A 57,671-nucleotide genomic window follows, 5' to 3' on the forward strand; every position below is an offset into this window, starting at 1 on the left:
GAGCCCCAGCGAATCGATGTCGCCCTTGTACTCTGGAGTGCAAAGAAGACACGATAAGCGCCAGCGAATCGATGCCGCCCTTGTGCTCTGGAGTAAAAGCAAAGCATTTTGGCGTAGCGGCTTGTCTCAGACTCTTTATCAGCGGCGTTAACGTTCAAGAAACGGTTCCATTTCTTCATTATCCATTTCGTCAGGAGTAATTCCTCTTGCCTTACAATATTCATACAGAGCGCGGACCTTCGCTTTTGGCTCTTCTGCAGCACGCGGGACAGCGAAAACGCCGTCTGAAAAGCTGAGCAACTTTCCATATCACCCTGCTAGTTTACGATGCAGGCGGTAAAATGCGGAAAACGATAAGAAAGCAACGAGAGATCCGGTAAACAGCGGGATGATGAGAGGGAAAACATAGAGGCTGATATACAAGATTACCCCGCAGCTAAGCGCAACCGCAAGAAAGACCAGTGGACTGCCTATGGTAATCAAAAAAGCGTGTTTGAGCCCCCCAAAAAACGTCATCTCATAATGAACAGCAACCGAGAAATAGTTCACTGTCCATACAAATAAGAGAATCCCCATAATCATAAATAGGTACATCAATGCTTCATTATGGCTGGAAAAATAATAGATATCTGCAATTAACACTCCCCATATTATTACAAACACTATACCGCCGATGAAACTCGTTTTGTAGTTTTCCTTATAATAGCCGACATACGACCGGGAACAGCCGCCTGTGTATTCTTCTTCTCTCACCCATTCGCGGGCTTGGGCAAACAAGGCTGTCGTGGCGGGGAAAAACAATACCGGCACGAGCAACACCAAAGGCGCCGTTAAATATAACGCAGAACCGGCACTCTCTTCTATATATAATAAACTGAGAAGAAGGAGGCCAATCGGAACATTGAACAGAACCCAATACAGATTAGCCACGGAAAAACGCATGATCCATTCGCTAATAGCGTAAAAACCCCCCATAAAACCTGTACCATTATTCACGATTGACCCTCCCCTTTCACGAGTAACTATTAAGCCCACCACATATCAGCAGGTGCTTCTTCTATATTGACAGCTTTCAAGTTTTTCACCGCCTGGCCGAATCCTTCATCGATAGACATAATAGGATCTTCGTGCTCGATGCTGATAACATGGTCGTAACCGTACGTTCGCAGCGCACTCACCATATTAGACCACTCCTGACTCCCATGTCCGTATCCAACCGTTCGGAATGTCCAGGCTCTCGTTTTCACGTCGGAATACGGCTGCATATCGGTTAAACCGTACATGTTCACATTTTCCTGGTCAATGTACGTGTCTTTCGCATGAAAATGATGAATCGCGTCGGCATTTCCTAATATTTTAATAGCAGCCACTGGATCGATACCCTGCCACCACAAATGACTTGGGTCAAGATTCGCCCCAATCGCCTCACTGGTTGCTTCGCGCAATTTTAACATCGTATGAGGCGTATGTACGAGAAATCCAGCGTGCAGTTCCAGACCGATTCGCACTCCATGTTCCTCGGCAAATGCCCCTTGTTCTTTCCAGTAAGGAATCAATTTCTCCTTCCACTGCCATTCCAGCACATCGGAATACTCCGCAGGCCACGGGGTGACCGGCCAATTGGGTGACGTATCGGTCTCAGAACCCCCCGGCGTTCCGGAAAAAGTGTTAACAACCGGTACACCTAGGAGAGATGCTAATTTCACCGTCTTCACGAACGCATCATGGGACTCGGCCGCAAACGTTTTATCTGGCGAAATAGGGTTGCCGTGACAGCTGAAGGCACTTATCGTCAATCCACGGTCCTTTATTTTTTCCATAAATGCCGTCCGTTTCTCTTCGCTTTCAAGCAATTCCTCCACATTACAATGGGCAGCGCCGGGATACCCGCCCGTACCGATTTCAACGGCTTTCAGACCGGCATCTCTCACGTGATCAAGCATATCTTCCAGTGATTTATCACCAAAAAGTACTGTGAAAACACCTAGTTTCATCGTTAATCCTCCACTCCAACGGATGCTAATTGTATACTCGAACCCGTTTCACTGCTTTGATAAATGGCTTCCATAAGCTGCGATACGTTTAACGCCTGTTCTGCTGTAACAACAGGTTCTGCTTTCCCTAAGCAGCAGTCCACGAAATTTTTTGCCTGGGCCAGCTCCGGACTAAGCTCTTCTTCAGGCAGACGGACTTTTGTATCCTGCAACGTTCCGTATTTTGCCTGATACAGTTCAAGCGGATACACATCCATTCCGCCGTCTACACCGGAGATGCTTAACGTCGTATGATCTTCTTTGATATTTGCCGCCCAGGAACATTCGAATTGCATCGACAAGCCATTTTCAAACGTAATGTAGCTGGTGACGTGATCATCCACATTAAACGTTTCCGGGTCAATCGAACCCCAATCATTCACTAGTCCCGGCGTTTTGCTCAAGCGGTTATAGGTTTTCCCGATAACTTCGACTGGTTTTGGGTCATCCAGCAGCCACAACGCAAGATCAAGCAGGTGACAGCCGAAATCTATCAGACTGCCGCCGCCTTGCAAGTCTTTATTGGTAAATACGCCCCATCCCGGCACTTTGCGGCGCCGCATCGCTTGCACCCGCGTGACGAACGGAGCCCCGATTTCACCATTCTCCATCAACTCCTTCGCCACTTTCGCTTCCGGGGTATATCGATAATGATAACCGATGGATAAGTGCCGGTTATTGCGGTCCGCTGCTTCTATCATCGCCTCACATTCTGCAGTGGACATAGCCATCGGCTTTTCACACAGAACATGAACGCCTGCGTCCAGCGCGGCTGCTGCTATTTCAGAATGAAACTTATTTGGTGTAGAAATGGTAACTGCGTCCACCATCGTAAATAGTTCCGTGTACTCTTTGACAACGTGCGGGATCTCAAAGTCTGACGCCACCTTGTACGCACGCTCCTCATTTACATCCTGGACAGCCGTCAGTTCCACTCCCTCTGTATGAGAAAAAGAAGGAATATGGCGGTCCCGGGCAATAGCTCCAACACCGATAAATCCTATTTTTAATTGGCTCACCGTTATTCTCCTTCCCTTACTCCGGAACGTTGGACGCTTCTTCTGATTCTAATGCAGCTAAAATGACTTCAAGAGAACGCTTGCCTTCATAACCATCGATCAACGGCTGCTTGTTGTTCACAACCGAGTCAACAAAGTGATCAATGACATACGTATTCGTCTGCCCGCCTGCATCATTTGACTGAATTTGTCCAAGTTCGTATTTCACGACGTCCCCGTTTGCATACTGCACGACGAGAGAGTGCACCGGATCTTCTTCCAAACGCAATGTTGCTTTTTGGGCATATATAATCGTAGAATTGTCTTCTTGTGGAACATACGCCCAGCTTGCTGCCATCGTGCCGATAATCCCTGATTCCGTGCGTAAAATGCAGACCGCATTATCATCAACAGTTATTCCTGTTTTCGCGTTATTTTCTATAAACCCGGCGACATTTACAAATTCTTCGCCCAGCAAATAACGAAGCAAATCGGCTTTATGTACACCGAGGTCTCCCATGGCGCCAATAAAGGCTTTCTCTTTTTCAAAAAACCAGCTGTTCTTCCCATCAGCACTCCAACCTTCCGGACCTCCGTGACCAAACGTCGTACGGAAGCTGTATATCCTGCCGACTTCTCCTGATTGAATCAAATGATAAGCTCTTTCATGGGACGAAACGAACCGCTGATTGTGCCCGATCATTAATTTCCTGTCACCTCGTTCGGCTGCGTTGATCATGGCCTGCGCTTCCTCGCTGGACGTTGCCATCGGCTTTTCGCATAATACATGAGCTCCAGCTTCCAAGGCCGCAATCGAGACCGGTGCATGCAGAGCATTCGGCAGACAAACACTCACAATGTCTATCTCTTCTTTTTCCAAAAGCTCTTTGTAATCTGTATATGCAGCAGCGCCGTACATGTCTGCTGTCTCTTGAGCGCGGGTTTGAACGATGTCGCAAACCGCTGTGATGCTCACTTGTTCATTTGCGTCATATTCCAGCAGATGACGATTTTTTGCTATACTCCCGCACCCAATGACTGCCGCTTTTAATAGTGTCATTTTATACTCCTCCTATTTTTCAGAAATATTCTCTATCGGCTGGGCATTACCGTATACGTGTGTTGGCGTTCCTTCATTCTGCGCCCATTTCACACCATTTTGAATGACCTGCTGCACCTCTTTATTGTAATAGGTCGGATACGTCTCATGACCTGGACGGAAATAGAATATCTTCCCGCGTCCACGTTTAAACGTCGCCCCGCTCCGGAACACTTCCCCACCTTCAAACCAGCTGATGAATAGAAGTTCCTCCGGGGTTGGGATGTCAAAATGTTCGCCGTACATTTCTTCTTTCTCGATCTCAAGATACTGGCCCAGTCCTTCTGTAATCGGATGTGCGGGGTCCACCACCCACATCCGTTCCCGGTCGTCGGCTTCGCGCCATTTCAAATCACAACTCGTGCCCATCAGTTTCCGGAAAATCTTCGAAAAGTGGGCGGAATGCAGGACAACCAGCCCCATTCCTTCCAGAACACGCTGTTTCACTGCTTCTGCAACATCTTCTTCCACTTCATCGTGAGCTTTATGCCCCCACCAGACGAGCACATCCGTATTGGCAAGCACTTCCTCAGTCAAACCATGATGTTCTTCATCCAGGGTAGCCGTTTTCACGTTGTGACCATCTTCTTTTAAAATTCCGGCAATCACTGTGTGAATGCCGTCCGGGTAAATGTCCGTAACGACGGGGTTTTCTTTTTCATGACGGTATTCGTTCCATACGGTAATATTCATAACTCTCTCCTTTTTTTATGATATTAGCTGATTTTTATTTAACGGCTCCTTCTGAAACACCCTTAATAATTTGTCTCTGTGCAAAGAAATAGCCGATAATGACAGGAATGATCGCTATCGTTAATCCGGCGAGCGCTAAATGCCATTGCTTCGTATATTGACCGAAGAAATAAAACATTTTCAAGGGAATCGTTGCATTGGACTCACTTAACACAAGGGATGGCAGCAAATAGTCATTCCAAATCCAAATCACATTCAAGATTCCCACCGTGACACTGATCGGCTTAAGCAGCGGGAAAATAATGTACCAGAATAACTGCAGACGGTTCGCTCCATCAATAATAGCCGCTTCATCCAATGTCCTGCTCACTCCAGTCATTGCTCCGTGGTACAAAAAGATGGATAAGCTGCAGCCAAAGCCAAGATACATAAATATCAAGCCGCCGGCGTTTAACATATCCACCATTCCAAACAAGGAAACGAGCGGAATCATCACAGATTGAAACGGAATTAACATCGCGGCAACGAAAATGAAGAAGATGACACTGCTAAGCTTACTTTTGTTACGGGCAAGCGCGTATCCTGCCATTGAAGAAAACATAATGATAAAAAGAATACTAAAACCAGTGATTAACACAGAGTTAAACAACGATTTCAGAAACTCTAAATCGATAAACGCCTGCACGAAATTTTCGAATTGAAATGTTTCTGGAATCCCTAATACCCCTTCAAAAATAGCACGTTTCGATTTAAACGCGTTAACGATCATCAGATAAAACGGAGAGATCCAAAGCAACCCAAGTACAATACCTAGAACTTCTATAGATATAAGATTTCGTTTTTCTTTATCCTTTTTCATTACATTTCCACCTCCCGCTTCTTGTTGTAGTACACCTGTGTCAATGCGATGACGGCAACGATAAAGAAGAAGATGACTGCTTTAGACTGAGCATACGCCATTTGATTATCAGAAAAGGCCGTTCGTACGATTTCCATCGCAACCATCTGCGTTGAATTAAAAGGACCACCGTTAGTCAGCGACAGGTTCTGGTCGTAAATTTTGAACGCCATGGACAAAGTTAAAAACATACTAACCGTAAAAGCAGGAGCTACAAGGGGGAATGTAACATTTTTGAAACGCTGAATCCCATTTGCTCCGTCTATTTTTGCTGCTTCAATTAAGTCTTTTGGAATGTTCTCCAAATACGCGATATAAATAATCATGATATAACCAGCCATCTGCCAGGCTGTTAAAATGACAAGTCCCCAGAACCCGGTACTCGTCGTGGAGAGCCAGCCCTGCATACCCTCAATGCCAAACATGCTCCCTATATCCCCAAATACACTGACGAAAATAAACTGCCAGATGAAACCTAAAATCAACCCGCCAATTAGGTTAGGCATGAAAAATACCGTTCTCAACAAGTTATTGGTTTTTATGTTTCGAGTAACGATTAAGGCAAGTCCGAGACCAAATATATTCAGCAGAATAACTGTGACCACAGCGAATTGAATCGTAAACACGATCGAATTCATAAATTCATCTTCTTGAAAGAGATTAATGTAATTTTGGAATCCTAAAAACTCTGTAGCAACAAGCCCGTTCCAATTCGTAAACGAGAAAACAAAGCCGTAAACAAACGGAATAACAACAACGATACCAAGTCCTAAAATGACAGGAGTCAAAAACACCCAAAACCAGAAGCTGCGATTCTGCATATGCATTTCCTCCAATGCTGTGTATTGCATGTGGGTTCAAATCAATGGAGCCGAGCAAGAGCTGCGGTCAGCTCTTGTCAGCCACTGTTCTTACTTATTGACGAGCTTCTTCCCAGGCAGAGGTTGCTTGCTGTTCTACCTCTTCCCATGTAATGTCACCAGCGATATATTCCTGCATTGCGACGCCTAAAGCATCTTCAGTCCAAGCGGTTGGCGCTCCAAGAAATACCCAGCCTTGTGTATTGCCTTCGCTTGCATAGTTATAAATTTCCTGAGAGATAGGATCTGCAATTTCCAAGTCCTCATAACCTTCATAAGCTGGGACAAACTTGAATTCCTCTGTTACAAACTGCTTCCCCGCCTCTGATGTGTACATCCAGTCCAAAAAGTCTTTACTGGCTTGGACGACTTCCTCTTCCATTTGTTTATTAACGACCCAGTAGTTTGGTACACCGACAGGAATCGTTCTCTCGTATCCTTCTACCGGAATAGGAAGTAAGCCCACATTCTCTTCGGCAAACTCAGGATCCATCGACTCAATCGTGTTATACACCCAGTTTCCCTGTTGAATCATTGCGACATTTCCAAGAGAAAAATGCTCTTCTACCTGCTGAGAATAATCGAGGCTCAGGGTAGGTTGAATAGAATATTCATTTTGCAGATCAAGGAATCGCTTCATTTGATCACCCATCTCAAAATCAACTGTTTCCGCCTTATAAGCTTCCATTACATCATGATTGAATTCATCTGCTAAAAATGTGTTGGCAAGATGATTCCCCATCACCCATTGTTCTTTCGCGGGAAAAGCAAATGGAGCTTCAATTCCTAGCTCACCTTTCTTACTTTCCAATGTTTTTACTGCTTCTTCCAAATCTTCGTATGTCTGAATTTCATCCGCGTTGATACCTGCTTCCTCAAACACGTTTTTATTGTAAAGAAGTCCATATCCTTCTTGGTTAAATGGAAGACCTAATATTTTATCATTTCGTTTTACACTCGTTAGCGTTCCATCCAAAGCCGCTTCTGCCGCTTTCGTATCAGATACATCCGCCAAGTATTCTTCGTACTCTTCAACATCTGTCGGTCCGCCAACGTTGAATATATCCGGCTCTTCGCCTGACGACATGGATGATTTTAGTGATGCACCATAATCATTACCGCCACCTACGGTTTTTACGTTAATTTCAACATCGGGATTTTCTTCTTCATACATTGCTACTAATTCTTCAAATTGCTCTTTAAACTCTACTTTAAATTGAAAAACATCAACCGTTACCTGATCTCCACTTCCCGAGGATGATCCATTATCTGCACTGTTTGATGAGTCATCATTACCGGAGGAAAAGGAACATCCCCCCAACATGATCGTTGATGCCAGCAATGCTGTTCCAACACTAGAATAAAACGTTTTCCCCTTCATATAACCCTCTCCTCTAATGTGTTTTATTTAACAATTATGAATGCGCTTCCAAATCAATCAAAAACTATATAAGCTTCCCATACTACCACAGCTTGAGGAACCTCGATAATTGATACGTACTAAACACTGATACGATTTTGTAATCGATTACTCAATAAGATAAATAAAATAACTATCTCTTTATTCTTCAACCTCATATAATACAACCTCCTTCCCTTTTTTAAAACAGTACATGCAAAACATGATTAACAACATTTAAATTTTATAAGTAAACGATTACAACTACAATTAAAATCTTATAGGTGAACACTATCATTGTCAATCCTTTTTTCTGAATATTTTACCTCCATTTTATACTTCTTGCGCTGCTCTCTTCCCCTTAGTTAAAACCGTTTAATTGACAAAACAAAATAAATAAAATAAGATAAAAACAAACATGTAGTAATCGTTTACATTTAAAGAAATGCGGGGATTGTGTCTTATGCCAACAATCAAAGATGTGGCGAAACAAGCGAATGTCTCGGTAGCAACTGTTTCGAGGGTTTTGAGTAAAGCTGATACCGTTTCAGAAAAAAACACACAGAATGTGTTAGACGCTATAGAGAAACTTAACTATAAACCCAATGCACTTGGACGATATTTAAGGACAGCTCATACAAAGACTATTTTAGTCGTTGTTCCGGATATCACGAATCCTTTTTTTTCCAATGTAATGAAAGGAATTCAAAGCTTGGCCAATCAAAAGGAATACGATGTACTGGTTATGGACGCAGAGCACGCACACTTTGATAGTATGAAATGCTTTGATATGTTAGAACAGAAACAAGTGGATGGTCTCATCATGCTCACTTCAAGGGTTGATCAGAATAGTCTTTTAGAACTTAGCAAAGAACACTCCATCGTTCTCGCCTGTGAGTATTTGGAAGGCACTACGATTCCGACGGTTTCTATTGATAATGTGAGCGCTGCCCGTAAGATGACGGAATACCTGATTGACCTATCCTACACCAACATCGCTCATATTACCGGTCCGATGGAAGCAGTTTTAGGAATTGACAGACTGAGGGGATACAAGCAGGCATTGCAGACAAAAGATATACCTGTCAAAACATCGTATATCCAGGAAGGGGACTTCAGCATCGATTCCGGCTACAACGTGATGTTGAAACTGTTATCGATGGAAGATCGGCCCGAGGCTGTTTTTGCTGCGAATGATGAAATGGCGATGGGCGCTGTCAACGCTGCAAAGGCTTTCGATTTAAGAGTTCCGGAAGATATCGCCGTTGTCGGTTTTGATGATATTAGAATGGCTTCCATGTTCACCCCTCAGTTAACGACAATTTCACAGCCAACCTTTGAAATCGGACAAAAATCAATGAGTCTTTTATTGGATTTATTGAATAAAGAACCTTTGACACAATCCCAGTTTGTCTTGGACGACACATTGATGGTCCGCGATTCGTGCGGTCATTCCTTAACATCAAATATGGATGAGGAAAGCCCCGTCCAGCAATCGAAGTAATGTCGTCACCCAAGCGTTGTGCTTATCATCGGCGCGGTGAGTGCTGGGAGCGCTCTTGTAGACACATTTGCCATACGGGCAGAAAGGTACCGTATACGAGCGAAAACACCTCGATTGCGGGCGGGAACCCCATACACCACATAGAAAAAAGCCGGAGAGCGCATCTCCGGCTTTTGTTGAACCGATTCACAACCCAGTTTCCCGGTTGTGTGAATTGGCCCGCAACGACGGCGGACAACGTGAATTGTCTTACCATTTCTTATTGTAACACCGGCTTTCACTACATATCAAACATCCACTTCATCCTTGATTTGATCCGCTCCAGGTCCTTTTCTCCGACTTCACCGAGGTGTCTGCCGAGCCGGTTTTTGCTGACCGTGCAGATGCTTTCGGCTTTGACGGCTGAGGTTTTATCAAGAAATGGATACTCGTTTTCGTGCAGCACGTAATGGGTGCGGATTTCCGGTGTCTGGACGGTGCGCCCGCGGCGGTTTGTTTTTGTCACGGTTTTCACCTGTCCGGTGAGCGGCAGTACCTGCACGGTTCCGCTCGTTGCGTTGATGCGGTTATTGGATATAATGAGCGCCGGACGTTCCTTGTTCAATTCGTTACCTATGTTTTCACCGAGATCGCAGACGTGAACAGCCCCCTGCACGAAACGGCGTTCCATCTGTTCGTGCAGGTTATCGATCCAGTGCAGGGCGAGTCGTTCTTTTTCCGGGTGCCATTCCCGGAGCCGGCGTAGTTTCTCGTCTTTATTTTCTGAAGCCATCGCATGTCCCACCAATTTCTTTTTCTATCCTCTGCTGTATTCCCATTTTCCGGCTTGTTGACACATGTTTCTTTCCTGCAGGAGGTATGATTGCCTCCAGGAAGGCACAGACTGGTTTCCAGACCTTGAAAACCGGGAATGACAGATATTGAAATGAGGGATTCATGATGATAACCAATCAGGCAAGATGTGTGTTGAAAAACGGGATTGTGCTGCTGCGCTGGATTGCCGTTGTCTCATCAAGTGTGGCAGCCATTATCTCCACGATGCTTCCGTTGTACGGAGAAATCCCCGGTGGATCGTGGGGAGGGTTATTTCTGCTGCTTCTTTGCAGCGCATTTTTGATCCACGGGGTGCTCACGCATCTGTTGAATGACTACACCGATCATCTGTCGGGGACGGATGCTCACAGCCCGGCCATTCTCTCCGGTGGAAGCCGTCTCATCCAGACCGGCGAGGTACCGGCAGAAACCATCGGCCGGATGGGAAAGGGGCTTGCCGCCGGGCTTGCTCTGCTTTCGGCGGCGCTTCTTGTAACAGGCTTTGTCCGCCTCGGCGTGCTGCTTGCCATTGGTGTGTGGGCGGCTGTCTCTTATTCGCTGCGGCCGTTGCGCACGAGTTATTACCCGGTGGCCGGCGAATGGATCAGTACGTTTCCATCCCTGTTTTTCCTCGGTCTCGCCGGTCCGTGGCTTGCGCTTGAAACGGTGCCGGAGTGGGCGCTTCAGAATGCGCTTGTGAATGCGCTTATCTGCATTGCCTGGGTGATGGTGCATCACATCCCCGATCTGAACGCAGATGCCCGCGCCGTCCCAAAGAAAGTGACGTCCGTTGTGTGGGCGTCTGAGACATTCGGCCTGCCTTTCGCCCGCCTGCCGGCTCTCCTCTATTACGGCTTGGCGGGTGCCTGCGTGTTCTGGCTGGGGCTCGAGCGCCTCCCCGCCGCGATCGGCCTCGCCGCTTCAGCCGCTGCCGCCATGTTTCTCATTATGAAAATGAACTTGGAGGACCCGGAAGAGGTATCCTCGGTGGAAAAATGGCTGCTTCTGCTTGCGATGAGCACCGCCGTCTGGCTCGGTATCTTCGTCTAGATACCGGCCGGGCGGTTTTTTCTGCCGATACGGACCGTTTCTGCATCGATTCCCGGAATTTCTGCATCGATTCTCTGTTTTCTGCATCGATTCCCGGGGCTTTTTGATATTTCCCTATCAATTCTCCGGTTTTTCCGATTGATTCTTCTGATTTCTGTCTCGATTCTGTTCCTCCATACGGAAGGCGGCAATGCTTTCCTGCATGGATTCAGCGACGTGGCTCAGGTTATCGGCGGAGGCGCTGATTTCTTCCATAGAGGCGTTCTGTTCTTCGATGCCGCTTGCCACCTGCTCCACATTTTCTGCGTTCTGGCGGCTGATCTCCTGCATGTCCCCAATCTGGCTGCTGGAGGCTTCCGTTTGTTCTTCAATTGCACCAAGCGCATGGTTAATCGCGTCGACGTCGGAGGCAATCGAGGTAACAGCTTCTTCAATCTCATCAAAAGTAGCGTCGGTCTGCTGGGCGCGTTCATTGCAGTTCGCCGCTTTGTCATGATTTTCGTTCATCGCCGCGGCGGAACGCTTCACCGTCTCCTGAATCTCCTGAATCAGCCGGTTGATATCCGACGCGGAGGCGCTGGAGCGCTCTGCCAGTTTCCGGACTTCTTCGGCGACGACGGCAAAACCTTTCCCGCTTTCCCCGGCCCGGGCTGCTTCAATGGCGGCATTCAGGGCGAGCAGGTTCGTCTGCTCCGAAATATCAGTAATGAGTGACACGATATCGGTGATCTGCCCCGATTTTTGTTCAAGTTCCTGAATCTCGCTGTTCGTGCGGGTCGTAAGCTGCTGGAGTTCTCCCACTTCTGTCGTAAGCGTAGAAATTTTCTCCTTCCCTGTTTCGGTTTTTCCCTTTGCAGTTGCAGTGGAGCTCTTCGCCTGATCGACCCGGCCGCGCATGTCCGACACGGTCGTATTAATTTCTTCCATCGCCTGATTGGATTCCTCTGCTGCGGCTGTCTGACGGTACGACTGATCGTTCACTTCCTGTACCGACTGCGACATCATTTCCGCCGCTTTTGCGTTTTCGTCTGTGGTGGCGTTCAATTCTTCCGACATCGCCGACACCTGCTGGGCCGAATCGTTAACCGATCCGATAATCGAACGAAGCGATGCTTTCATATGGTCGACCTGGGCGGCAAGCGATCCGATTTCGTCTTTTCTGTGGATAGACAGATCCCGGTCGCTTAAATCTCCGGAAGCCACCTTCTGCACCTCTTCATTGAGCTGTTCCACCGGCCGGGAAATCCGCCGTGCGAAGAAATAGACGATCACCGCTCCGATGACAAGCGCCCCGGCAAGGGTGAACAGCATGATACTGAGCACATTGGAAGCGCCCTCATTGTAATCCATCATATAGGAGCCTGCGGCAATCACCCAGTCCCATTCCTGGTCATATTCGGCGTAAATGATTTTTGGTTCACTGACATCTTCGTTGTTTGGAAGCGGCCATTCATAGTTGACAAAACCACCGCCATTTTGTGCTTTTTCTACCGTTTCCTGAATGAAATATGTACCATTATCAGACTGCGAATCCCAGATGTTGTCCCCCTCCTGGTTCGGGTGGGCAAGCAGCGTTCCTTCGCTGTCCATAATATAAAAATAGCCGTTCGGTCCCAGATCTATATCTCCGGTCACCGTCCGCTCTCCGTCTCCTTCAGACGGTCCGAGAAGGCTTTCTTTCACCTGTTCACGTGCCTGTTCTTCCGACATGGATCCATCAGCTGCTGCCTCCTGCATCCGGTCCGTCATTTCTGCCGCCATACCAACGTAGTTCTCCAGACTTACTTCGCTGGCAGCGTTCAACTCCGATTTTGCGGTATCGTAACTGATCCATCCCAGTACAGCAACAGGAATCACAAGCAGACTGAGGCAGTACACAAGCAATTTAGCCTTAAGACTCATATTGAGCCCTCCTTTTGTCGTGCAATCATTGATAAAACTAGTATAATTGATTTATAAGACGAACAAAACACCATCCGCCAATTTTTGATGAAAAATTTAGAAAATAACGAATTTGACATTCCTGATTATTCCGGCACATAGTAATGTAAAACATGAACCGGCCTTATGTTATGGCGCGGTTCATGTCTGGGAGTTTATGAGCTTTCTGCCGTTTCTTTTGGATTCGGCCCGTATTCATTCGTCCCTTCCTGGCTGTCCAGACACATGAAGACCAACAGAATAATCGAACCTATGAACGGGATTAATTGGATCAAAAACCACCATCCCGTGCGGCCGGTATCATGCAGACGTCGGATTAAGACTCCCAGTGAAGGCAAAAGCACAGCAAGACCATAGATGGAGGTCAGCACAGCAGGAATCGCCATCATTGCTTCAATACCAGTTAGAATTAAGGCAATAAGAAAGTTAATAAGCGTAAACATCCAGTATTCCGTCCGTCTCGCTCTTCCGCGGAAGACGGCGTAATTCGACAATACTTTCGCGTACCAATGCATCGTTTCTCCCCCCTTTTGCAACTTTCTCAGTGTATCATAATGTTCCCCTTCTGTACGTTCCATCATTTATTCACGTTTCACTGCCGGCATAACTCAGATGACATAGAACAAAGCAAGAAAAACAAGCACGACCCATACCGAATACGTCGCCGCGAGTTCCGCCGCTTTCGTCACGGTATCGTTCTGCTTCATCCGCTTGAAAAAAAGCGAGAACACCCATAAAAACAATAAAAGCAGAAAATACTGATACAACACAATAACGACCCACGGATCAGGAAAATTATTGAACGCCACCTGCCACACGGCCAAAGCAGCGAACGACACGAGACCCGCCGTTCCAATCAAAAAAGGTGCCCGCTTCCATATGTTTTGGTAAAAAATATGATTTTCTTTATGCAGTTCGAATAACGTCAAAAAGTAAAACGCAGTAAGGGGAACAGCAACCGCCAGAAGAACATCAAAAATGGAAGGAACGGGGCCGGTGCTTACCGGACCGAATGTCGAAGATGTATCCATCCACCACGCCCCAAAAGAGGTACAGACGCCGAGAATAACGAGCGTAAGCGCCTGAAATATTGTCCATATCACGTTTCATCCCTGCTTCCTTTTCTTACGATTCTTGTAACACAAAAAAACTCCGTGCTAAAATCATATCAGAAATGAAGAGGAAAAATCAGTATGAAAACCAATTTCATAGAAAAAATATACATGCAGTTGGAGAGAAGGAGAGTCTGTCATGCACGTCTCAAACCCCGCCGGTATCTTTCACCGCATCGGTGCGGCCCTGATTGATATTGGTATCATCTTCGTGGTGACAAGAATTCTGGCTTACGTGTTGTACGGGGATTTTTTTGTATCCAATTCAACGTTTTTCACCATTCTTGTCACGTTGTACTGGGTGATGATTCCCTCGATCTGGAGAGGGCGCACGATTGGAAAATGGACGTGCGGCTTAACCATCGCGAGTGTGTACCGCGAAGGGGCGGGCTTTGGCACGATGCTGCTCCGGTATACCGGCCTCAGCCTCATCTACCTGCTGACACTCGGTGTCGGGCTTATCGTGAGTGCTGTTATGATTATCTGGCGGGACGACCGCCGAGCCCTGCATGATTTTGCGGCTGGGACTTACATTACCTACGATGCGCCGGAGCGGCTTGAAGCACGCACGATATTCAACAACCGCCGCGCGCTGGCTGTGTTCACCGTTCTGCTGATTGCCGGCGGGCTTGCGCTTGACCGCTTTGAACATACAACGTACGAGGACGAAGCGTCGGCGATGCTTGAGGACATCAACGGGCCGGTGGATGAAATCAAAGTGACGCGGAGCAGCCGTATAGCAACGGATTCATCCCGTTATGCCGTTTTATCGGGAGACAACATCCTTCAAACGCTGAAAGACGCACCGGAAGAAACGGTCCACCTGCGCCGAACCGGTAATACGATTTATCCTCAGTATGACATGGAAGTGGGCGGCCGCTCGCTTATCCTGGGGGAAAACGGAATATCACTCAACGGGCAGGCGTATACATTCATCGAAAAAAATCCCACCCGGGAAATAATCCATCGTTTCCAACCGGAGTGGGAAGAGCGCTGAACCGTGCTTTATGTCCCGGCGATAATGGAGATTTCTTTTTCACTGATCTCGTGTCCGGTGCTTGCTTCCAGGCTTCCGCCCCATTTTTCCACGGACAACTGCTTTTCCTGCGTATCGTTGTCAACAAGATCCCAGTATTCCACCGTCTGCCCCGGGGAAGCTCCCACGCGCCCCTCGGCTTCCTTGATGGAGGCGGATCCGTGTTCTTTCACCTGATACGTCGTTCCTTCGTACTCAAACGTGCCGCTCCCGGGCTCTTCAGGCGGCACACTCGTTTTATCATACATGCCGATCACCCATTCATCGTCTTCCTCAAACGACAGCCAACGGTTCGCCGTTTCCCCGGCCAGATGGTACACCGTCCACTCGAATCCGCCATCTTCGTACACGAGCTTTCCTTTCACTATGTAATCTTCCAGATCATACGACACAATATCTTCAAGCTGCATCGTCTGGATCGTACGGGTTACCGTCCCTTTTTCCTCGTCGACATTCCGCGCGCGGAACATTTCTTTCACTCTATTAAAAACACCCATTAAAAGTCCTCCTTTAATTTCCATCAGTATAGCATATTCAGGGTTTTGGTTGAAATGAATAGATAAGACCGTCCGGGAATGATAAAATAAGAAAAGACCGAGCAGACGTTATATGGAAAACGGAGGGAGAACCATGGAGTATACAACTGAAGGAACCCATGATATCGCCGATTTGTGGGGATGTTCCTTTTCCATTCTAAATGATGAAAAGCGATTGACCGCCTACATAAAAGAAGCCGCGGCAAAGGCCGGCGCCACGGTGCTTTCCGTCCAGTCCCACCGCTTTGACCCGCAGGGGGTGACGGTGCTTGCGATGCTGTCGGAATCCCATATGAGCATTCACACGTATCCGGAAAAAGGATTTTGCGGCATCGACTGCTATACGTGCGGCGCATCGATTGACTCCGGAGAGGCTGTTGCCCATCTAAAAGCCTGCCTCGCTCCTTCGGGCATGCAGCGCCGCCTCCTGAAACGCGGCGGCGGAGACATTATTGAATCCGAAGGGGTGTCCTGATGCACATCCTGAAACAGATTTATGAAAAAGTAATTCACATCGGCAACTGGTCGCTGTTTTTGTTCACCCTGCTTTTCATCGCAGTGTCCGTTCTCGGCATTCTCGCGATTGAGCCGGAAACATTTACCGTGATGAGTGCCCTCTGGTGGGTGATGACGACCTCAACGACCGTCGGATACGGCGACATTTCTCCGGTTACAGCAGGCGGCCAGTGGTTTACGATGCTCTTTGTCTTTCCGCTTGGAATCGGAGTCATCGGTGTTGTCATTTCCAAAATACTCGATTCTGCGCTGCACTATAAACAGGCGAAGGAGGAAGGCAGATTGACGTTTAAAGACTCGAATCACGCAGTCTTCATCGGCTGGGCCGACGGGAAAACAGCCAGCGCCGTCGATGAAATGCTTACCAATGAAAAGAAACAGGTCGTTCTCATCGACCGGAATCTGGAAAAGTCCCCGTACCAGCATGAACGGTTTCATTTTATCCGCGGCAGCGCCACCGACGAAACCACCCTGGAAAAAGCGAATATCCTGCAGGCACGAACCGTAGGCATTTTCGCCCCGCAGGATATTGATGACCTCGACCTGGCAGATGGAAGAACGTATCTGATCGCCTCCACAATCGAAGCCTACGGCGAAAAGCACGGGACGTCCATTTATACCATTGCCGAACTGCTGTCGGACAAGCATGAAGCACTGTTCACCCGCGCCGGTGTGAACGAATGCATTCCGTCCTATCAGTCCGTGTCCAATCTCATTGCCAAATCAATGGAATACCACGGATCCAGCACGTTCTTCATGCAGCTCTTAAGCAAACAGTACGGCGACGACCTGCATCTGATTCAGCCGAAGAGCAGCTGGACGACCTACCGCGACGCGCGCGACGCGCTGGAACAGCAGGGAGCCATCCTGATTGCCAACGACACCTCCTTCATCACCGAAGGCTGGGACGACGCGATACCCACCGGCACACAGCTCGCCGTCATCTGCAGCCAGGACACGTATCAGAAAATAAACAGCGTATCCTTCCAGTGAAAGCGCCGCCCCCCCCTATAGAATGAAAACCGCGTCCCATTATCCGGGCGCGGTTTTTTTTTGAAGAAACGGCTGCGCCTTTATCGATCGATTCCTGGAGTTTCTGCATCGATTCTCTCGTTTCTCGATCGATTCCAGCGCTATTGTTGAATTTCTCGATTGCTTCTCCGGGTTTCTTGATCGATTCTCCGAATTTCTCGATTAATTCTGCCCAATACTCAGTAGTATCTTCATGCTTCTTTCCACCAAAAACATCTAAAACAATAAATTTTTATTGCAAATCAATAAATTATGTATTATTATACCAGTATCAACACAGAAGTGAGGTGCTTTGGATGGGTCGGGGAACGACACTCTTTTTAAGGATAGCTGTTTTTCTTATCGGGATGACGGTCCTTGTTTTGTGTATATTCTGGCTGCCATGGATGGCAGATACAACGGCAGAAGGGTTTCCAGCGTTTGCTTACCTGAAATATCCCGTCTTAATCGGGGTATATACCACAGTAATTCCCTTTTATTTTGCTTTATATCAGGCTTTAAAGCTTCTAAACTACGTCGGCCGCAGCCAGGCTTTCTCGGAGTTGTCTGTAGAGGCTTTGAAATGGATAAAATATTGTGCAGTTACCATCAGTCTGCTGTACGCCGCCGGCAGCATCTACCTTTTTTCACAAAACGCTCTGCATCCGGGAATAGCACTGATCGGCTTTGCTGTTATTTTCACTTCTATTGTCATTGCGGTGTTCACGGCGGTTCTTCAAAAATTATTAAAAAGTGCGTTGGATATCAAATGGGAGAATGATTTAACAGTCTGAGGTGAGAGCATGGCGGTGATCGTCCATATTGATGTAATGCTGGCAAAACGAAAAATGAGTGTGACCGAACTATCCGAAAACGTCGGCATCACGATGGCGAACCTCTCCATTTTGAAAAATGGAAAAGCAAAAGCGATACGACTATCCACGCTGGATGCCATTTGTAAGGCTTTGGACTGCCAGCCCGGGGATATTCTTGAATATCAGGAGGACTATGACACGGATGAATAAGCTGTACGGGGAAAGGATGTGTGGGAAGCGTATGAAAAGATTGCTGATTTTATCCACTTTCACTCTGTTTGCTGTCGTTTTGACGGCCTGTCATGATAAGCCCGCAGGACCGAAGGAAAATACGATGATGCTGAGTTTCAAAAATAATGCTGATTTTGCGTTTCACTCCATAGGAATCAGTACCAGGAATATCTCAGGTGGAATACTAAACGCCGATGGTTCCCCTGTCGAAAAAGGGCAAATACTGCGGAAAGAATATATAGATCAGACAGATATTGACCTGGAGGGGGAAGCAGCATTCAATATTGCATTAATAGATAAAGAAAAAAACCGTATTCCATTGAAAACCAAGATTCTGAAATTGGAGGAGAACAAAGAATACTTCTTTGAAATTACCGGGAGCTCTGAGAGCGATGCAGCTTTGAAAAGAATAGACAAGGCTGGTGGATAATAATCATTCCACTCTTCTATCACCCAATTCAAGTATAACTCTCCATGGACACTACCCGATGTACTTAAGCAATTAGTGTCCCTTCCCTGCCCGTCCGTGGACACTACGAGGTCTGCTGCCGGCGATAGTGTCCCCCGGCAAAAATGCGTGGACACTAAATCCGCCCGCCGGCAGTTTAGTGTCCATGCACCCCGGACCAGCCGATGAACAAAAATTAAAAAGCATGGAGATCAGTAGTATCTCCATGCATCGTTGTACAACTCTGTCAAAATGGGGTGATTGATGGAGTTTTCCTGGTAGGTGAAGCCTTCGATATCTGCGTTTTCATCCTTGGCGAACTGAAAAAGTCCGGGGAGCATTCCCTCCTGCAGGTACTTAGTGTGCGCTGCTTCGGGTATGGAAACGTCGGCGGGATCAAACGGCTGCTTGGCGGCCATGGTGAATCCCCAGTTGCCAAATGACGGCACATTGATGTGCAGGTTGTCGACGAAAAAACCGGCGCCTTCGATTGTATCGGAAATAGTCCAGTATGCTTTTCTCGAGAAAACAGGACTGGTCGACTGCACGACGACCACGCCCTGCGGAGCCAGCCGTTCATACATCAACCCGTACATTTCCCTCGTGTAGAGCTTGTTCAGCTCCAGCGTGTTCGGGTCCGGCAGGTCGGATAAAATATAATCGTACGTCGTGTCGTCTTCTTTTAAGTAGTTGAACGCATCCCCGTGCACAATCGAGACACGTTCATCCTCAAGGGAGTGTTCATTAATATCGGTCAAATGGGGATTCGTACGGGCGAGCTCCGTCACTTTCGGATCCAGATCAACAAGCGTGATGGATTCCACCGTATCATAGGTCAAAAGCTCCCGCACCGCCAGACCGTCGCCTCCCCCGAGAACGAGCACGTTCTTTCCTCCATTTTTCTCCTGTTTCTGCTGAAGAAGCCCCATCCCCGGGTGGACAAGCGTTTCGTGGTACCGGTATTCATCGGATTCGGCAAACTGCAGATTGCCGTTCAGGTACAGACGGAAATCGCCGGGCGCCTGCGTGCCGATGATTCTCTGATAGCGCGTCTCTTCATTGATGACGACCGGGCTTTGGTACAAGTGCTGCTCGAGAACCTGCGCGTAACTGTTGCCGAAGATAAAGCCGAACCCAAGCAGCACGAGCAGCACGGCGCCGATGATCTGGGCCCGTTTCGGCTTATGAATCTCATGCTTAAACGCAAAAGTGAGCCAGAACGCCACCGCCACGTTAATAATCCCGACAAAAAACGCCGTCTGGATAAAACCGAGCCACGGGCTTAATAGAAGCGCGAACCCAAGCGTTCCGATCAGCGAACCCGCGTAGTCGCTGAACAACGTGAGGGCGGCGCTTTTTTTCAGTTCATCGCCGCGTTTCTCCGCCTCCCGCATTAAAATCGGGAGTTCCATCCCCGTCAGACAGCCGATTAAAAAGATGAACAGGCAGAAAAACACCGATGCTGTATCGCTTCCGACCGTGGAAAACATCATGTAGATGAACAGGGTGGAAGACGCGCCGATGGGGCCGATGATGTACTCAATCCCGATAATGCGGTTCACAAGGTGCCGGTGCAGATACCCGGACAGCATCGATCCGACCCCCATCCCGGACAGGCTCCCTCCGACCGCGATGGCGTAGGAAAGGACCGAACTTCCCATTAAATAGGAACCGGCCGCGCCGAGCATCATCTGATAGATAATGCCGCATATTGATACGACAAAGGATGAAATATACAAAAGATTGGTTGGTTTTTTCCACTGCTGCAACAAGGTATATTCCCTCTTTCAAAAGAAAAAGGACGCTTCGAGCGCCCCTTTAGATAATCGCAATTGCTACGGCATGGGCGATCACGACGGAAATCGCAAGCGACATGATCCCTACCGCTTTGTTGTCTTTTGCCAGCTCATCATCCACTTTAAAGGACGGTGTCAAAAATTCGAACAGGAAATATCCGACAATCAAAAAGACAAACCCGATGACACCCCAGGCGAGCGCTTCCCCGAGGTTGTACGCATTTTCTGCGGATATTTTCATAATGTAGCCGAGAGCGTAAAGTTTACCCGCCAGCGAAAGCGCCACCGACACGTTCCCGGCCTTGATTTCTTCTCTGTCCTTAAACTTCGTCACCTTTTCGAAAATAAAGGCTGCAATAAAAATGACGGCCATGACAATGACAAACCATAGTATCGATTCCCAAAATATTGACATATCCACGTGTATTCCTCCTTATCGTATGTAATTATTACTTTCCAAAGCCGAATCCGCCGCCGCGGGTTCCTGTGGAATTGACAGATCCTGAACGGTTGGACCCACGCGTGGACGGGTCGCGGTGATAGTTTCCATTCGTGCCGACATATCCTTCATACTGCTTATCGCGGGTCCGGACCCCCATGTTGTACAGATTCGACATGATGCTGAACATGGCATACGTTTCCAGCATGGACGGGCTGTAGTTGTTTTCTACAAATTCCTGTTCCGACACTTCCACGAGCGAATCGCCGGGCTGTTCTGAATCCTGCATGACCTGGATGGTACGGTCGTCATAGACGAGAAACATCCGTTCTTCATCTTCTGCTGATACCTCTTCCGGGCTGCTGTCTTCCCGGATGGTCGCTGCCGCTTGAGGAACGGTCGTATCCGGTGCCTTGTAGACGTGGGATTCATTTCCCGCCTCGTCTTCCATGACATTTTCCAGTTCGTAATGCTGAGACACGACTCCTCCCCCGGATAAGCAGCCCGTGAGCAAAAACACCAGAGCAATCATAATGATGAATACTTTTTTGTGCAACACCTTACCTCCTTTCCTCCACCGGTTGACATCAATCATACACCACTGTACGGCTGCGGCACAGTGTTCGTTTCATTTCCATTTTTAATCAGGTGAACGTCTTTCATTTTACGAGAGTCTTATCAAATTGAAAAGGCGAACGCGGTTTTTTTCACAAATAGGAATTTGTTTTAAAAAATGCACGTCTCCAGTATAATAGAAATAGAAGTGAAAGATGTCTTGAACTTTAAGTTATCAGGAGGGTTCCTATGAGTATTTTTAAACGGCTGAAAGATGTCACCCTATCGAACATGAACGCCATGCTGGACAAGGCGGAAGATCCGGAAAAGCTTCTCGATCAATATTTACTTGACATGGAAAAAGATATGAAAGAAGCTGAAACCAACGTAGCCCAGCAGATCAGCATCGAAAAGAAATTCAAGAAACAGCTCGATGATGCGGTTGAAATGCGGGACAAACGGCAGGAACAGGCGGAAAAAGCCCTCGAAAAAGAAGATGAAGATCTGGCCCGGCGTGCGCTTGAGGACAAGAACAAGCACCAGGAAAAAGTCGATGAACTCACCCCTACCCACGAAAACGCCAAGCAGTCCAGCCAGCAGCTCCGCGATCAGCTGCAGGACATGAAAGATGAATATGAAAAGATGAAAGCGAAGAAAGAAACGCTGAAAGCGCGGGCAAGCTCCGCCAAAGCACAGCAGAAAATCAACGAATCCATGTCCAGCTTCGGTTCGGAGAATGCCTCCGCCGGCTTCGACCGGATGTCGGAAAAAGTGGATGAACTCGAGGCCCACGCCGAAACAAGCAAAGAAATGCGCGATTCCGGCAATTCCCTCGACGATGAACTCGACGAACTCGACAAAGACGACGTCGATGACGAGCTCGCCGCAATGAAAGCAAAAATGAAAGAAAAGAATAACGGGTAAAGAAAAGGAGGCGGCCGATCCGGACCGCCTCCTTTATCTATGTAGAAGGACCCCGTCCGTGCAGGCCCACCGTCCTCGCCGATATATGGGACTGAACCGCCGATATGTCCGAACGCAGCAATCCCCGCTCCACTCTCACCGCAGATTGTCTGCATTGGGAGCCCGGTGGCGGTTCTTGCGCACTTCCTCAAACACATCCGGCGCCCCGCCGCTCTCGCGCGGCATCGTAATGCTTCCTGCCATCATTTCCTTGAACTGCCCCACTGTCAGCGGCTTGGCGTCTTCCACCAGCTCATACCCGAGCTGGCCGTTCGGTTCAAGCGTCGCTGTCTTGACGTCGGCAATGCTCGATATTCCCTGTTGGCGCAGCCGCATCTCGAGCGTATCCACCGTGAAGCGCATCTTCCGCAGCGTCTCATACTGGGGCACTCCTTCTTCAATCACCACTTTTGCCTTCCCGGTCACAAATCGTTCCACCCCGTTAAACTTCATCTGCAGGTACTCAATAAGCACAAGCATCAGCACAAACATAAGCGTGGCCACTACCGTATTCCATATGCTGTCTTCAATAATCGGCTGGATAATGATCGACCCGATGGAAATCATCACGACGGTCTGCGCAAGCGACATCTGCGAAATCGACTTGCGCCCGGCAATCCGCAGTATAAGAATTCCGGCCGCCACAAGCAGCACCGATTCCCAGATTACATCAACATTCATAACTCCGTATCCTTTCTGAATTTTTACTTAGTATGAGAAAGAATACCCGGGGTTATGCGGCCCCTGGTTCCATCAGCGCAGGAAAAGAGCATAAACGGCGTAAAGCACAAATAGCACGACAATCAGTACAAGGAACCCTTTCCATCCGAGCCCGCGCAGGAGATCAGACGCACCGCCGACCTGGGAACGGTGGTATCCGTCTCTTGCATTTCCCACCGCATGATGACGCCGCTCCTGCTCCTTCATTTTTTCCTGTTTTCGATCCGGACGCTTTTCCTCTGCCATCGATCGTCCCTCCTTTTTCTTCCTCCCATTCTACCGCAACACCCAAGCACCATCCAACACCGGCCTGGAAAATAATGATGGGATGTTTTCTTACAAATATGTAGATGGCGCGCATATTATATGCGACACTACACTTAATCACATATTAGGAGGGAACAACGTGAACAGATACAGAAATCCCGGCATGCTGGCGATGATGAAACTGACGTATGTTGTACTCTTCCGGTAAACGGCGCGGTAACAAAGAAAGAACCAATTTTACAATGATACCCGGACGCTTTCTGCACAGAAATCGTCCGGGCTTTTTTGTGCTGCGGACGCCCGTGCGGAAAAATACTCTGCTGCGGCCTTTGGCATGTAAATGTGTCTATTTGGCATGTAAATCACCAGATCCGGCATGTAACGGACCTTATTCGGCAGGTACCATGCGGCTTGGACTGTATTTCCTGTTCGTTGGCATGTAAATCAGAGAATTCCGCATGTAAACAGACACATTCCGCTTGTAAGTCCCTGCCTGACCCTCGTTCTCGCACCAGGCAGAACGTGCACCGTAACACATAGCCAACCCCCGCAGCACACCGTTTTCCTTTTCTGTTGGAAGATAAGGACTTTTCACACATATCGGATGACCCCCAAATTCAAAGCAAAAGGGAGGAAAAAAGAGATAAAGCGCTTTTTCACGCGCTTTCATAGGAAATGTTGTCGTTTTCATGGGATTTTCACGACGTTGTCTGTTTGCATGGCTGGGAGTATGATGCAGATAGAACTTAAGCGATAGGGGGAACGCAAGATGAAGCGCGTATTTAAAAGTGTCCTCAATTCCATTTATGAATCTCAGGAACGTAAAGCAAAAAAAATGCTCGAAAACCGTACGTTCATCGACTAATGCAATGGACCCGGTGACAGGGTAAGATATAAATACTCGTAAAAACGTCCGGAAGCACCGCGCTTCCGGACGTTTTTTTTACCCTTTAATACCGGTGAAACTGACCCCTTTGACAATTTGTTTCTCAAAAATGAGAAACGCGATTATAACCGGCAGCGAGGCAATCGCATTCACCGTCATTGGCAGCATATAAGTCGTGGAATACGTAGAGTTAAAGGACGGAATACCGATTGGAAGCGTATACAATTCTTCGGATACAATCGCCAGAAACGGCCACAGAAAGTTGTTCCACGAACCGATAAACGTGAAGATCGCGATAGCGGCCATGGCCGGTTTGGCAAGCGGAAGTACAATATTCCAGTACAGGCGCCAGTGCGAGCAGCCGTCGATTTTCGCGCTTTCCATCAGCTCATCCGGGACCCCGTCAAAGAAACTCTTAAGAATAATCACCCCGATCGGGGACGCGGTCATCGGCAGGATAAGGGCCGTATAGGAATCAAGCAGGTTCATGCTTTTTACGATTTCAAACAGAGGAATAATCGTCGCTTCCCCCGGTACCATCATCCCGGCGAGAAAGAACAGAAAAATGGCCCGCCGGTAGCGGAACTTAATTTTGGAAATCGCAAATGCTGCAAGCGACGTCACAATTAAAGTAATGACCGTCGTCGCAAACCCGACAAAGGCGCTGTTGAACAACCAGAGCAGCACATCACTTTCTCCCACCACTGCAGCGTAGTTGGACAACGTATACGGCGGTGTAAACCAGTTAAGCGGAGCGGTGATCGACATGTCTTCGGGCTTCACCGAGACAAACAGCATCCAGATAATTGGAAAAAGGAAAACGCCTGCCAGAATCACCCCGATGAGAATCTTGATGCGCAGGTAAGGATCACGATTCCGCTGCAGCAGCGTGTTTTTCGTTTGACTCATTTTGATGTACCTCCCTTTTAGATCATACGGCCCTGTCCGCCGCTGCGGATCTGGATAACCGAAAAGATAAGCAGAATAAAGAACAGCACGTAAGACATAGCCGCCGCGTACCCAAGATCATATTGTTCAAAGCCCATCTCGTAAATATACTGAATCAGCGGACGCGTCGAGGTCCCCGGACCCCCGTCGGTGATCAGTAGAATTTGGGCGAACACTTTGAATGAAGCGAGCACCTGTAATAGAAAAATAACCCGGGAAATCGGAATGAGCTGCGGCAGGGTCACATCTTTAAACATCTGCCAGCGCGTGGCCCCGTCAATTTCGGCTGCTTCATAGTACGAATCCGGGATATCCTGAAGCGAAGTCAAAAACAAAATGAAGTTGAAACCGACTGTCCACCATAAGGTGACCCCGACAATGCTTACCCAGGCGAGCACCGGGTTGGCCAGCCAGTACACCTGCCCTTCAAATCCAACGGAATTCAACAGATTATTCACGATGCCGCTGTACGGCTGAAGCATAAAAATCGCAATATAGGAAATAACCGAAACCGACAGGATACTCGGAATAAAGTAGGACCCTCTTAAAAACGTCCGCATTTTCGGACCGACATTAATATTGGCAAGCAGTGCCAGCACCAGCGCAAGCAGAATCATGCCCGGCGTGGACAGAATCACAAACAGTGTCGTATTCCAAAGCGACTGCCAGAAGTCCGGGTCCGTAAACAGCGCCGTGTACTGCGAAAACCCGGCAAACTCCCCCTGCTCAATCAGCGACCAGTTAAAAAAGCTCATCTGCAGCCCTTTGAATATCGGAAAAATCGTAAACACTACATAAATGAGAAAAAAGGGAAGTAAAAACATGCCGGCGATCATGTCATTTCGCAAAGCCTGATTTTTCATTCGTCTGCCCCTCCTGTTCTATATTTATTTCACCAGTTCGTCGAGTTCCTGCTCCAGGTTTTCAATGCCTTCCTGCGGTGTCACCCGGCCGGCCCAGATCTCATCAAGGTTTCTCATCATAACGTCGGTGGACATGTTCGAGTAAATCGTTCCCGATGGCTGCTCCACGTCTTCTACCACGCCGGCATAATCCGGACGGTACGGCATCTCATTAAATTCTTCGGAAGCTGCTACTTCATCGTTGGCCGGAATATGTCCTGCCTGCGCCCACTGTGCCTGATTGTCGTGAAGATAGCTCATGAAAGCTGCCGCGCCGGCCGTTTTTTCATCGGTGGTGCTTTCTTGTTCCGGAATGAAAAGTGTATGGGAATCGCCGTACGTTGCCGGTTCCTCAAACAGTGTTGGAATCGGCTGCGCGATAAATTCAAACGACTCATCCGTTTCCCACACTCCAGTCCCCCATACTCCTGTTATAAGACTCAATGCACGGTCGGTCTGAAACTGCTCGTAAGGATCGGAAATATTCGGAGGAATGAATCCCTCTTTTCCAAACATACTTTTCAGGTATTCTGCTGCTTCTACCGCCGTTTTGTTATCCATCGTAACGTCCGGCTCCTGAAGGTCATCGGAGTAGATGTCACTTCCGCCCATCTGATGATAGAACGCCCACCACAAGGTGAAAGCATCATAACCGACCGTCGGCACCGCTAGTGGTATTGTATCCGGAAGCGCCTCTTCGGCCCGCTGGTAAAAATCAATGAATCCTTCCGGCGTCTCTTCCATATCCACTTCTCCAGATTCTGTTAACAGTCCCGCCTCTTCGAGAAGGGTTTTATTGAAAAACATCACAGTCGGGTGAGTATCGATAGGAAACGAATGAATCTTGTTGTCTTCCATCTTCAGCGTTTGGAGAATGTTTTCGTTCACTTCCGTCAAATCAAGATCTGCATTTTCCGCCGGTTCATCAATCGGCTTTGTCAATCCAAGGTTGTAAAATTCCGGGATGATCGATGCGTGAGCAACCGCCATATCAGGACCGCGGTTGGCAGCCACACTCGTCACCACTTTCGTATAATGATCAGCCGCTTCCGACGGTGCCGGCATGACCACTTCATACTCCTCCTGGCTCTCGTTAAAACCGTCTATTAAAGACTGCATATACGCCTGATCTCCTCCACTGAACAAGGACCACATCTCCACCTCCACCGGACCAGTTTCCGCGCTGGAACCCGCGTCCTGAGACTGACATCCGGCGGCCATGAGCAGCAGTACCATTCCTGCATAAACGGGTTTTTTCATGTTTCCTCCTCCTTCCCTTAATTAAAGCGCTTTCAAAAATTCTTGTTCGTACATATGGATAAAAAAATAAGAAGCACTACTTACTTATACGTATAAGTTACAATAATTATAAGCGTGGGAGGAAGAAAAGGCAACAGTATTTTTACAATTTTGGAAATATAAAAGAAAAATCCCCTGCCTATGTGGCAGAGGATGACAGTAACCTATCAGGAGATATCAAGGACAACAACAGACATGGGTGGAAGCCGGAGCTCCGCGGCCCCGCCGTCTGCCTTGTAATCCTGGAATGCTTCCGGTTGAACGCGTTCCGGATCTTCAAACGTGTTATGGTCATGTTTATGTTCCGCGGTCAGGATAGTACCGTTCCATGTCACTTCATCCGGCAACCCCCGCATATCAAGCGTCACGTCCGCATCTTCTTCCATATCAAGATTACAGAGACTGACATGCACCGTCCCATCATCCTGCTTTGAGGCCGACCCGTGAACCTGGGGGTACGCCCTGTTTTCTCCGCTCATGTCACTGTCCAAATGAAGCGGGAGCAGTGCCGCGTCCTGATGCACCTGGTACATATGAAACACGTGATACGTCGGCGTGAGAAACATTTTTTCCTCCTCGGTATGCACCATGGCCTGCAGCACATTCACCATCTGCGCGATATTAGCCATGTGGACGCGCCCGGCATGACGGTTAAAAATGTTCAGGGTAACCCCTGCCACCACCGCATCCCGGATCGTATTCTGTTGGTAAAGAAAACCGGGATTTGTCCCAGGCTCCACGTCAAACCACGTCCCCCACTCATCGACAATCAGGCCGACCTTTTCCTCCGGATCATAACTGTCCATGATCGCGCGGTGCCGCGAAATAAGCGTATCCATGTGAAGCGCACGCTCCATCGTGATGTCCCATTCTGCCTTGTCAAAATCAAGGGCCGACCCTTTTCCTTTCCAGAAATCACCCGGAATCGTGTAGTAATGAAGACTGAGTCCATCCATAAACGGCGCCGCTTCGCGCATGAGCACCTCCGTCCAGCGGTAATCGTCGACGTTCGCTCCGCCGGCGATTTTATACAACCGGTTGCCGTCGTATTCCCGTACGTACGTCTGATACTGCCGGTACAGATCCGCATAAAACTCCGGCCGCATGTGACCGCCGCAGCCCCAGCTCTCATTACCGACACCGAAATACGTCACATTCCACGGATCCCGGCGGCCGTTCTCACGACGCCGGTCCGCCATCGGAGACTCCCCGTCAAATGTCATGTACTCCACCCACTCCGACATTTCCTGTACGGAACCGCTTCCAACATTGCCGCAGATGTAAGGCTCTGTCCCAAGCATCTCACACAACATAAGAAATTCGTGGGTACCGAAGTGGTTATTTTCCACCACACCGCCCCAGTGCGTGTTCACCATCCGTTTCCGTTCTTCGCGCGGACCGATACCGTCCTTCCAGTGGTATTCATCGGCAAAGCATCCCCCCGGCCAGCGCAGTACCGGAATGTTGATATTTTGAAGCGCTTTCAAAACATCTGTGCGAATCCCGTTTGTGTTGGGAATCGATGAATCTTCCCCTACCCACAATCCTTCATAAATGCACCGCCCGAGATGTTCCGCAAAATGTCCGTAAATATGACGGCTGATCACCGCTTCCTGCTGATCGGTATTTACTGTTACGTTATGTTTCATATCTCCGCCTCCCTTGTTTTGAATCAGCTTATACGTACAAGTAGTGTAAAGTAATGGGAAAAATATGTCAACTTCTAAAAATGCTGGTGGTATTGTAGACACTTTTCCCCCGATCACCTCTTATGTTGTCTCCTATCCAAAAATACTGGACACTTCCGCGCTGTTTCACGCAAAAGTGTCCAGTATCCTCAAGTTATAGACAGTCCGCCCGGCATGCTGTCCACAACACCCGCCATTTTCTATTCCATTGCCGCCCGCACCTTTTACGTCTGCGTCGGTGCAGGAATAATACCGGAGACGAGCAGCGGATAGACTTCTTCAGTCCAAAGCGGGCGGCTGAAGTAGAAGCCCTGAATCTCATCGATTCCCAGCGACCGCAGCGCCCGGCATTCTTTGTCACATTCAACGCCTTCGGCCACTACGTTCATCCCAAGCGAGTGTCCAAGATACACTACCGTATCTGCAATCGGTTGATACCCGGCTTCTTCCGAGACACCCTGGACCAGCGAACGATCCAGCTTCAAGGTATCCACCGGGAACTTTTGCAGGTAAGACAGTGCCGAATACCCGGTGCCAAAGTCATCCAGCGCGATGCGGACCCCGTGTTCCTGCAGGCTTCCCAGGATATCCCGGGCGGTCGATTCATTTTCAATTAACATACTCTCCGTGATTTCGAGTTCGAGCCATCCCGGCAGCACATTGTATTCCTGAAAAATGGACAGAAAATGAGGAACAACGTTTGTCTGCAGCAGCTGATTCGCCGACAGATTGAGCGATACGGGAACAGGCTCCAGTCCTTTCTGCTGCCACAGCCGGATCTGACAGCTCACCGCACGCATAACCCAGTCGCCGATGTCGTTGATCCAGGTCGTTTTTTCGGCGAGCGGGAGAAACTCTCCAGGAGAAATGCTTCCGTATTCCGGATGATCCCAGCGGAGCAGGGCTTCCATACTATGGATCGTACCGTCGGCCGGATTCACTCTCGGCTGGTACACCATATAAAATTGATCTTTCTCGAGTGCCTCATCCAGGTCATTCTGCAGGGAAAACAGATGCTCTGTCTCCTCATCCGCTTCCGCGCTGTAAAGACGATATTCGTTCTTTTGCTCCCCTTTCACGCGGTACATGGCAAGATCGGCATGACGCGTCATCGTCACGGCATCACGGCCGGATTCCGGATACACCGAAGCTCCGATACTGCCGGTCACATTCAGCTCATAATCGTCCACGAGAAACGCCTCCTGAAACCCGGACAGAATAGCTTCAGCGAGAGTTCTCAGTTCCTCCACGTTCTGCATCTCCTCCAGAATCACCGCAAATTCATCTCCCCCGATTCTGGCGGTAAAACCGTGATCTCCCGCGATGCGGTCCAGCCGCTGCGCCACTTCCACAAGGAGCTTGTCTCCGACGAGGTGACCGAGGGTATCATTGATGTATTTGAAGCCGTCCAGATCAATGAGCATCATCCCGAACATTTCTTCTTGTGCTTTTGCCGTTTCTACTTTGGAATGGAGGGTTTCATCAAACAGACGGCGGTTGGCAAGCCCTGTTAAATGGTCGTAATACGCCATATGCCGGATGGTTTCTTCATTTTTCTTATTGTCGGTAATGTCATTACGAATGGCAAGATACTGATACGGTTTCCCGGTTTCATCCTTCACTGGAACAATCGTCGTCTCCACCCAGTAATACGACCCATCTTTCGCCTGATTACGGAATTCCCCCTGCCATACATTTCCGGAACCGATCGTACGCCACATCTCTTTGAAAAATTCCCGGTCATGCCCTCCCGAGTTCACAACGCGGTGGGTATTTCCGATTAATTCTTCCCTTGTGTATCCCGAAATCTCACAGAACTTGTCATTCACGTATGTAATGCGGCCCTGGCGGTCAGTGATCGCAACGATAGAGGATTGATCCAGCGCATACTTCATATCCGCCAAATCTTTCAGAGTATCCTGGAGCTTCGTTTCGATTTGCTGTTTCTCTGTCACATCCACCATAAATCCCATGATCTTTCTGCTGCTTCCATCTTCCACCAGCTGCGCGTACAACTCCATACTAATCGGCCCGCGGCTGCCGGTGCAGGCTTCGGTGTAGAAATGAATCCGGCGGTGCCGGCCTTCCATCAGCTTCTGAAACTCCTCTGCCTTCTCCTTCTCGACACTCTCCCGGATGACCGGCAGAAACGATGCGTGTTCCAGCGTAGACTGCTCCGCTCCAAGCATGGCTGCCACATCTTCGCTGCAGTACGTCATGTGTCCGTCTTCGATTATGTAGATACCCTGCCGGGAGGATCCGTTTCCCTTTGATTCCTGCATGATATCCTCTATCATTCGTGCCTCCTCCTTCCACAGCTCCATACTGGTTACCATTGTACTATGAATGAAGGGGCAAAAGACACATGTAAACCTGTAAAGAAATAAATGGGACGAAACTTTTAGGAAAGGTCTGATTTTTCCTTTCCCGTTTTCCGGACAAATATGAAAAAAGGTCCCCCTCTTCTGACATGCCGCTCCTTTTCTTATGCTGCAACATCCACCCAAAAATAAAAGCCCATCAACGAAGGTGCACCTCCCCTCATTGATGGGTCATTGGACTGTTCACAGCACCCCTATCCGTTCGAAACGGGCGTGCTTCGGACCTTTGTACCGGGCAGATACCGCAGTTTTTTAAAGGCCTTGTCGGCCAGCCACATGATGAGGTAACCCGCGCAGCTTGCCGCAAAAAAGGGAATAAAGCCGGGCGCGAACAGCATCAGCTCCTGCAGACCGTAGATCCCCACCCCCATCGCAAACACGTAGTGAGGATAAGACATGGCTATGAGCAGAGCCGTGCGTATATAATGCACCGGCTTCAACTCAAAATGAGCATACGTCGGAAAAATAAACAGGAGAATCATGGCGAAAAACACGCTTAACACAAGGAACACGTAACGCAGGATCATCATCCACCACTCCGGAGCCTGCACCAGTTGAAAATTCACATAAAGCAGCGTGCCAATCACAAAGAGGACCGCACCCAGGGCGTTGGATTTTAAGAACTCCGTTTTATACGTTTTCCAGAAAAACCGGAAGACCTCCACCTCCCTGTTTTTGTGAATCCACTGGCGTACGACCGAAAACATCGCCACCGTCGCCGGCATGAATCCAAACACCACAAGGCCCGCTAAAGTAAAAACCAGCCAAAGCACATTCACATAAGCCATTCTCGAGATAAGCAGGCTTATTTTGTAAAACCCTGCCATCAGCCCGTTGAATTCCATGTTCCTCCCCTTCCTTTCCCTATCCGGTGCGGTTGTTCCAGTGCCTGTTTCAATATATCAAGCGACTGCTCCTTTTGATCACTGTACACCGGGATCACCGCGATCAACGGTTTGTTTAACGATACATCCACGTGCTGAAGCAGGGGCGCATCTTCACGAATAACCGCGGCGTACAGCGTATCTTCCTCTTTCCGGAACGCTGACGCTCCCAGCGTGCCGCCATTTTCCTCTGACAGTTCCTGCAGGGGATGCAGACCTTCCGGTTCCAGCGCGGCTTTGAGCATCGGTTCCTCCACGATGAAAATGTCCCCCTTATGACCGGCCACTTCCACGATAAATTTTTCAACCAGGGACGGGTAGACATGCACAGTTGTGTTCTCCGGCACGGCTGCCTGTTCGGCGGAACTCCAGCCCTTTTTCACGTCATCGGCGTACACCTGAATATCCACCCCGCTGTCTCCCCGGCCGCAGCCGCCAAAAAGAAACAGGCATCCAAGCACCACAGCGCCAGCTGTTATTCGTTTTTTCATGTCGTTTCTTCCTGACCCGCGTAGTGAAACCAGTCAAAGTCGGCATGATTCGTGCTCTTTTCCCCGTTGCTTGATGTGAACATGCCGAGATACGCCCCGGTGAATCCGCCCGCTTCGTCTGTGCTCAAAATTCTGCCGTCCGCATCTTCTGCCACCGGTTCGAGCGCCTCTTCTTCCTTTCCGGCGAAAAAACTGTACGACTGCCCCCGGGCTGTCACCTGCAGAAACAGCCGTTCTCCCGTGTACGGCATACTTCCAAGAACGGTCTCTTCTCCGTCTTTTCGTTTTACGACCCGGACACCCGGCCCGTTTTGAAACTCCCCGTACTCCAGCCGGAACTGATAATTATGATTCTGCAGGAGCAAAAGACCCGCCGTTTCCCCGTGCTGTTTCGGCTGGAACTCCATCCCGGTTCGTGCTGTCATGTTTTGATGCTGCTGCCGGCGCCCGACAAAACTTGGGTTGGCCACCTCGGTCACCGCTTCTTCTTTCGTCTTCAGCCGCAGAAATCCAGGCCGCTCGTCAAGCGACCAAAACGTTTTATGCGGCGTCCGGATGACGTTCCAAATAAAATCCAGGCTCTCTGTATCAAAATCATCGAAAGACTGCTCTGTCTCGACCGGTGTATCCGGCAGATCAGGTCGTTTCATCTCCTGGTCAATCACGCCTCTGCCCGGGTGAACGAGCGGCCACCCATCCTCCCAGATGAACGGAACAAGAAACGTTTCCCGGCCGAGATTTCGGTATTCTCCGCCGTACGGCCGCGATGCAAGACAGACCATCCACCACTCCCCGTTCTGCGTCTCTACGATATCAGCGTGCCCGACGTTTGTGATTTGTGCCAGTCTGCCGAGATGTCGGTGCGTCAAAATAGGATTCCGCCTGCATCCCTCGTACGGGCCGGTGATGTCACGGCTTCGCGCCATCGTCACCGCGTGGGTGAAGCCGGTACCGCCTTCTGCGATCATCAGATAATACCAGCCGTGTTCGTAGTAAAGATGCGGGGCTTCCTGGGCATGGGCGGTTTTGAGCGCCCCTTCCCACAAGCTGTAAATCTCACCGGTCAGCTGCTTTGTCTTTAGATCCAGCTCCTGCATCCATATCTCATTGTGCTTAGGATACTCCGGGCCCCGCGGCGGCTTGCGGTTGCCCGTGTAATACACCCTTCCATCCGTATCAAAAAAAAGCGAAGGATCAATGCCCGGAGCGCCTTCCAGCCAGTTCGGATCCGACCAGGGGCCGGCGGGGTCTTCGGCGGTGACGTAGAAGTTCCGCCGTTCTCCTTCACGGCTGACAACAAACGTGGTAATCATATAGAATACTCCGTCATGATAGCGGATCGTGGGTGCGTAAATGCCGCGCGACGGCGGTGTGCCCTCAAGATCGAGCTGCGAAGGCCGGTCGAGCACGTGGCCGATCTGTTTCCAGTTCACCAGATCTTTGCTGTGAAAAATCGGAACCCCCGGAAAATACTCAAACGTCGAGGTGACCATATAATAATCTTCTCCCACGCGGCAAATCGATGGATCCGGATAAAACCCCTGCAAAATTGGATTTTTGAATGTGCTCATAAATTATTTTCCTCCTTTTTTTGAACATACTGCATAGTGCTTCTATCCTTTCACAGACCCGAGCAGGGCTCCTTTGGCAAAGTGCTTCTGCAGGAACGGGTAAACAAGAAGCACCGGTATCGTTGCGACGACGATGACGGCCATCTTCACGGATTGTTCCGGCGGCGGCACATCCATATAGGTGGATCCGTCATAGTTCATGCCGCTTGCAAGCACAACGATCTGACGCAGCAGCACCTGTACGGGCCATTTCGATGCATCCTCCAGATACAGAATCGCATGCATATACGTATTCCAGTACGTCACCGCATAAAACAGCGAAATCGTCGCAATGGCCGGCATCGAACAAGGAATCACGATGCGGAACAGAATCCCAAAATCATTACAGCCGTCCATTCTAGCCGATTCCTCCAGGCTCGCCGGCAGATTCTGAAAGAACGTTTTTAAAATAATCATGTTGAACGCATTGATCGATACCGGTATGACGAGCGCGAGCAGAGAGTTCAGCAGTCCTGTCTGCTGCACGACAAGAAACGTCGGGATCATACCGCCGTTGAACAGCAGCGTAAACACGATAAAAAACATGATCACCCGCCGGCCCGGCAGGTCTTTACGCGACATGCCGTACCCGGTAAGCACCGACAGCAGCATGCTCCACAGGGTCCCTCCCGCCGTCACGAAAATCGAAACGAGCAGCGCACGGAAAATCGTATCCGTCGAGAAAATATATTTGTAGGCATCGATACTCCATTCCGTTGGAAAAATCACAAATGCTTTTTCGGCAAGTTCTGCGCTTGTCGTAAACGACCCGGCGATCACATGCATCAAGGGCAGAATACAAAGCAAGGCGAAAAGAAGCAGCAGTGTCGTATTTACGACGGTAAACAAGCGCCCGCCGGCTGTTTTATCCTCTATCATTTTCATCCTCCTCCGGACACTCTAATAAACACCTTCTTCTCCTGCTTTCTTGGCGAGCCAGTTTGCGATCACAACCAGCAGCAGACCGACCAGTCCTTTAAAAAACCCGACGGCCGTGCTGTAGCTGAACTGCCCCTGCTTCAGACCCGCCGTATACACATACGTGTCAAAGATTTCGGCGACTTCTCTGTTTGAAGCATTCAGTAAGAGATAGACATGTTCAAAGCCAAGTTCCAGCACGTCCCCGATTTTCAGGATAAGCAGAATGACAATAACGCCCTTTATCGCCGGCAGCGTGATATGCCACATCTGCCGGAACCGGCCGGCGCCGTCGATTTTGGCCGCTTCATATAACTGCGCATCGACCGCCGCAATCGCCGCCAGGAAAATAATCGTGCCCCAGCCGGCTTCACGCCAGATCACCTGCAGAATATACATAGGCCGGAACCAGTCCGGGTTCAAAAGGAAATTGACTTCCTGAAAACCGGCCTGCTGCAGCAGGCCGTTCACCATCCCGCCATCCATCGTGAGAAGAACATAGCTGATCGACACGATAATGACCCACGACATGAAATGGGGAATGTAAATCAGTGTCTGCACCGACCGTTTCAACGGCATGCTCCGCACTTCATTGAGCATGAGCGAAAGAATGATAGGAACCGGAAAGAAGATGATCAACTGTAACCCGAACAGCACAAGCGTATTCTTAAATATCATCCAGAAATCAGGATCGGCAAACAATCGCTTGAAATGTTCCAGACCCACCCACTGGCTTCCCATAATTCCCTGATACGGTTTATAGTCTTGAAACGATATGATCAACCCGTACATCGGAATGTACTTGTATACGAAAAAATACAACAGACCCGGAAGAATCATCAGATAGATCAGTTTATTTTTTTTGATCCGTTTTTTGATCAGTTCCCATTTCTCGTTTTTGGAGAGAACCTTCCCCGCCTTCGTCTCTGTCTGACTCTGCATTCGTTTTTCTCACCCTTTCTGTATAGGAGGAGGGTCGGCCGTGTGCTGCCGCAGAAATATAACTTCTGCGGCAGCACACGGCCTTTTTTTCGGGCGTTGACACCTGTTTACTGCGATTCCTGATAGCCCTCTGTGTACTCCTTGATAATCTGGTCTCCTCCATTGTTTCTCCACGTCTGGACGGCCTGCTCGAAGCCTTCTTCATCCAGCTCACCCAGGATGAAGTTGTACGTTGCGTCGTTGATGCCCTGCTGCAGTCTTGTACCCTTCTGCAGGTCCGTCTCCGAATCCAGCGTCAGCGTAGGATCCTCGATGAGAAAATCTTCGTTATCTATATTTAGTTCTTCTGATTTTGCTTTTGGCGCGTACTCCGCTTTCAACTGATAGCTTCCATTCGTTGCAGGCTCCCCGATTTCCAGCGACTGGTACGGTTTCACTTCTCGGTCGAATTTCTGGCTGTCTTCGGTCATGACCGCTTTTCCATCTTCCACCGCATAGTGTTCACCTTTTATTCCCCAGGAAATAAGGTTGGCCGTTTCAGGGGCCATCAGTTTGTCAAAGAAACCTAGGATTTTACGGAGTTCCTGCTCTGTTTCCACGGCCGATTTCGGGAACAGCTGCAGGGAACCGAAGCCTGGAATGGACCATATACCGTATTCCCCGTCCGGACCCTTGACCCGGTTGTGCACATCATATTCCACGTCCGGGTTAATATTTTCTGCATCGTTGTAAAGAGTTCCAACGTCCCCCATCGAGCCTACATAAAGACCCGCGGTTCCGTTTTTGAACATATCCTGCTGGTCGGATTTACTCGTCACCGGGAAGTCCTGGTTAATGTAATCGTTTTCATGTAACTTCCTGAAAAATTTCATCGTATCCACGTATTCCGGGAACATGAACTCCGGCCGGATTTCCCCGTCCTGAACGCCCCAGTCATTCGGCGTGCCAAACCAGGAAGACACGGTTTTAAACGCACCGTACACAAGATCTTCGCGGTCGGTCAGGCCGATCGTGTCGTCCTGTCCGTCCTGATCCGGATCCTGCTCGGTGAAAGCTTTGGCGTATTCAAAGAATTCCTCCGTCGTTTCCGGAGGTCCGTCAAGGCCCAGCTGCTCCGCCCAGTCTTTTCTGTAAATCAGACCCTGACGCGACAAAGGACGCCCTTGATAAATCGCATACAACTTCCCATCCACACGGGAATTATCGAGCACATTGTCTTTCAGCTTACTCAGGTTTTCGTATTCATCAAGGTATGGTCCGATTTCCCAGAACTGGTCATCCCTGATCGCATCCTTGAATTGATTATAATGATTAAAATTGACATACACGACATCCGGCAGGGTTCCCGTGGAAAAAGCGGTATTGAGCCGGTCGTTATAGTTGTTATCAGGAACCCAGTTGATAGACAGGTCAACACCGGTCTGCTCCTCGACTTTTTCTTCAATTAAAGGTTCCGGCACTTCCGGTGTATGCAGGTTCGACATGATTTCAATCGTCCCGGACCCGCCGCCTCCTTCATTCCCTTCTTCATTTGAAGCGCTTTCATTATTGTTCGAACAAGCTGCCGATACCAACCCAATCAAGCAGAAAGCTACCGCGGTACGTTTCATTTTCAATTTTCATACCCCCATTTAAAAAATGAAATCTGCCAAAAGTCCAGGTTCTTCCATCCCCCTTTTTTGTCCCTCCTTCTTTTTTTCGTTCCCAAAAACAAACACTCCACTTCCAGCAACGTCGTATTGCTTGATACTATCCTACACCGGCACGGTTGTAAAAAACATAATCATTACATTACTGCCACCCCAAAACGGCCCGTGTACAGGCAGATGTGAAGCAATGATTACAGTAAATATAATTAAGTTATCTGAAAAAAAAGCCCGGGTTCCATAGAGAGAAACGCAGGCTTTAAAAAAGGAGAATCCCCAGGTGTTCAGGAGGCGTTTTTGTATTTACGCCGGTATTCTCCCGGCGTCATATTCTCCAGTTTTTTAAACGACCGGATGAAATTCTGGGAGTTTTTGTACTGTAGCTTCTCCGCCATTTCTTTAATTGTCATATCGGTATCCAGCAGCCATTTCTTCGCCATCGAAAAACGATACATCGTTAAATAATCACTGAACGTAAACGTCGTCTCCTGCTTAAAAATGCTGCTTAAATAGTTCGCATTGTAATGAAGCCGCGCCGCGCAGTCTTCGAGGCTGATATCCTTATCGTAATGTTTATGGATAAGATCAATCATCTTTTCGGATATATTTAAATACTGCGACCGGCTCCGCGCCTGGAAAACGTGTATGAGCGGCTCAATCATCCTGCTTTTGAACCACTCTTCCACTTCATCTCTCATCTGCAGCTTTAATACTTCTTCGTAAAAGGAAGCATTGAACATCTCAAGCTGCTCGAAGCTGATGCCGTTCTCCTGCTTCAGAATAAGCAGATTGTTCAACAGCCGCATCATCGATATCTGGTACTCCCGCGGTGACTGCGAGTTCTGGAAGGCCTTTTGAATCCATTTGTTCAGGAGCACCCCGGCTTTTTCGGATTCGGCCATCTTCACCGCATCGATCAATTCTTCCTCGGTCCGTTCCGGATAAGAAAAAATCACCGAATGCTTCCCTTTGTGGATACTGTTAAAATGAATAACGACCCCTTTGCCGAGCTTAATCCGGTGTTTCAGTGCTTCCATTCCTTCCAGGTATCCCCTTGACGCCCTTTTAATCTCATGAAAGGCGGAACTGATGCCGATACTGGTGGATATATGAAGGGTCTCTTTAATATTTTGCTGGATACGCTCTGTGATTTCGTACATACATGTTTTGGCCTGCTGAACCGGGTCTGTTCCGGATCCAACGAGGCTTACCAGGGTTTTATCGATCCATACCGACGACAGTTTGTTTGCTGCCGGAATCGATTCTTCGACGATGTTGGTTACGGCAAAGTGAAGCAGCTCTATGTCTTTCCAGTCATAGGAGGAATGATCCAGCGCATCAATCTGGAGCGTGAGAACATTCATATCCTCCCACGTCTCCACGCGCTCTTTTAGTTGAAAATAATCCAGTTTTTCTTTAATTTCTCCTGTCGTGTAACTGCCAAGGTATAGTTTGCTGATGAATAAATGTTGAATCTGCAGTGTATGGTCATGCAGTTCCTGCTTTAAATCAGAATGCGTGGAAAACATCTCGTGGAGCCGGTCTTCGATGTACTGCAGCTCATTTTTTGTGGACAACGATTTGTCGTCCGGCCAGGTTTCTTCGATATTTTTCACCAGTTTGTTGACCGGAAAGTATAACTTCCGGCTCACGATAAACACACCGGCCAGGCTCACGGTGATCAAGAGTATGATAATAATCAGGGTAAACCAGCCGATATTCTGCGATTCTTTTGTCATTTCTTCAATGGAATTAAAAGATAAATAAGTCCAGTGATTAAAATCCGATTTGTAATACGTCACGGTGCGGGGTGTTTCGTCTGTTACGATATCAAATTGTCCCTGCTTTCCCTGGATGGCGTCCGTTGATTCCACGTAACCGGTCTCGGTCAGTGTCCTGCCAATCATGGACGGATTGCTGTGCACGACAATAGTATGGTTTTCATCGGTGATCATGACTTCGTCCGAGAGATCATCCATGTTAATCATCTCAACCAGGCTGCACGTTGGAATCTTGGCAATCGCCATGCCGAATTTGTCCGTTCGTTTCGCCGGCAGCTTCTTGATGAGGCCGATGCTGTTTTGGCAGCCGCTGTAGCTCAGCTGCTCCTGAAAATCTTCTCCCTGCATCAGTACCCAGCTGGAATCAAATTCGAGGTTCCGGTAGGACAGATACTGCTCCTCATCCGGGTGTTCCCTTAAAGCCTCCACTCCTTCATTCTGCAGAATCCAGTCGTGTCTGAAATTAAGAACCACCACTTCTTCCACTTTCGTTTTGTAAGAATGGAGTTTGCGTATCGATTCGTTCAGATCCCTGTAAATCTCAAAATCCCGGCCCGACATACTGGACGTGACCGCCTCTTCCATCAGCGGATTGTTGGTGATGTGGTTCATGCTGTGGTCAACCGTCAGAAGCACCTGTTCCACATTGGAGTTAATCTGCCGGATCATCTGCTTTTTTTCATCGTTTACTTTCTCCTGTATCACCTCCGAAGAGTGACCGTAAGAAAAAAAACCGACCAACATAACCGGGACAATACTGAAAATACACCCAAACATGATTAATTTCGTTAACAGACTTTTTCTCATGTTTACCGCGGCTCCTCTGTATTCATGTCACTGCCCGTTTTTTAACCGGGGAGGTCCGGCGTGAAGAGAACCTCCCCTTTCCTGTTACAGTTCAGGCTTCCATCCGCCAAGCACCTGTTCGGCCGTATAGTCCGCCGCTTCGTCTTCCCTTAATTGAGGCCGCTGTTCATTCACTACAGCCCCCGGACCGTCATTGTTGTATTCATAAAACCTTGCTTCCTCCGGAGGGAACCCTCCCATTTCGGTCCAGCCTTCCTGCTTAATATGCGCACCCAGGGTACTGTTTTTAAACACGACGGAGGCGACCGCTTCCGGATTTCCTCCCGGCTGCCACGGCCTGCCGAGATACACTGTTTCTGCCGGAGCGTCACTTGTCAGCTCACTGTTCAGAAACAAGAAACCGTAAGGATGCTCGGTTACTGTGCTGGCAGCGGTGATATAACCGTTGTTCGAATCCGACCCCCGGTCCAGCGAATGCACCGTCGTATCTTCAAAAACAGCGCGGGCTCCCCCGAAGATGAAATCAACGTCCCCTTCGATATAGCTGTCGTGGTAATAATGGGTACCGGAATTCGCGAGCAGCGTATCCTGGTGCCCGAGAAACGCCACATTATCAAAAATCAGACGTTCCCCCCGGGCATTCACCGCGACAGCCTGACGCCCTTCTACACCATCTTCTGCGGGAAAAGAGTTTTCAAACGTCAGATCCGCTGCTTGAAAGTCATCCGCTTTAATAAAGACGGACGCACTGGCGCTGGTGCCGATCGTTCCACCCACGCCGTTCGCTTTGCCGGCATGGTTATCATACGTAATAATCGTTTTGTCCCGGCTTTCGCCTTTCAGGGTGATAAACGGTTTCCCCGCCGGCACCTCGACGACTTCTTCATACGTGCCGTTTTTAATCTCAATGGTAACGGGGCTGGTGTTATCACCCGGTACCGCATCAATGGCGGCCTGCACCGTTTCATAATCGCCGCTGCCATCCTTGGATACGGTGAGCGAACTGTTTCTCTCCTCCACTTTTTTCGAGTAATCGTTGATTTTTTCAACATCTCCTTCCTGCAGGGTTCTGTCCCACTGGTCGACCGAATTGGTTTCCTGGACCTGTGCGTAAACATTCCCTTCAAAATACCCTGTCTGTCCGGCCGTGTCGAGCAGCGATTCCGCGTAGTTCCCGGCCCACTGGTAGCCGTCCCGTCTTTCTTTTTCAATCTCCTGGATATCGTGTTGGATCACGCCGTCTCTGCCGGAGAATATCGGCTTATTGGTACCGATTTCATAAAACCTGTACCAAAGGGTTGCTCCCGGTTCCTCTACAAAGTATTCATTGTTCTCATTGCCGCCGCTCACGTACCGCATGTCTTCTACTCTAGCTTCTTCAAACCACCGCAAAGCTCCTTCCACCGCCTGCTGAATTTTTTCTGTCTGGTTATCCCGCGACATTAAAAAGCGGATAACAGGAACAGATTCGGATCCTGAAATGGAAGGATGTTCATAGCTCCGCGCCTGCACCGGTTCATAAGTGAAAGGATCATGCTGGGCTCCCCAGGCTGTTAACGTTCCATCAACTTCAATCTGCGCGTTCAGAATATACTCAACAGCCAGATCAAGGGAATCCTGCAGAAAGGTACGGTCCTCCTCACTCATCAGATTTCCCTGAAACGGGTACTCCTGTTTTACCATGTCGTCCATGAGATCCAGCACCCGGACCATGGCATTGTCGTTAAAGGTGACGGCGTCCGAGTAATTGCCGCGTCTTGGATACACCTGGGCAAAGCCGCCGGTGTCATACTGCAGGTCCATGAGAAAATCCAGACCGCGCTGCACTGCTTCTTTATACTTTTCTTCCCCAGTTGCCTGATACACTTCCGACAGAAAACGAATTTCTTTCACGGTGGCATTGTTGTCGATCATGCCAAGCCCTTTGCCGTCTTCTTCCCATTCCGACCGTGGTTCTTCCCCGTCCCACGGCGCACTGTAGTCGATGGCTTTCGACCAGCCCCCGTGTTCCATCTGCCACGTCAGCATGTTATCCGCTTTTTCCACCGCATCATCTAAGTTACCGGAAAAAGAAGGCTCGGTTTCTTCCGGGAAAAACGCTGCCCCGTCCTGCAGTTCATCCATACTCTTCATGACAAGCACGGTATTTCCGAACGTATCGGTGGTTGCGGCCGCTTCACTGATCCTAAGCTCCTGGTTCAACAGCGGCGTCAGGCTTTCCCATTCCCCGGCTGGAATCGACACCCCGATATCATTTACCTGCACGTCGGGTATCGTTCCATTCAACGTCACCGCAATAAGGTGCGGGGTCAGCATATCAGCTTTGGCCACCTGCACGCTGCCGGTGTTTTTGTCCGAGTGATTGGTGAGTTCCCTCGCGAATGTTTCCGCTTCAGCGAACGTCATGTCGGACGGTATAGCGGGCTGGGATGCACTGCCTTCGTTCATCCAGCCTTCCCCGGCGATACGTCCCATCATTCCAGGTCCTTCTTCGTTATCGGGAACAGCGTCCAGCAGATCCGCTGTGATCAGTGCGGTTTCCCGTTTGGTGATGGGTTTGTTCCATTGCAGCTGCTCATCCAGATGATCCGGAATATAATGATGAGCCCGCGCTGTTTCTTTCACGTAGGCGCCCCACGCTTTGCCGGTCTGCCCGCCGTTTCCGGTGTGCGGCATGTCACGCTGATCAAACCCAAACGCCTTATTGATCAGCGCCGCAAATTCCAGCACCGTGACCGGATCATCCTGTTTTTCCTCGATGTCCGCCTTCATGCCGATGTCTTCCATCTTTTTCACGATCACACCACCGGCCAGCTGCTCGAGCGGCACGTTTTCTGTGTCCACCTCTTCGCGGCCGTCACCGGTATCGATGGTATTGTGAATGCGCAGGTGATCAATATTTCCTCCGCCTTCTGCGCCTACCGCAGTTAAACGAATCGTCTGCGTTCCTTTATCCAGATTCACCTGCATTGATTCGGTTTTCCACGCGTTCCAGGCGGGTGTCGGGGGAAAACGAAGTTCTGCTTCTGCCACCCCGTTCACGCTGATTTCCGCCGGCCTGTCACTGCCGCCGGCATGGGCGTATTTCACATCCAGCGTGTACTCCCCGGCAGACGGAACATCCACCGTCCACTCCACGTAGCCGCCCGGTACATTAGGATTAAAATCCGTAAACCCTTCTCCTGTGAAGCCGGTATGTTTGTTATCAATGATGACGCCGTCATGAACGGCCGTTTCGGCTTCTTTCACTTTATCCACGGCAGGACGCACAAGCAGGTGGTCGATATTGGCTCCGCCCTGGGCAGCAGCTGCGGTCAGACGGATCGTGTGGGACCCTTCCGTCAGAGAAACCGCGGCCTCGGCGTAGTTGTAATCATCAAACTGCCCCGTCGGCTCGAAATCCAGTTTCCCGACCCTTTCTTCTCCATCGACCTGAACGGCCGCGTGACGATTCTCAGATCCCCCGTGCGCGTACCGGAACCCGAGCCTGTAGTCCCCTTCAGACGGCACGTCGATGTTCCACTCTACGTATCCCCCGGGCTCATTCGGATCAAAATCCACAAAACCGTCGCCGGTGTACCCTTTGTGTTCGGTATCCGTCACAATTCCTTCGCCCTCTGCCGCTTCGGCTTCATACACGTTTTTGTCCGCCGGCTGATTCTCAGACGCAGCCGCGTGTGGCGCGATCAGCAGAGCAGCTGTTACGGCAGCGGTATAACAAGCTGGTTTTTTCACTGTTTTCGTCCCTCCTTTAGTTGGAACACCCTTTCCTTTTTGTATGCGCTTTCAAAATTGTGTGCCCTCCTTTCTTTCAGCAGCGCTAAAGGAAGTGTTCTCTCCTTATTATCCTGTGCCCTGCCGGCGCTTTCGTCTATAATCATCGTCTCAGTATACGACAGTATCAGGCACTCTATGTTCTTTTGAAAAGGGGACTTCCGAAAAGAACCGTACAAATGATTATTCTGGTTACTGCTGGAAAAAGTATGTTTAGCTTATGGTGAAGTGGGGAACATTCTAATGGGTTTTTATTTCGAAGAAAAAGGAGCGTTAATACGATGTCAGCTATTCCTTACATTCAACTGAACGATGGAAACGATATCCCCGCCGTCGGCTTCGGCACCGTGATGCTGAACGGAAATCCGGGCGCAGGCGCCGTCGCAAGCGCCATCCGTAACGGTTACCGTCTCATTGATACAGCGTACAATTACGAAAATGAAGGAACGGTCGGGGAAGCCCTCACACGCACGTCCGTCCCGCGCGAGGAACTGTTTATTACATCAAAGCTTCCGGGCCGGTATCACAGCTACGATAAAGCGCTGGTTACCATTCAGGAATCTCTGTACCGCGCCGGTCTCGATTATTATGACCTGTATCTGATTCATTGGCCGAATCCGAGCCAGGATACGTACGTCGAAGCCTGGCAGGCCCTGATTGATGCGCAGAAATGGGGACTTATCCGCTCCATCGGTGTGTCCAACTTTCTACCGGAGCATCTTGACCGTCTGAAAACCGAAACCGGCGTGCTGCCTGCGGTGAACCAGGTGGAACTGCATCCGTTTTTCAACCAGCAGGAGCAGCGGAAGTATCATGACGACAACGGCATTATCACCGAATCCTGGAGCCCTCTGTATCAGGCCAAAGATGTGATAAATAACGAAACCCTGCAGGGCATTGCCGGTAAACACGGCAAAACCGTGTCACAGATTATTCTGCGCTGGCACCTGCAGATCGGAGCGGTGCCAATCCCGCGCTCCACATCGCCTGAGCGCCAGCTCGAGAACATCAGCATCTTCGACTTCAGCCTTGACGGTGAAGACATGGAGACGATCAACGGCCTTACCCGCGCCGACGGCCGCATCTTCGACGGCGACCCGGCTGTGTATGAGGAATTTTAATGAAAACGAAAGACTGCTGCGGCAGTCTTTTTTTATGGATGCATGGCTTTTACGGGATGCGCTGCGCTGTCGTTCCGCCGGCTGTGGACACTACGCCGTTCCAATCAGGAGTTAGTGGGCGCCGCCTGCAGGCAATGGACACTATATACTGGTGCAGGAAACCTTAGTGTCCCCCGACGCTTCTTCCGTAGACACTACGTATGCTGCCGGAGGGAGTAGTGTCCACGGAGCTTTTTTTCAGAAAGACGCTGTTCTAGTCGTCTTTTTTCAAATGATGAACAGCATAACGCAGCGGTCCGGCAAACACCAACCCTGCGGCGGCTGTGCCAAGGAACAGAGGCACATAGGATAGCCATTCGATGTCTCTTCCCAGCCCGTAATCGATTCCTATCCGTAAAACGGTGATGGCAGCAGGTATTCCAATCGTCCAGGATAATATAACAGGAAGACTTTTTGGCAACGTTTGTCTCCTTTCTTTACAAAAATGGTGATGCTCTCCTTATGACTCCTCTTCGATCCACGAGGCCGCTTCCTGGTGCGCTTTTTCACTCAGCACCGCGCCAAAATGGCCGAGTCCGTCCAGCAGACGCACATCGGCACGGCGGGTATCAAAGACCTGATCATATTGATCGGCATGAAATGATTCGTCCGCGCTGCCTGCGAGCACGAGTACGTTTTCCATCGCAGCAATGTCCGACGCGTAGTCATCCCGTGGATGCATTCCCTTCTGGAGCCGGTAGCTGTAGGTCAGCGTTTCGGTGCCGTCGCGGACGCTCTCCGGCATGTTGAACGAAATCGCATCCAGCCCGTTCAGATAGCCGAGCCCGATTGTGTTCAGCATGCTGAGCCCGGCCATGCGCGGCACATTCACATTTGCCCAGCCGCTCTCTTCGCTTTGGTTGGTCGGCGCGGTGTGGTGGATATAAGGAGCAAGCAGAAGATACCGCTCCACCGCGGGATGAGCTTCGTCTCCCCCAGCCGTCCGGATCACCGTTCCGCCGCCGCTCGAGTGCCCGCCAAGCACGATCGACGCCCCCGGATGACGGCGGCGGACCTTGTCGATCAGATCATGAACATCTTTTTCCAGGCGGCTTAACTGATCAATATCCCCCCGCGTCCCGGGGTCCGGCCCGTGGCCGCGCAGGTCGGGCGTGTACACAGACGCCGTACCAGCTTCTGCGAGATGGGAAGCAAGCGGCTGCAGATACGCGCTGTGATAACCGGAACCGTGAAGCAGCACGAGCACCCGGTCCGCGTCTGATTCATAATAGCGATACGATAACGTCGAACCATCGCGCGCCTCATACGTTTCAAGCGGCGGAAGTTCGTCCTCTTCGGTTTCTATCTCCCCGATATTCAGGCTTCCTCCCTCTTTTGCCGGCGGATCCACAGCAGAAAACAGCGCCAGACCGTGGGCCAGGCCGAGGTAAATCACCACCGTCGAAGCCGCCGTTATCCCGGCGATGCGGCGTACCTTTTTCACCTCATCCCCTCCCTTACAGGATGTATTTTCCGACCATTACAAACTTTCTGCACCTTCGTTATTTCCCATTTTACTTGTTTGTTATGAAAATTCAAAAACATCCTGTTTTTATTCGTTCTTGGAAGCTTCATACTATATAATAGACACAGGAAGATACAAATGCTTTTGGCAGACTGAAACGTTTGCTGAACGAAAAGGTTGCTGTATTGGAGGTGAGAAAGATATGAAGAACCATCCCATTTATGTGGAGATACCGATACATACGAACATAGAAACGTTATGGGAAGCCAGCCAGGATCCAGTTTTGCATGCGCAGTGGGATCTTAGATTTTCTTCTATTACGTATGTACCCAAAAAAGAATCGGAGCCGCAATTATTTTCATATAAAACAAAGATGGGTTTTACGGCCGTAGAGGGATGGGGGAAAAGTGTCGGAAGTTTTCACGCAGAAGACGGTTCACGCACATCGTCGCTGCATTTTGGAACCGACCAATCCCTTTCCCCTATCCGTGAAGGAAAGGGATATTGGAAGTACCAACCCAAACATGATGATACGATCACTTTTTTAACACAATATGATTATACCCCTGGATTCGGCCGAATCGGTGACTTTGTCGACCATCTTATTTTCCGGCCATTGATGGGATGGGGAACTGCCCTTAGTTTTGATGTGTTAAAAAAATGGTTGGAACAAGGAGAGACACCGGCCTCTCAATATGTAAGGTTCTTTAGTCACTGGATCCTGACGTTCTTTTTCTTCTTTATATGGATATATCATGGTCTTATTCCTAAACTTATTTACAGGCACCCGGGTGAAATGGAGATGGTCCAGGCTTCTCTTCCCCTTTCGAATACGCAAAGCTTGTGGGCAGTGCTGATTATAGGAATGGGAGAAGTTATATTTGGATGGATATGGCTGTTTTATAGAAAGAAACGGCATTTATTTTTTCTACAGATGATTCTTTTACCTCTTCTCACTCTTTCTGCCGTGCTGGCTGATCCACGTTCTCTCGTTGATCCATTTAACCCTTTCACCTTTAATCTGGCGTTATTTGTTCTATCGATGATGGGGTACTTCATCAGCGCTGCAGAACTACCAACTGCCGCCAACTGTAAAAGAAAGAAAGAAGGAGCTTGAGATGACGATTTACAAACGGGTTCTGGGAGACGAATTTCATCGATTACATCCAGCTCTGCAGCGAAGATATGAGTTACTGGATGGCAGCCGTTTTGAAGGCCAGGGCGTGATGCGGACCATAGAGGGTGGTCCAAAGTGGTTACTTCCCTTGTTCGCACTAGGAGCCAGGTGGAAACTGCTGTTTCCGGAACGCGGGGAACATATTCCTTTTACGATAAGGAACACCCGTAGAACAGGTAATGATGGGCAGGAGGAAATTTATTGGGAAAGAATTTTTCATTTTGAGAAAAACAAAAGGTTCTTCCATGCTGTCATGAGCCTTGATAAGAAAAGAAATATAATCAAGGATTATTTGGGAGAACCCCCTATCGTATACTCCGATTTATCGTTTTCTGTTTTACGAGACGGCGGGTTACATATCACATCAGAGAAGCAGCGGTTGATACTCGGGAAAATGGAAATTCCTATCCCAAGACCTTTCCAGGGCTCAGCCTCCGTAACCGAGAATTTTAATGAGAAACATCAAGTGTTTGAAGTAAAAGTCGTTGTTGAAAACCCTTTGATTGGCACGCTTTTCTCCTATGAAGGGGAATTTACAAGGGTCGACATTCCGCAACGTTGGCTGCTTTAGTATGTTGTAATTTCTCGTTATCATCGTATTTCCAGAGGCAACCGGCTGGCGTGTTTATACTTATAAGTTTTCCTTCCCGGTACACACGCTTTTTCCATCTAAGCAACCTGGAAAAGTTGTTTGGCTATTACTGTAGTCCGACTTTTTCCCGGAAGCTTTCGATCCGCCCCGATTCGTTGGATTTGAATGCTTTCACAATTTCTTTTTTCCGCACGCTCCAGGGTTTTAGTGCGTTTTCTTCTTCGTAGGTTTTCAGCTTATCGATCATGAGCGTTTCCTTATAGCCATTTTTTGCATATTCCTCCCAGTACTCCGTCTCAGTGAGATTCTCTGCTTCCATGGTGTTACGGATATCTTTCCATGTGGGTTCCGCATTATCTATTTTTCCGTTTTCCAGTTTACTCCTCACATTATTGGACATCTTCATCGCTTCTTCCTCTGTGACTTCTATTCCGACCTCCTGTGCTCTATTAACGACCGCAACCCGCTGCACGAGATGATCGAAAGCTTCCTTCTCTGCGCGTTCTTTTGTCATTCCGTTGTTATTCTGCAGATTTTCGCTGATCCGTTCATATGCTGCAACACGCAGTTCGTCATTGATCGGATTCAACGTCTCTTCTCCGCCGGAACAGGCTGTCATGACGAGCATGAGCAGCAGCATCCATCGTTTCATGCCTTTCCCCACTTTCGTATTTCCTGTATGATGATACTGCCATCTTATCATAGAGAGGAGCCCCTGCTTCCATTTTTGGAAAAATCATAAGAAACGGGGACCCGGGTGTTTTCGTACTATACAACAGAACGAAAAGGAGGTCTGCATCTTGGAATCATCGCTGCAGCAGCCCGAGCGCCGTCTTTCAAAGAAAGCGGTACGCGTCTGGGTCATCACCAGTATTCTCGAACAATTCATCAATATTGCTGTTCTTGGAGTGCTCTACTACCTCGATCAGCGGTTCTCGTGGCCGGATTGGGTAAACTGGATCCTCATCGGACTTGTTGTTCTTATTGTTTTAAGTGCAGTCTGGTCTATATTTATCAGCCCTTGGCTCACGTACAGGCACTGGCGGTATGATGTAAACGACGAATTTCTCCAGCTGAAGCGCGGTGCGATAAGAGAAGTGCATCACATCGTGCCGATGACAAAAATTCAGTCCATCGCGACGAAACAGGGACCGTTTCTGCGGAAATACGGGCTGCTGACGCTTACGATCAAAACGTTGAACTCCGAGCATGAGATTCCGGCGCTTCCGGAGGATACCGCCATCGACGTGCGGAATCTTATCGCACGTTTTGCGAAAATCAAGGAGGTGGAAGAATGACGCACGCCAAACGCTACCACCCGCTTGTGCTCGTATTCCAGCTGAAGAACCTGATCCGCAATATGATAATTATCGGGGTTTACCTGTTTGTGTTCAACGCCGGTTCCGACGACGCCTTCTACACGTACGCCCGTTACATATTTCTCGGGATTTTCGGCCTGACCGCGTTATCGTATGTCTATAAATGGTTCACTCATACGTATAAGCTTGATACCGGAGCGTTCCAGCTGTACAAAGGCCTTTTCGCCAAATCAAGACGGACCGTTCCTTTTTCCAAAATCCAGAACGTGCAGCGTCATACGTCCTGGCTCCACCGTCTCTTCGGCATGACGTCGATTACATTTGAAACGAACATGGAGGATCAAGACGATTCTGTCACGTTCCGGGCCGTGCCGCCGGCGGAAGCAGACCGGCTCGAGGATGTTGTGAAACAGCACGAATCGGAAGCAGAAACCGAGGAGACAGAAGCGGATGCCGCAGAAAGCGATGCAGAGACGGAATCGTCCGCCCCGGCTGCGAAAACTGTGCATTTCCGTCCTGGAACAAAAGATCATATCAAAGCATCGTTTTTGTCCCTGAGCTTTTTTGCCTTGATACCGGTGATTATTTCTCTCGTGTCGAACGTCGACTCCACCGACACATTCAATCGGGTGATGGAAAGCGGCTTTGTATCCATTCTCATCGATGCCTGGTGGAAAATCACCTTGATTGTCGTGCTGTTCGCGGCGGCTGCGGTTATATTCGGCGCGGTGCAGACCATTCTTCAGTACGGCCGCTATGAAATTGCGTCCGATGACGAACGGATCTACATTACGAAAGGATTCTTCCAGACCTCATCGTTCTCTGTGCAAAAAAGCAGAGTGCAGGCGGTGGAATACCGGCAGCCACCCATCAACCGGTGGCTCGGCATGACAGAGATGAGGCTGATCAGTGCCGGCGGAGCAAATGCCGCAGGCGGAACGGAAAACATCACATCGCTGTACCCGTACATGTCCACCGCCCGCGCCGCCGGATTAATCGAAGAAATCCTGCCTGTTTTCTCCATCACCGGTGCCATGACTCCACTGCCGCGCCGCTCGCTTTTCGTCCGGCTCGTGCGGCCGAGCTGGGTCTGGCTGATCGCAACCGGGCTTCTCTTTTACTTCGAGCCGTCGCCGTTTGATATCTATATTCCGTGGTGGGTACTGTCAGCGGTGCTGCTCGTTCTCGTGATACTCTCGCGCCTGCTCGATTTCGCCCACACCCGCTACGCCGTCCATAACGAATGCATCCAGTGGAGAAAAGGCGGCTGGACCACCTTTTTGTTTGTAACAAAGCGGGAAAAAGTGTCGGAAATGACATTCAAACGCGGCATTCTCCAAAAACCGACCGGCCTCTCAACGATGGTAACGATCAACCGCTCCAATCCGGTCAAACACACCGACATCGACGACATCCCCGCCGATGCCGCGCGAAACATGAAGGACTGGTACAGCCGGCGGACCGGTGATATCATAACCGAATAAAATTGCGGCACTTCATTGGAACCGGGATTCCCCCCGGTTCTTTTTTGTATCAAGGGGGTCAGCAGCGGCTGTTTCAAGCCGCGACGGCTCCGTGGACACTACACCGCCGGGCAGCATGTTTAGTATCCATGGAAGTGCAATTCGGGCACACTAAGACTTACGGCACCGGCAGTTAGTGTCCATCGATCTCTACCGCTGCCCACTAATTCCTGATTGCAGCGGTTTAGTTTCCACCAAATGAAGACCCGTGGACACTACACCTTTATTTTTCGATGATAGTGTCCACACAGCTGCAGCCCTTCTTTATAGAAAACATATGAATAAAACAAGACATACTGTTCAAGCTAGGTATAAGAATGCATGCGGCACAGGAAGCGGAGGTTAGAACATGCCGGGATACGAAGAGCTATCAACCGATATAAACAGGCAGATCATATTGATTCACGATCAGATGATGGAATTATGGAAAGAATACGTGTTATTCGACTGGCATTGGTGGTTCGGGGTACTTATCACTCTTGTCTCCATTTTGGCGTGGTGGTTTTTTCATGACCGAAGAAACCAGGGAAGCCTTCTCTTGGCCGGACTCACTGCTGCTGTCTGCTCCGCCACGTTCGACACAGCCGGACATTACCTCGGCTTATTCGATTACCATTATGGCGTTATCCCGTTAATCCATAATTATATCCCGTGGGACTTTATTTTCATCCCGGTTCTCGTCATGTTTACAGTTCAGCTTTTTCCTACCCGCTCCTTTATTCTGCGGGGCATTGTTCTTTCTGCTCTGATATCGTTTGTAGGGCTGCCGTTTCTTCATTGGATTGATATTTATCAATTGCTGGACTGGCGGTACGTGTACTCGTTTATCTCGATGTTTATCATTTTTCTCGTCGCTTACGGCATGAGCCGGATCCGGAACCGCTCCGATCTGTGAAAAAGTTATTTTCTACGCACCCGATGTTTCTATTCATCGGGTGCTTTTTTTCGTGGATTTCCAGGTTTTATGATTTTCTCCATTGACCGTATGTAAGTGTTAGTGTACTATATAACTAGAACACTAACACAAAGGAAAAAGGAGAGAGAAAACATGCAGGGTTGGGGAAGTTTGTTGAAAAAAGAACTACGGCTCGGGTTACCGGCGTTTTGGATTGTTGTTGGCGCTCTATTATTTATCGGTGGAATTGCCTCTTATTTTGGGGGACAGAACGGGGTATTGAATGAAACATTGTTCATTTTCAGTGCAGTAACGTTTCTCGGGATGGCCCTGTACCTCGGCTTTTATTTTATTTTCAGCATGACGGCGGAAACGAAACGGCTGCATTTATGGCTCCATCACGCGCGGTCGGCATCTGGATTGATTTTCGCGAAAATCACGTCCGGCGTTATCTATCAAGTAATTATAATGTCGGTTCTTATTGCGGTTGTTTTCATCACCGCCACGCAGGTACAGTGGGATGTCTTCTCAAACGATTGGAATCTTGGAGTAAGCGCAGTTGTAGTCCTAAGTATCCATATCGTGCTGTATTCAATCAGCATGAGCATTGGTCTCCTTTTTTTCTGGATGATTTTTCTATTGATGAAAAAAGCCATGCCGACGATTCTCAGTATATGTTTGACCGTGCTTGCTGCCATCGCCGCTCTCATTGCATTTGGATGGTTTGCCGATACGACGTTTTATGCGGCCATTACGGAGTGGGGAGCAATTAATCTGGAAAGTCTATTCTTTTGGATTAATTTCTCGTTTCTTCAAATAGAGACACCGGTGGTCTTTATCGGCTCTTATGTATTTGACATTCTCTTGACCGTCGTCTTATTTCTTGCGGCAGTCTGGATTCTGGATCGAAAAGTTGAGGTGTAGTCTATGAGTCAGGAATTCGAATCGAATACGCCGATTTACATGCAGCTGGCGGACCGGATCAACCGCCGGATTCTGCGCGGCGAACTGCATCCCGGCGAAAAACTTCCGTCGGTTCGGGAGACGGGCGTGCAGTCGAATGTGAACCCGAACACGGTGCAGCGCACCTATCAGATTCTCGAGCAGTCGGGTATCGCGGAAAGCCGGAGAGGGCAGGGAACGTTTGTCACAGAAGACCCCGCCATCCTCCAGTCGATGCGCGAACGGCTGAAGCGGGAGGAAATCGCTTCGTTCGTCCGGGTCATGAAAGATATGGGATATGAAGCACGCGAAATTCAACACGGAATCCAGGAGTTTTTAGAGGAGGAGAATGAATCATGATTGAATTGCAGGGAGTAACCAAACGATACCACGGAAAAAAAGCGCTAGACTCGGTGGATTTGACGCTGGAACCAGGTAAAATTGTCGGGCTCGTCGGAGAAAACGGAAGCGGAAAATCGACGACACTGAAACTGATTGCCGGGCTGAACCATCCGACAAGAGGGCGTGTCACCGTCGACGGGCACAAAGCCACGCGCCGGATTGCGGACCGGGTCGCCTACCTGTCCGAACTCGACGACTATTATCCCTTTTTCACGGTCGGCGGCATGATTGATTTTCACGCTTCGCAGTTTCCGGACTTTGACACGAAAAAAGCCGATGAAATGCTGTCGTTTATGAATCTGGAACGCAGCAGCAAAGTCAAAACCTTGTCCAAAGGAAACCGCGGCCGCCTGAAAATCGTGCTCACGCTCTCACGTAACGTGCCGGTTCTGCTCATGGATGAACCGCTCTCCGGTCTCGACCCGATGGTGCGCGATTCCATCGTGAAAAGTCTGATTTCCTTTATCGACATCGAAAACCAGATCGTGCTTATCACCACCCACGAAATCAAGGAAATCGAAGGCATTCTCGACGACGTCATCGCCATCAAAGACGGACATATTATCGGCCACCACAACGTCGAGGACCTCCGCTTCGAACACGGCAAAGGTATCGTCGAATGGATGACCGATGTGTATCAATAAACCAGAAAGGAGCTCCGGCTCCTTTCTTTTTTTGATGAGAAGAGATTTCTCGATCGATTCCCGTGATTTCTCGATCGATCCGCCTGTTTCTCGATTGATTCCAGCGGAAAACAGGAATTTCTGCATCGATTCTCATCATTTCTCGATCGACTCTCCACATTTCTCGATTGATTCTCCAGAATACTTGCTTTTCACAACAGGAACATGTATTCTATAAAGGAACAAACGTTCTTGATGAAGGAGGGGTTTATGACGATTGATCACGACCGCCTGTTTAAAGAGATCCTGACCACTTATTTTGAAGAATTTATCGCGTTGTTTTTTCCAAAGGTGCACGAAGCCGTTGACTTTTCGGAAATCCAGTTTTTACCGGAAGAAGTGTTCAGCGATGTGACCCAGGGAGAGAAATACAAGGTGGATGTCCTCGCAAAAACGAAGTTGAAAGACGAAGAAACCGTCATCATTATCCACACCGAATCCCAAAGCTATCCCCAGCGTGATTTCAATGAACGCATGTTTATTTACTACGGCCGACTGTACGAGAAATACCGCTGCCGCATTCTGCCGATTGCCCTTTTCACCTATGATCAGAAACGAAGCGAAACCGATGAATTCACCATCCGCTTCCCCTTTCACGACGTGCTCCACTTTCAGTTTCTTATGATCCAGTTAAAACAGCAGAACTGGAGACAATTTATCCACACAGGTAACCCGGCAGCCGCTGCATTACTTTCCAAAATGGGGTATAATGAAAAAGAGAAAGTACAGGTTAAGAAAGAATTTCTGCGTATGATGGTGCACATGCATATCAATCGAGCGCACACCACCCTGTTAACCGGTTTTTTCGAAACGTATTTAAAACTGACTTCGTCCGAGGAACAATTACTAAAAGAAGAGGTGAAAATGATGAGAAAGCCGGAAGGAGACAAAGTAATGGAGATTATGGTGTCCTATGAAAAAGAAGGGCTGGATAAAGGGTTGGAGCAGGGAAAAAAGCAGGGAAAAGAAATGAACAAAATCGAAACGGCGACGGCCATGCTGAAAAAAGATATGGACGTTCCTCTCATTGCAGAAATCACAGGACTCCCGCCCGAAGATATTCTGCGGTTAAAAGACAAATAAAGATAAAATATGGACAGCTGCTGTCTTGCGCAGCGTCTTTTTTTCCAGTAACAATTGCTCTGGGTTCCCCGTTCATGTCGACGCCTCGATACAATTTTTCTATATACAACACGCACCCCAATTGTTAGAACAACAATCAGGGTGCGGTATTCTAAGGTATTTCCACCGTAAACGGGGCAAACTCTACATTTTTAAGTTCGCTCATATCTCCATTTAACGCCGTTTCATTTCCATCCTGCTCCAGTTTTACCCCTCCTCCATCACTCGGTAACTTGAGGTAAGGTGTTATCGTTAATTGTTGAACATTTTCTCCAATGGGATCAAATAACTTATTACCCGTTGAATGAATGCTGCCATTTTTCTTTGTTCCTGAGCTACCGCCCGAGTAGGAGGTGACTTCTTCTCCATTCTCATCAGTTATACGAAATTCAAGGTACTGTGCCGGGATGCGGCCGATACGGCCGGGTGCCGGTGAAACTGTTTTATAATTCAAACTGATACCAGATGGACTTATCGACATGTCGGAAACATGTAAATCAATGTTCCCCGCCGTTTGGTCATGATTTACCGCAAATGTCTTTAAGCCTTCTATCGTTTCTACAGGAAAAGAAAATTCCCATTGTTTCCCATTTTTTGCTTCCATGAATAGGTCAAAGTTAAATTGATCAGGAGCTTCATTTCCTATATTAAACTCCATTATCCCTGTTCGTGAGGTTGGTGAAAGAGTTGTGTCCTGGTGACTGCCTGAACTGCCTTCCGGAAATTCTCCGTTTATTTTATATCGGAAAGAATCTCCTGAAAAGTAGTATTCCCCAAGAGCATCCTCGGATTCTAGAGAATAACTAATCGTCAATCGTGAGTTATTATACAATACTTCCTCAATTGTAATAGATGTCCCATCAATGGTCTGGGTTTCACCAATCGCATTTGTTAACTCCTTCTCACTGGCCTGTTCCAATCCGGGTCTTCCGTTATCACTAAAGATAGAACCGACAACAGGGATATTTGAAACGGCATTCGCAAACGCCGGTGAAAAATAGGCAGTTCCCATAAATAAAGCAATGAAAACAGCTGCTGCACCCGCCATGTACAGTATTTTACCCTTCACAGTTTTCGATATGGGAGGCTTCTCTATAGTTGTGTGCTGCTTGTTTTCCTCTTTGCTTTTTCCTTCCTGCATTCCTTTAGAAATAGCTGCAAATACTTCTTCTTTAGGAAAGTCCATTTCATTATGCTTATCAGGCCCATTCTTCATTTTTGCACTCTCCCCTTTCTATTTGTTTTTTCAGCCTATCCTTCCCTCTGCGTAAGTACGTTTTCACCGTTCCCTCCGGTTTTTCCATCACTTCTGCAATCTGTTTGATCGGGAGGTCATGGTAATAAAACAGTAAAATTGCCGTTTGCTGGGAATGTTCGAGCTTATCCACCGCTTCGGCAAGACGTGCTTCCCGCCTGGTTGTTCCCTTAAAGGAGTCAGCCATCCTTTCTTCAAACTTTTCTTCCTCAAAGGGAATTGTTTTCTGCGCTTTCTTTAAAATTTTATAGCATTCCCGGATAAGAATCCTCACGAGCCACGTCGAAAAGAACTCAGGTTTTTTCAACTGATGAATAGACAAAAATGCCTGGCATGTTGCCTCTTGAATAGCATCGAGGGCATCATCCTTGTTTTGTACATAAGACATCGCAATAAAATACAGTTTTTCACTTTCAGATTGAAGCAGACTTTCAAAAGCTTCTTCC

57 protein-coding genes (1 of these 57 only partly in view) are annotated in these 57,671 nt (G+C 48.9%); 20 read left to right on the forward strand and 37 right to left on the reverse strand.

Annotated features, from left to right (window positions below):
- Positions 1-147: 147 nt before the first annotated feature.
- The 9 genes from ACFSUB_RS14505 to ACFSUB_RS14545 form a co-directional block, all read right to left on the reverse strand.
- A complete protein-coding gene (locus ACFSUB_RS14505; RefSeq protein WP_380713976.1) occupies positions 148-300 on the reverse strand; it encodes a hypothetical protein in 153 nt (50 codons plus the stop codon).
- Positions 301-309: 9 nt separating this feature from the next.
- A complete protein-coding gene (locus ACFSUB_RS14510; RefSeq protein WP_380713977.1) occupies positions 310-996 on the reverse strand; it encodes a YesL family protein in 687 nt (228 codons plus the stop codon).
- Between the two features lie 29 nt (positions 997-1,025).
- On the reverse strand, positions 1,026-1,994 hold the full coding sequence (locus ACFSUB_RS14515; RefSeq protein WP_380713978.1) for a sugar phosphate isomerase/epimerase family protein: 969 nt from the start codon (positions 1,992-1,994) through the stop codon (positions 1,026-1,028).
- Positions 1,995-1,996: 2 nt separating this feature from the next.
- Positions 1,997-3,052, reverse strand: coding sequence for a Gfo/Idh/MocA family protein (locus ACFSUB_RS14520; protein WP_380713979.1), 1,056 nt, complete (start codon positions 3,050-3,052; stop codon positions 1,997-1,999).
- A gap of 16 nt (positions 3,053-3,068) precedes the next feature.
- A complete protein-coding gene (locus ACFSUB_RS14525) occupies positions 3,069-4,091 on the reverse strand; it encodes a Gfo/Idh/MocA family protein (RefSeq protein ID WP_380713980.1) in 1,023 nt (340 codons plus the stop codon).
- Positions 4,092-4,103: 12 nt separating this feature from the next.
- Complete coding sequence (locus tag ACFSUB_RS14530; protein ID WP_380713981.1) at positions 4,104-4,823, reverse strand: ThuA domain-containing protein; 720 nt, start codon at positions 4,821-4,823, stop codon at positions 4,104-4,106.
- A gap of 34 nt (positions 4,824-4,857) precedes the next feature.
- Positions 4,858-5,682, reverse strand: coding sequence for a carbohydrate ABC transporter permease (locus ACFSUB_RS14535; protein ID WP_380713982.1), 825 nt, complete (start codon positions 5,680-5,682; stop codon positions 4,858-4,860).
- Positions 5,682-6,542 (reverse strand): carbohydrate ABC transporter permease, encoded by an 861-nt coding sequence (locus ACFSUB_RS14540; RefSeq protein ID WP_380713983.1) that lies wholly within the window; start codon positions 6,540-6,542, stop codon positions 5,682-5,684. Before ACFSUB_RS14540 ends, ACFSUB_RS14535 begins: the two co-directional genes overlap by 1 nt.
- Before the next feature lie 94 nt (positions 6,543-6,636).
- Entirely contained in the window at positions 6,637-7,962 is a 1,326-nt protein-coding gene (locus ACFSUB_RS14545; RefSeq protein ID WP_380713984.1) for an ABC transporter substrate-binding protein, read from the reverse strand.
- A 481-nt stretch (positions 7,963-8,443) separates the two neighbouring features.
- On the opposite strand from ACFSUB_RS14545, the gene ACFSUB_RS14550 reads away from it, so the two are divergent.
- Positions 8,444-9,484 (forward strand): LacI family DNA-binding transcriptional regulator, encoded by a 1,041-nt coding sequence (locus ACFSUB_RS14550; RefSeq protein WP_380713985.1) that lies wholly within the window; start codon positions 8,444-8,446, stop codon positions 9,482-9,484.
- 280 nt (positions 9,485-9,764) lie between these two features.
- Here the strand turns inward: ACFSUB_RS14550 and ACFSUB_RS14555 are convergent, their stop codons facing one another.
- Positions 9,765-10,256 (reverse strand): type II toxin-antitoxin system PemK/MazF family toxin, encoded by a 492-nt coding sequence (locus ACFSUB_RS14555; RefSeq protein ID WP_090926651.1) that lies wholly within the window; start codon positions 10,254-10,256, stop codon positions 9,765-9,767.
- A 164-nt stretch (positions 10,257-10,420) separates the two neighbouring features.
- On the opposite strand from ACFSUB_RS14555, the gene ACFSUB_RS14560 reads away from it, so the two are divergent.
- Positions 10,421-11,347: a prenyltransferase gene (locus ACFSUB_RS14560; RefSeq protein WP_380713986.1), complete on the forward strand. Its 927-nt coding sequence runs from the start codon at positions 10,421-10,423 to the stop codon at positions 11,345-11,347.
- A 117-nt stretch (positions 11,348-11,464) separates the two neighbouring features.
- Here ACFSUB_RS14560 and ACFSUB_RS14565 read toward each other — a convergent pair whose 3' ends face one another.
- From ACFSUB_RS14565 to ACFSUB_RS14575, 3 genes are all read right to left on the reverse strand, one after another.
- Positions 11,465-13,249 (reverse strand): methyl-accepting chemotaxis protein, encoded by a 1,785-nt coding sequence (locus tag ACFSUB_RS14565; protein ID WP_380713987.1) that lies wholly within the window; start codon positions 13,247-13,249, stop codon positions 11,465-11,467.
- A gap of 194 nt (positions 13,250-13,443) precedes the next feature.
- Entirely contained in the window at positions 13,444-13,803 is a 360-nt protein-coding gene (locus tag ACFSUB_RS14570; protein ID WP_380713988.1) for a DUF805 domain-containing protein, read from the reverse strand.
- 93 nt (positions 13,804-13,896) lie between these two features.
- A complete protein-coding gene (locus ACFSUB_RS14575; protein ID WP_380713989.1) occupies positions 13,897-14,391 on the reverse strand; it encodes a hypothetical protein in 495 nt (164 codons plus the stop codon).
- A gap of 148 nt (positions 14,392-14,539) precedes the next feature.
- On the opposite strand from ACFSUB_RS14575, the gene ACFSUB_RS14580 reads away from it, so the two are divergent.
- A complete protein-coding gene (locus ACFSUB_RS14580) occupies positions 14,540-15,397 on the forward strand; it encodes an RDD family protein (protein WP_380713990.1) in 858 nt (285 codons plus the stop codon).
- 8 nt (positions 15,398-15,405) lie between these two features.
- Here ACFSUB_RS14580 and ACFSUB_RS14585 read toward each other — a convergent pair whose 3' ends face one another.
- Complete coding sequence (locus tag ACFSUB_RS14585; RefSeq protein ID WP_380713991.1) at positions 15,406-15,933, reverse strand: DUF4178 domain-containing protein; 528 nt, start codon at positions 15,931-15,933, stop codon at positions 15,406-15,408.
- 133 nt (positions 15,934-16,066) lie between these two features.
- Between ACFSUB_RS14585 and speD the strand changes: the two genes are divergently transcribed.
- The 5 genes from speD (at position 16,067) to ACFSUB_RS14610 (ending at position 18,975) form a co-directional block, all read left to right on the forward strand.
- Positions 16,067-16,447, forward strand: a complete 381-nt coding sequence (gene speD / locus ACFSUB_RS14590) for an adenosylmethionine decarboxylase (protein WP_380713993.1) — start codon at positions 16,067-16,069, stop codon at positions 16,445-16,447.
- On the forward strand, positions 16,447-17,481 hold the full coding sequence (locus ACFSUB_RS14595; protein ID WP_380713994.1) for a potassium channel family protein: 1,035 nt from the start codon (positions 16,447-16,449) through the stop codon (positions 17,479-17,481). Before speD ends, ACFSUB_RS14595 begins: the two co-directional genes overlap by 1 nt.
- Before the next feature lie 335 nt (positions 17,482-17,816).
- Complete coding sequence (locus tag ACFSUB_RS14600; protein ID WP_380713995.1) at positions 17,817-18,293, forward strand: DUF2975 domain-containing protein; 477 nt, start codon at positions 17,817-17,819, stop codon at positions 18,291-18,293.
- Positions 18,294-18,302: 9 nt separating this feature from the next.
- Positions 18,303-18,524: a helix-turn-helix domain-containing protein gene (locus ACFSUB_RS14605; RefSeq protein ID WP_380713996.1), complete on the forward strand. Its 222-nt coding sequence runs from the start codon at positions 18,303-18,305 to the stop codon at positions 18,522-18,524.
- Between the two features lie 124 nt (positions 18,525-18,648).
- Positions 18,649-18,975: a hypothetical protein gene (locus ACFSUB_RS14610; RefSeq protein ID WP_380713997.1), complete on the forward strand. Its 327-nt coding sequence runs from the start codon at positions 18,649-18,651 to the stop codon at positions 18,973-18,975.
- Between the two features lie 230 nt (positions 18,976-19,205).
- On the opposite strand, the gene ACFSUB_RS14615 is transcribed toward ACFSUB_RS14610, so the two are convergent.
- Genes ACFSUB_RS14615 through ACFSUB_RS14625 form a run of 3 tightly spaced genes read right to left on the reverse strand, consistent with a single transcriptional unit; the run spans position 19,206 to position 21,784 of the window.
- The gene (locus ACFSUB_RS14615; RefSeq protein ID WP_380713998.1) at positions 19,206-20,765 is read right to left on the reverse strand and encodes a polyamine aminopropyltransferase; all 1,560 of its coding nucleotides are present in this window, start codon (positions 20,763-20,765) and stop codon (positions 19,206-19,208) included.
- Positions 20,766-20,811: 46 nt separating this feature from the next.
- Complete coding sequence (locus ACFSUB_RS14620; RefSeq protein ID WP_380714260.1) at positions 20,812-21,204, reverse strand: DUF350 domain-containing protein; 393 nt, start codon at positions 21,202-21,204, stop codon at positions 20,812-20,814.
- 34 nt (positions 21,205-21,238) lie between these two features.
- Positions 21,239-21,784 (reverse strand): DUF4247 domain-containing protein, encoded by a 546-nt coding sequence (locus tag ACFSUB_RS14625; RefSeq protein ID WP_380713999.1) that lies wholly within the window; start codon positions 21,782-21,784, stop codon positions 21,239-21,241.
- A gap of 248 nt (positions 21,785-22,032) precedes the next feature.
- Between ACFSUB_RS14625 and ACFSUB_RS14630 the strand changes: the two genes are divergently transcribed.
- Positions 22,033-22,707 carry a PspA/IM30 family protein gene (locus ACFSUB_RS14630; protein WP_380714000.1) on the forward strand — a complete coding sequence of 225 codons (675 nt, stop codon included), beginning with the start codon at positions 22,033-22,035 and terminating at the stop codon, positions 22,705-22,707.
- 135 nt (positions 22,708-22,842) lie between these two features.
- Here the strand turns inward: ACFSUB_RS14630 and ACFSUB_RS14635 are convergent, their stop codons facing one another.
- The 15 genes from ACFSUB_RS14635 to pelA all read right to left on the reverse strand — a co-directional run bounded on the left by ACFSUB_RS14635 (position 22,843) and on the right by pelA (position 44,651).
- Positions 22,843-23,427 carry a DUF421 domain-containing protein gene (locus ACFSUB_RS14635; protein WP_380714001.1) on the reverse strand — a complete coding sequence of 195 codons (585 nt, stop codon included), beginning with the start codon at positions 23,425-23,427 and terminating at the stop codon, positions 22,843-22,845.
- A gap of 72 nt (positions 23,428-23,499) precedes the next feature.
- On the reverse strand, positions 23,500-23,712 hold the full coding sequence (locus ACFSUB_RS14640; protein ID WP_380714002.1) for a DUF6366 family protein: 213 nt from the start codon (positions 23,710-23,712) through the stop codon (positions 23,500-23,502).
- A 964-nt stretch (positions 23,713-24,676) separates the two neighbouring features.
- On the reverse strand, positions 24,677-25,528 hold the full coding sequence (locus ACFSUB_RS14645; protein ID WP_380714003.1) for a carbohydrate ABC transporter permease: 852 nt from the start codon (positions 25,526-25,528) through the stop codon (positions 24,677-24,679).
- Positions 25,529-25,545: 17 nt separating this feature from the next.
- Positions 25,546-26,430, reverse strand: coding sequence for a carbohydrate ABC transporter permease (locus ACFSUB_RS14650; RefSeq protein WP_380714004.1), 885 nt, complete (start codon positions 26,428-26,430; stop codon positions 25,546-25,548).
- A gap of 24 nt (positions 26,431-26,454) precedes the next feature.
- Entirely contained in the window at positions 26,455-27,729 is a 1,275-nt protein-coding gene (locus ACFSUB_RS14655; RefSeq protein ID WP_380714005.1) for an extracellular solute-binding protein, read from the reverse strand.
- 206 nt (positions 27,730-27,935) lie between these two features.
- Positions 27,936-29,417, reverse strand: coding sequence for an alpha-N-arabinofuranosidase (locus ACFSUB_RS14660; protein WP_380714006.1), 1,482 nt, complete (start codon positions 29,415-29,417; stop codon positions 27,936-27,938).
- A 263-nt stretch (positions 29,418-29,680) separates the two neighbouring features.
- Positions 29,681-31,753, reverse strand: coding sequence for a putative bifunctional diguanylate cyclase/phosphodiesterase (locus tag ACFSUB_RS14665; protein WP_380714007.1), 2,073 nt, complete (start codon positions 31,751-31,753; stop codon positions 29,681-29,683).
- Positions 31,754-32,031: 278 nt separating this feature from the next.
- Positions 32,032-32,682 (reverse strand): YesL family protein, encoded by a 651-nt coding sequence (locus ACFSUB_RS14670; protein ID WP_380714008.1) that lies wholly within the window; start codon positions 32,680-32,682, stop codon positions 32,032-32,034.
- Positions 32,664-33,212 carry a hypothetical protein gene (locus ACFSUB_RS14675; protein ID WP_380714009.1) on the reverse strand — a complete coding sequence of 183 codons (549 nt, stop codon included), beginning with the start codon at positions 33,210-33,212 and terminating at the stop codon, positions 32,664-32,666. Before ACFSUB_RS14675 ends, ACFSUB_RS14670 begins: the two co-directional genes overlap by 19 nt.
- Positions 33,209-34,783: a glycoside hydrolase family 43 protein gene (locus ACFSUB_RS14680; protein ID WP_380714010.1), complete on the reverse strand. Its 1,575-nt coding sequence runs from the start codon at positions 34,781-34,783 to the stop codon at positions 33,209-33,211. Before ACFSUB_RS14680 ends, ACFSUB_RS14675 begins: the two co-directional genes overlap by 4 nt.
- A 42-nt stretch (positions 34,784-34,825) precedes the next feature.
- Positions 34,826-35,701 (reverse strand): carbohydrate ABC transporter permease, encoded by an 876-nt coding sequence (locus tag ACFSUB_RS14685; protein WP_380714011.1) that lies wholly within the window; start codon positions 35,699-35,701, stop codon positions 34,826-34,828.
- A gap of 21 nt (positions 35,702-35,722) precedes the next feature.
- Positions 35,723-36,682, reverse strand: coding sequence for an ABC transporter permease (locus ACFSUB_RS14690; RefSeq protein WP_380714012.1), 960 nt, complete (start codon positions 36,680-36,682; stop codon positions 35,723-35,725).
- Positions 36,683-36,789: 107 nt separating this feature from the next.
- On the reverse strand, positions 36,790-38,292 hold the full coding sequence (locus ACFSUB_RS14695) for an extracellular solute-binding protein (protein ID WP_380714261.1): 1,503 nt from the start codon (positions 38,290-38,292) through the stop codon (positions 36,790-36,792).
- A 320-nt stretch (positions 38,293-38,612) separates the two neighbouring features.
- Positions 38,613-40,916: an AraC family transcriptional regulator gene (locus ACFSUB_RS14700; RefSeq protein WP_380714013.1), complete on the reverse strand. Its 2,304-nt coding sequence runs from the start codon at positions 40,914-40,916 to the stop codon at positions 38,613-38,615.
- A gap of 84 nt (positions 40,917-41,000) precedes the next feature.
- Positions 41,001-44,651, reverse strand: coding sequence for a pectate lyase (gene pelA / locus ACFSUB_RS14705; protein ID WP_380714014.1), 3,651 nt, complete (start codon positions 44,649-44,651; stop codon positions 41,001-41,003).
- Positions 44,652-44,971: 320 nt separating this feature from the next.
- Here pelA and ACFSUB_RS14710 point away from each other — a divergent pair, with 320 nt between their 5' ends.
- Positions 44,972-45,811, forward strand: coding sequence for an aldo/keto reductase (locus ACFSUB_RS14710; RefSeq protein ID WP_380714015.1), 840 nt, complete (start codon positions 44,972-44,974; stop codon positions 45,809-45,811).
- Positions 45,811-45,978 (forward strand): hypothetical protein, encoded by a 168-nt coding sequence (locus tag ACFSUB_RS14715; RefSeq protein ID WP_380714016.1) that lies wholly within the window; start codon positions 45,811-45,813, stop codon positions 45,976-45,978. The genes ACFSUB_RS14710 and ACFSUB_RS14715 overlap by 1 nt, the downstream gene beginning before the upstream one ends.
- 86 nt (positions 45,979-46,064) lie before the next feature.
- Here the strand turns inward: ACFSUB_RS14715 and ACFSUB_RS14720 are convergent, their stop codons facing one another.
- Positions 46,065-46,271, reverse strand: a complete 207-nt coding sequence (locus ACFSUB_RS14720) for a hypothetical protein (RefSeq protein WP_380714017.1) — start codon at positions 46,269-46,271, stop codon at positions 46,065-46,067.
- A gap of 39 nt (positions 46,272-46,310) precedes the next feature.
- On the reverse strand, positions 46,311-47,294 hold the full coding sequence (locus ACFSUB_RS14725) for an alpha/beta hydrolase (RefSeq protein WP_380714018.1): 984 nt from the start codon (positions 47,292-47,294) through the stop codon (positions 46,311-46,313).
- Positions 47,295-47,517: 223 nt separating this feature from the next.
- On the opposite strand from ACFSUB_RS14725, the gene ACFSUB_RS14730 reads away from it, so the two are divergent.
- Together ACFSUB_RS14730 and ACFSUB_RS14735 are read left to right on the forward strand one after the other, a co-directional pair.
- Positions 47,518-48,432 carry a DoxX-like family protein gene (locus ACFSUB_RS14730; RefSeq protein WP_380714019.1) on the forward strand — a complete coding sequence of 305 codons (915 nt, stop codon included), beginning with the start codon at positions 47,518-47,520 and terminating at the stop codon, positions 48,430-48,432.
- Position 48,433: 1 nt separating this feature from the next.
- Complete coding sequence (locus tag ACFSUB_RS14735) at positions 48,434-49,063, forward strand: DUF4166 domain-containing protein (RefSeq protein WP_380714020.1); 630 nt, start codon at positions 48,434-48,436, stop codon at positions 49,061-49,063.
- Between the two features lie 127 nt (positions 49,064-49,190).
- On the opposite strand, the gene ACFSUB_RS14740 is transcribed toward ACFSUB_RS14735, so the two are convergent.
- Positions 49,191-49,787, reverse strand: coding sequence for a hypothetical protein (locus ACFSUB_RS14740; protein WP_380714021.1), 597 nt, complete (start codon positions 49,785-49,787; stop codon positions 49,191-49,193).
- A gap of 97 nt (positions 49,788-49,884) precedes the next feature.
- On the opposite strand from ACFSUB_RS14740, the gene ACFSUB_RS14745 reads away from it, so the two are divergent.
- The 7 genes from ACFSUB_RS14745 to ACFSUB_RS14775 all read left to right on the forward strand — a co-directional run bounded on the left by ACFSUB_RS14745 (position 49,885) and on the right by ACFSUB_RS14775 (position 55,931).
- Positions 49,885-50,382, forward strand: coding sequence for a PH domain-containing protein (locus ACFSUB_RS14745; protein ID WP_380714022.1), 498 nt, complete (start codon positions 49,885-49,887; stop codon positions 50,380-50,382).
- Complete coding sequence (locus ACFSUB_RS14750) at positions 50,379-51,887, forward strand: PH domain-containing protein (protein ID WP_380714023.1); 1,509 nt, start codon at positions 50,379-50,381, stop codon at positions 51,885-51,887. Before ACFSUB_RS14745 ends, ACFSUB_RS14750 begins: the two co-directional genes overlap by 4 nt.
- A 388-nt stretch (positions 51,888-52,275) precedes the next feature.
- Positions 52,276-52,821 (forward strand): CBO0543 family protein, encoded by a 546-nt coding sequence (locus ACFSUB_RS14755; protein ID WP_380714024.1) that lies wholly within the window; start codon positions 52,276-52,278, stop codon positions 52,819-52,821.
- Between the two features lie 153 nt (positions 52,822-52,974).
- A complete protein-coding gene (locus ACFSUB_RS14760; RefSeq protein ID WP_380714025.1) occupies positions 52,975-53,745 on the forward strand; it encodes a hypothetical protein in 771 nt (256 codons plus the stop codon).
- Between the two features lie 3 nt (positions 53,746-53,748).
- On the forward strand, positions 53,749-54,123 hold the full coding sequence (locus ACFSUB_RS14765; protein ID WP_380714026.1) for a GntR family transcriptional regulator: 375 nt from the start codon (positions 53,749-53,751) through the stop codon (positions 54,121-54,123).
- The gene (locus ACFSUB_RS14770; protein WP_380714027.1) at positions 54,120-54,809 is read left to right on the forward strand and encodes an ABC transporter ATP-binding protein; all 690 of its coding nucleotides are present in this window, start codon (positions 54,120-54,122) and stop codon (positions 54,807-54,809) included. The genes ACFSUB_RS14765 and ACFSUB_RS14770 overlap by 4 nt, the downstream gene beginning before the upstream one ends.
- Positions 54,810-55,058: 249 nt before the next feature.
- Entirely contained in the window at positions 55,059-55,931 is an 873-nt protein-coding gene (locus ACFSUB_RS14775; RefSeq protein WP_380714028.1) for an Rpn family recombination-promoting nuclease/putative transposase, read from the forward strand.
- A 151-nt stretch (positions 55,932-56,082) separates the two neighbouring features.
- Here ACFSUB_RS14775 and ACFSUB_RS14780 read toward each other — a convergent pair whose 3' ends face one another.
- Entirely contained in the window at positions 56,083-57,186 is a 1,104-nt protein-coding gene (locus ACFSUB_RS14780) for a DUF4179 domain-containing protein (RefSeq protein ID WP_380714029.1), read from the reverse strand.
- On the reverse strand, positions 57,170-57,671 hold the 3' portion of the coding sequence (locus tag ACFSUB_RS14785; protein WP_380714030.1) for a sigma-70 family RNA polymerase sigma factor. It continues 44 nt past the right edge of the window; the window shows 502 of its 546 coding nt (coding positions 45-546); the start codon falls outside the window, past its right edge; its stop codon occupies positions 57,170-57,172. Before ACFSUB_RS14785 ends, ACFSUB_RS14780 begins: the two co-directional genes overlap by 17 nt.

This window comes from Salibacterium lacus (assembly GCF_042684865.1).
GTDB lineage: Bacteria > Bacillota > Bacilli > Bacillales > Marinococcaceae > Salibacterium > Salibacterium lacus.

What these genes read in the sequence shown, in the direction of transcription:
- ACFSUB_RS14540 (WP_380713983.1), bottom strand. Translation starts at nt 6,542, where the DNA reads ATGCAGAATCGCAGCTTCTGGTTTTGGGTGTTTTTGACTCCTGTCATT.
- ACFSUB_RS14715 (WP_380714016.1), top strand. Translation starts at nt 45,811, where the DNA reads ATGAAAACGAAAGACTGCTGCGGCAGTCTTTTTTTATGGATGCATGGC.
- ACFSUB_RS14655 (WP_380714005.1), bottom strand. Translation starts at nt 27,729, where the DNA reads ATGAAAAAACCCGTTTATGCAGGAATGGTACTGCTGCTCATGGCCGCC.
- ACFSUB_RS14740 (WP_380714021.1), bottom strand. Translation starts at nt 49,787, where the DNA reads ATGATAAGATGGCAGTATCATCATACAGGAAATACGAAAGTGGGGAAA.
- ACFSUB_RS14555 (WP_090926651.1), bottom strand. Translation starts at nt 10,256, where the DNA reads ATGGCTTCAGAAAATAAAGACGAGAAACTACGCCGGCTCCGGGAATGG.
- ACFSUB_RS14630 (WP_380714000.1), top strand. Translation starts at nt 22,033, where the DNA reads ATGAGTATTTTTAAACGGCTGAAAGATGTCACCCTATCGAACATGAAC.
- ACFSUB_RS14585 (WP_380713991.1), bottom strand. Translation starts at nt 15,933, where the DNA reads ATGGGTGTTTTTAATAGAGTGAAAGAAATGTTCCGCGCGCGGAATGTC.
- ACFSUB_RS14690 (WP_380714012.1), bottom strand. Translation starts at nt 36,682, where the DNA reads ATGCAGAGTCAGACAGAGACGAAGGCGGGGAAGGTTCTCTCCAAAAAC.
- ACFSUB_RS14700 (WP_380714013.1), bottom strand. Translation starts at nt 40,916, where the DNA reads ATGAGAAAAAGTCTGTTAACGAAATTAATCATGTTTGGGTGTATTTTC.
- ACFSUB_RS14675 (WP_380714009.1), bottom strand. Translation starts at nt 33,212, where the DNA reads ATGAAAAAACGAATAACAGCTGGCGCTGTGGTGCTTGGATGCCTGTTT.
- ACFSUB_RS14735 (WP_380714020.1), top strand. Translation starts at nt 48,434, where the DNA reads ATGACGATTTACAAACGGGTTCTGGGAGACGAATTTCATCGATTACAT.
- ACFSUB_RS14650 (WP_380714004.1), bottom strand. Translation starts at nt 26,430, where the DNA reads ATGAAAAATCAGGCTTTGCGAAATGACATGATCGCCGGCATGTTTTTA.
- ACFSUB_RS14760 (WP_380714025.1), top strand. Translation starts at nt 52,975, where the DNA reads ATGCAGGGTTGGGGAAGTTTGTTGAAAAAAGAACTACGGCTCGGGTTA.
- ACFSUB_RS14515 (WP_380713978.1), bottom strand. Translation starts at nt 1,994, where the DNA reads ATGAAACTAGGTGTTTTCACAGTACTTTTTGGTGATAAATCACTGGAA.
- ACFSUB_RS14750 (WP_380714023.1), top strand. Translation starts at nt 50,379, where the DNA reads ATGACGCACGCCAAACGCTACCACCCGCTTGTGCTCGTATTCCAGCTG.
- ACFSUB_RS14765 (WP_380714026.1), top strand. Translation starts at nt 53,749, where the DNA reads ATGAGTCAGGAATTCGAATCGAATACGCCGATTTACATGCAGCTGGCG.
- ACFSUB_RS14610 (WP_380713997.1), top strand. Translation starts at nt 18,649, where the DNA reads ATGATGCTGAGTTTCAAAAATAATGCTGATTTTGCGTTTCACTCCATA.
- ACFSUB_RS14550 (WP_380713985.1), top strand. Translation starts at nt 8,444, where the DNA reads ATGCCAACAATCAAAGATGTGGCGAAACAAGCGAATGTCTCGGTAGCA.
- ACFSUB_RS14710 (WP_380714015.1), top strand. Translation starts at nt 44,972, where the DNA reads ATGTCAGCTATTCCTTACATTCAACTGAACGATGGAAACGATATCCCC.
- ACFSUB_RS14780 (WP_380714029.1), bottom strand. Translation starts at nt 57,186, where the DNA reads ATGAAGAATGGGCCTGATAAGCATAATGAAATGGACTTTCCTAAAGAA.
- ACFSUB_RS14565 (WP_380713987.1), bottom strand. Translation starts at nt 13,249, where the DNA reads ATGAGTCTTAAGGCTAAATTGCTTGTGTACTGCCTCAGTCTGCTTGTG.
- ACFSUB_RS14775 (WP_380714028.1), top strand. Translation starts at nt 55,059, where the DNA reads ATGACGATTGATCACGACCGCCTGTTTAAAGAGATCCTGACCACTTAT.
- ACFSUB_RS14730 (WP_380714019.1), top strand. Translation starts at nt 47,518, where the DNA reads ATGAAGAACCATCCCATTTATGTGGAGATACCGATACATACGAACATA.
- ACFSUB_RS14645 (WP_380714003.1), bottom strand. Translation starts at nt 25,528, where the DNA reads ATGAGTCAAACGAAAAACACGCTGCTGCAGCGGAATCGTGATCCTTAC.
- ACFSUB_RS14580 (WP_380713990.1), top strand. Translation starts at nt 14,540, where the DNA reads ATGCACGTCTCAAACCCCGCCGGTATCTTTCACCGCATCGGTGCGGCC.
- speD (WP_380713993.1), top strand. Translation starts at nt 16,067, where the DNA reads ATGGAGTATACAACTGAAGGAACCCATGATATCGCCGATTTGTGGGGA.
- ACFSUB_RS14755 (WP_380714024.1), top strand. Translation starts at nt 52,276, where the DNA reads ATGCCGGGATACGAAGAGCTATCAACCGATATAAACAGGCAGATCATA.
- ACFSUB_RS14680 (WP_380714010.1), bottom strand. Translation starts at nt 34,783, where the DNA reads ATGAGCACATTCAAAAATCCAATTTTGCAGGGGTTTTATCCGGATCCA.
- ACFSUB_RS14595 (WP_380713994.1), top strand. Translation starts at nt 16,447, where the DNA reads ATGCACATCCTGAAACAGATTTATGAAAAAGTAATTCACATCGGCAAC.
- ACFSUB_RS14525 (WP_380713980.1), bottom strand. Translation starts at nt 4,091, where the DNA reads ATGACACTATTAAAAGCGGCAGTCATTGGGTGCGGGAGTATAGCAAAA.
- ACFSUB_RS14660 (WP_380714006.1), bottom strand. Translation starts at nt 29,417, where the DNA reads ATGAAACATAACGTAACAGTAAATACCGATCAGCAGGAAGCGGTGATC.
- ACFSUB_RS14620 (WP_380714260.1), bottom strand. Translation starts at nt 21,204, where the DNA reads ATGTCAATATTTTGGGAATCGATACTATGGTTTGTCATTGTCATGGCC.
- ACFSUB_RS14665 (WP_380714007.1), bottom strand. Translation starts at nt 31,753, where the DNA reads ATGATAGAGGATATCATGCAGGAATCAAAGGGAAACGGATCCTCCCGG.
- ACFSUB_RS14560 (WP_380713986.1), top strand. Translation starts at nt 10,421, where the DNA reads ATGATGATAACCAATCAGGCAAGATGTGTGTTGAAAAACGGGATTGTG.
- ACFSUB_RS14670 (WP_380714008.1), bottom strand. Translation starts at nt 32,682, where the DNA reads ATGGAATTCAACGGGCTGATGGCAGGGTTTTACAAAATAAGCCTGCTT.
- ACFSUB_RS14605 (WP_380713996.1), top strand. Translation starts at nt 18,303, where the DNA reads ATGGCGGTGATCGTCCATATTGATGTAATGCTGGCAAAACGAAAAATG.
- ACFSUB_RS14640 (WP_380714002.1), bottom strand. Translation starts at nt 23,712, where the DNA reads ATGGCAGAGGAAAAGCGTCCGGATCGAAAACAGGAAAAAATGAAGGAG.
- ACFSUB_RS14600 (WP_380713995.1), top strand. Translation starts at nt 17,817, where the DNA reads ATGGGTCGGGGAACGACACTCTTTTTAAGGATAGCTGTTTTTCTTATC.
- ACFSUB_RS14770 (WP_380714027.1), top strand. Translation starts at nt 54,120, where the DNA reads ATGATTGAATTGCAGGGAGTAACCAAACGATACCACGGAAAAAAAGCG.
- ACFSUB_RS14635 (WP_380714001.1), bottom strand. Translation starts at nt 23,427, where the DNA reads ATGAATGTTGATGTAATCTGGGAATCGGTGCTGCTTGTGGCGGCCGGA.
- ACFSUB_RS14535 (WP_380713982.1), bottom strand. Translation starts at nt 5,682, where the DNA reads ATGAAAAAGGATAAAGAAAAACGAAATCTTATATCTATAGAAGTTCTA.
- ACFSUB_RS14695 (WP_380714261.1), bottom strand. Translation starts at nt 38,292, where the DNA reads ATGAAACGTACCGCGGTAGCTTTCTGCTTGATTGGGTTGGTATCGGCA.
- ACFSUB_RS14545 (WP_380713984.1), bottom strand. Translation starts at nt 7,962, where the DNA reads ATGAAGGGGAAAACGTTTTATTCTAGTGTTGGAACAGCATTGCTGGCA.
- ACFSUB_RS14530 (WP_380713981.1), bottom strand. Translation starts at nt 4,823, where the DNA reads ATGAATATTACCGTATGGAACGAATACCGTCATGAAAAAGAAAACCCC.
- ACFSUB_RS14685 (WP_380714011.1), bottom strand. Translation starts at nt 35,701, where the DNA reads ATGATAGAGGATAAAACAGCCGGCGGGCGCTTGTTTACCGTCGTAAAT.
- ACFSUB_RS14570 (WP_380713988.1), bottom strand. Translation starts at nt 13,803, where the DNA reads ATGCATTGGTACGCGAAAGTATTGTCGAATTACGCCGTCTTCCGCGGA.